General features: G+C 40.3%; 56 protein-coding genes and 1 riboswitch (2 of these 57 running past the window's edge). Of the genes, 37 read left to right on the top strand and 19 right to left on the bottom strand.

The features are described 5' to 3' along the window. A protein-coding gene (gene thiM / locus NSQ44_RS17655; RefSeq protein WP_340857862.1) for a hydroxyethylthiazole kinase crosses the window boundary here: on the top strand, positions 1-503 show its 3' portion. Its footprint begins 304 nt before the window's first position; only the last 503 of its 807 coding nucleotides appear in the window; its start codon lies off the left edge, out of view; it ends in the stop codon at positions 501-503. 16 nt (positions 504-519) lie between these two features. Continuing rightward, positions 520-1,170 carry a thiamine phosphate synthase gene (gene thiE / locus NSQ44_RS17650; protein WP_340857859.1) on the top strand — a complete coding sequence of 217 codons (651 nt, stop codon included), beginning with the start codon at positions 520-522 and terminating at the stop codon, positions 1,168-1,170. A 198-nt stretch (positions 1,171-1,368) separates the two neighbouring features. Here the strand turns inward: thiE and metE are convergent, their stop codons facing one another. Then, positions 1,369-3,666 carry a 5-methyltetrahydropteroyltriglutamate--homocysteine S-methyltransferase gene (gene metE, locus NSQ44_RS17645; RefSeq protein ID WP_340857856.1) on the bottom strand — a complete coding sequence of 766 codons (2,298 nt, stop codon included), beginning with the start codon at positions 3,664-3,666 and terminating at the stop codon, positions 1,369-1,371. A gap of 140 nt (positions 3,667-3,806) precedes the next feature. Next, positions 3,807-4,006, bottom strand: a riboswitch (cobalamin riboswitch). Between the two features lie 379 nt (positions 4,007-4,385). On the opposite strand from metE, the gene nfsA reads away from it, so the two are divergent. Next, on the top strand, positions 4,386-5,135 hold the full coding sequence (nfsA, locus tag NSQ44_RS17640) for an oxygen-insensitive NADPH nitroreductase (RefSeq protein ID WP_340857851.1): 750 nt from the start codon (positions 4,386-4,388) through the stop codon (positions 5,133-5,135). A gap of 967 nt (positions 5,136-6,102) precedes the next feature. Next, entirely contained in the window at positions 6,103-6,804 is a 702-nt protein-coding gene (locus NSQ44_RS17635) for a TrmH family RNA methyltransferase (protein WP_063389076.1), read from the top strand. A gap of 41 nt (positions 6,805-6,845) precedes the next feature. Here the strand turns inward: NSQ44_RS17635 and NSQ44_RS17630 are convergent, their stop codons facing one another. Beyond that, a complete protein-coding gene (locus NSQ44_RS17630) occupies positions 6,846-7,127 on the bottom strand; it encodes a biotin/lipoyl-binding protein (RefSeq protein ID WP_235600486.1) in 282 nt (93 codons plus the stop codon). 292 nt (positions 7,128-7,419) lie between these two features. Between NSQ44_RS17630 and NSQ44_RS17625 the strand changes: the two genes are divergently transcribed. Together NSQ44_RS17625 and NSQ44_RS17620 are read left to right on the top strand one after the other, a co-directional pair. Next, positions 7,420-8,250, top strand: a complete 831-nt coding sequence (locus tag NSQ44_RS17625; RefSeq protein ID WP_340857845.1) for a glycerophosphodiester phosphodiesterase — start codon at positions 7,420-7,422, stop codon at positions 8,248-8,250. Between the two features lie 310 nt (positions 8,251-8,560). After that, positions 8,561-10,027 (top strand): nicotinate phosphoribosyltransferase, encoded by a 1,467-nt coding sequence (locus tag NSQ44_RS17620; RefSeq protein ID WP_066251373.1) that lies wholly within the window; start codon positions 8,561-8,563, stop codon positions 10,025-10,027. 61 nt (positions 10,028-10,088) lie between these two features. Here NSQ44_RS17620 and NSQ44_RS17615 read toward each other — a convergent pair whose 3' ends face one another. Continuing rightward, entirely contained in the window at positions 10,089-10,898 is an 810-nt protein-coding gene (locus NSQ44_RS17615) for a bifunctional hydroxymethylpyrimidine kinase/phosphomethylpyrimidine kinase (protein WP_066251370.1), read from the bottom strand. Positions 10,899-11,098: 200 nt separating this feature from the next. On the opposite strand from NSQ44_RS17615, the gene NSQ44_RS17610 reads away from it, so the two are divergent. Next, the gene (locus NSQ44_RS17610) at positions 11,099-11,671 is read left to right on the top strand and encodes a TetR/AcrR family transcriptional regulator (protein WP_340857843.1); all 573 of its coding nucleotides are present in this window, start codon (positions 11,099-11,101) and stop codon (positions 11,669-11,671) included. A gap of 82 nt (positions 11,672-11,753) precedes the next feature. Further along, positions 11,754-12,701, top strand: coding sequence for an SDR family NAD(P)-dependent oxidoreductase (locus NSQ44_RS17605; RefSeq protein ID WP_340857842.1), 948 nt, complete (start codon positions 11,754-11,756; stop codon positions 12,699-12,701). A 138-nt stretch (positions 12,702-12,839) separates the two neighbouring features. Here the strand turns inward: NSQ44_RS17605 and NSQ44_RS17600 are convergent, their stop codons facing one another. After that, positions 12,840-13,475, bottom strand: coding sequence for a L,D-transpeptidase (locus NSQ44_RS17600; RefSeq protein ID WP_339198048.1), 636 nt, complete (start codon positions 13,473-13,475; stop codon positions 12,840-12,842). Positions 13,476-14,222: 747 nt separating this feature from the next. Here NSQ44_RS17600 and NSQ44_RS17595 point away from each other — a divergent pair. Beyond that, positions 14,223-14,906 (top strand): uracil-DNA glycosylase, encoded by a 684-nt coding sequence (locus NSQ44_RS17595; protein ID WP_063389069.1) that lies wholly within the window; start codon positions 14,223-14,225, stop codon positions 14,904-14,906. A 1,051-nt stretch (positions 14,907-15,957) separates the two neighbouring features. Here NSQ44_RS17595 and speE (NSQ44_RS17590) read toward each other — a convergent pair. Next, on the bottom strand, positions 15,958-16,806 hold the full coding sequence (gene speE, locus NSQ44_RS17590) for a polyamine aminopropyltransferase (protein ID WP_063389065.1): 849 nt from the start codon (positions 16,804-16,806) through the stop codon (positions 15,958-15,960). 151 nt (positions 16,807-16,957) lie between these two features. On the opposite strand from speE (NSQ44_RS17590), the gene NSQ44_RS17585 reads away from it, so the two are divergent. From NSQ44_RS17585 to NSQ44_RS17565, 5 genes are all read left to right on the top strand, one after another. Continuing rightward, a complete protein-coding gene (locus tag NSQ44_RS17585; RefSeq protein ID WP_063389064.1) occupies positions 16,958-17,263 on the top strand; it encodes a YwdI family protein in 306 nt (101 codons plus the stop codon). Between the two features lie 80 nt (positions 17,264-17,343). Beyond that, positions 17,344-17,715: a DUF423 domain-containing protein gene (locus NSQ44_RS17580; protein WP_063389063.1), complete on the top strand. Its 372-nt coding sequence runs from the start codon at positions 17,344-17,346 to the stop codon at positions 17,713-17,715. A 288-nt stretch (positions 17,716-18,003) separates the two neighbouring features. Then, positions 18,004-18,159 (top strand): cytochrome c oxidase subunit 2A, encoded by a 156-nt coding sequence (locus NSQ44_RS17575; RefSeq protein WP_117016867.1) that lies wholly within the window; start codon positions 18,004-18,006, stop codon positions 18,157-18,159. Positions 18,160-18,174: 15 nt separating this feature from the next. Beyond that, complete coding sequence (locus NSQ44_RS17570; protein WP_063389062.1) at positions 18,175-18,648, top strand: cytochrome c oxidase subunit II; 474 nt, start codon at positions 18,175-18,177, stop codon at positions 18,646-18,648. After that, positions 18,645-20,285, top strand: a complete 1,641-nt coding sequence (locus NSQ44_RS17565; RefSeq protein ID WP_094244736.1) for a b(o/a)3-type cytochrome-c oxidase subunit 1 — start codon at positions 18,645-18,647, stop codon at positions 20,283-20,285. Before NSQ44_RS17570 ends, NSQ44_RS17565 begins: the two co-directional genes overlap by 4 nt. 1,011 nt (positions 20,286-21,296) lie before the next feature. Here NSQ44_RS17565 and gerQ read toward each other — a convergent pair. The 3 genes from gerQ to hemQ all read right to left on the bottom strand — a co-directional run bounded on the left by gerQ (position 21,297) and on the right by hemQ (position 23,497). Beyond that, the gene (gene gerQ / locus NSQ44_RS17560; protein WP_340857841.1) at positions 21,297-21,740 is read right to left on the bottom strand and encodes a spore coat protein GerQ; all 444 of its coding nucleotides are present in this window, start codon (positions 21,738-21,740) and stop codon (positions 21,297-21,299) included. Positions 21,741-21,750: 10 nt separating this feature from the next. Then, a complete protein-coding gene (locus NSQ44_RS17555) occupies positions 21,751-22,128 on the bottom strand; it encodes a cell wall hydrolase (protein ID WP_094246392.1) in 378 nt (125 codons plus the stop codon). 601 nt (positions 22,129-22,729) lie between these two features. Continuing rightward, the gene (gene hemQ / locus NSQ44_RS17550; RefSeq protein ID WP_063389059.1) at positions 22,730-23,497 is read right to left on the bottom strand and encodes a hydrogen peroxide-dependent heme synthase; all 768 of its coding nucleotides are present in this window, start codon (positions 23,495-23,497) and stop codon (positions 22,730-22,732) included. Positions 23,498-23,727: 230 nt separating this feature from the next. On the opposite strand from hemQ, the gene pta reads away from it, so the two are divergent. Next, positions 23,728-24,702, top strand: coding sequence for a phosphate acetyltransferase (gene pta, locus NSQ44_RS17545; protein WP_340857839.1), 975 nt, complete (start codon positions 23,728-23,730; stop codon positions 24,700-24,702). A 76-nt stretch (positions 24,703-24,778) separates the two neighbouring features. Here pta and NSQ44_RS17540 read toward each other — a convergent pair whose 3' ends face one another. The 5 genes from NSQ44_RS17540 to NSQ44_RS17520 all read right to left on the bottom strand — a co-directional run bounded on the left by NSQ44_RS17540 (position 24,779) and on the right by NSQ44_RS17520 (position 28,329). Continuing rightward, positions 24,779-25,285, bottom strand: coding sequence for a YwhD family protein (locus NSQ44_RS17540; RefSeq protein ID WP_340857838.1), 507 nt, complete (start codon positions 25,283-25,285; stop codon positions 24,779-24,781). A gap of 15 nt (positions 25,286-25,300) precedes the next feature. After that, a complete protein-coding gene (locus NSQ44_RS17535) occupies positions 25,301-25,963 on the bottom strand; it encodes a site-2 protease family protein (RefSeq protein ID WP_144597598.1) in 663 nt (220 codons plus the stop codon). Between the two features lie 102 nt (positions 25,964-26,065). Beyond that, positions 26,066-26,584, bottom strand: coding sequence for a YwgA family protein (locus tag NSQ44_RS17530; protein WP_063389056.1), 519 nt, complete (start codon positions 26,582-26,584; stop codon positions 26,066-26,068). A 17-nt stretch (positions 26,585-26,601) separates the two neighbouring features. After that, positions 26,602-27,927: an HD domain-containing protein gene (locus NSQ44_RS17525; RefSeq protein ID WP_094244733.1), complete on the bottom strand. Its 1,326-nt coding sequence runs from the start codon at positions 27,925-27,927 to the stop codon at positions 26,602-26,604. A gap of 177 nt (positions 27,928-28,104) precedes the next feature. Continuing rightward, on the bottom strand, positions 28,105-28,329 hold the full coding sequence (locus tag NSQ44_RS17520; protein WP_094244732.1) for a DUF1450 domain-containing protein: 225 nt from the start codon (positions 28,327-28,329) through the stop codon (positions 28,105-28,107). A 182-nt stretch (positions 28,330-28,511) separates the two neighbouring features. Here NSQ44_RS17520 and NSQ44_RS17515 point away from each other — a divergent pair, with 182 nt between their 5' ends. Continuing rightward, the gene (locus tag NSQ44_RS17515) at positions 28,512-29,189 is read left to right on the top strand and encodes an RsfA family transcriptional regulator (RefSeq protein ID WP_066251351.1); all 678 of its coding nucleotides are present in this window, start codon (positions 28,512-28,514) and stop codon (positions 29,187-29,189) included. A gap of 230 nt (positions 29,190-29,419) precedes the next feature. Here the strand turns inward: NSQ44_RS17515 and NSQ44_RS17510 are convergent, their stop codons facing one another. From NSQ44_RS17510 to NSQ44_RS17500, 3 genes are all read right to left on the bottom strand, one after another. Then, a complete protein-coding gene (locus NSQ44_RS17510; RefSeq protein ID WP_063389052.1) occupies positions 29,420-30,034 on the bottom strand; it encodes a PH domain-containing protein in 615 nt (204 codons plus the stop codon). Between the two features lie 19 nt (positions 30,035-30,053). After that, positions 30,054-30,887 (bottom strand): lipoate--protein ligase family protein, encoded by an 834-nt coding sequence (locus NSQ44_RS17505; RefSeq protein WP_094244729.1) that lies wholly within the window; start codon positions 30,885-30,887, stop codon positions 30,054-30,056. A gap of 284 nt (positions 30,888-31,171) precedes the next feature. Then, positions 31,172-33,232: a transglycosylase domain-containing protein gene (locus NSQ44_RS17500; protein WP_063389050.1), complete on the bottom strand. Its 2,061-nt coding sequence runs from the start codon at positions 33,230-33,232 to the stop codon at positions 31,172-31,174. Positions 33,233-33,429: 197 nt separating this feature from the next. Between NSQ44_RS17500 and speE (NSQ44_RS17495) the strand changes: the two genes are divergently transcribed. From speE (NSQ44_RS17495) to argS, 4 genes are all read left to right on the top strand, one after another. Continuing rightward, positions 33,430-34,260 carry a polyamine aminopropyltransferase gene (gene speE, locus NSQ44_RS17495; RefSeq protein ID WP_082829608.1) on the top strand — a complete coding sequence of 277 codons (831 nt, stop codon included), beginning with the start codon at positions 33,430-33,432 and terminating at the stop codon, positions 34,258-34,260. 192 nt (positions 34,261-34,452) lie between these two features. Further along, positions 34,453-35,334, top strand: coding sequence for an agmatinase (speB, locus tag NSQ44_RS17490; protein WP_063389049.1), 882 nt, complete (start codon positions 34,453-34,455; stop codon positions 35,332-35,334). A 164-nt stretch (positions 35,335-35,498) separates the two neighbouring features. Continuing rightward, positions 35,499-35,924, top strand: a complete 426-nt coding sequence (locus tag NSQ44_RS17485; RefSeq protein WP_340857837.1) for a DUF1934 domain-containing protein — start codon at positions 35,499-35,501, stop codon at positions 35,922-35,924. Then, the gene (gene argS / locus NSQ44_RS17480; RefSeq protein ID WP_340857836.1) at positions 35,925-37,601 is read left to right on the top strand and encodes an arginine--tRNA ligase; all 1,677 of its coding nucleotides are present in this window, start codon (positions 35,925-35,927) and stop codon (positions 37,599-37,601) included. A gap of 518 nt (positions 37,602-38,119) precedes the next feature. Here the strand turns inward: argS and NSQ44_RS17475 are convergent. Continuing rightward, the gene (locus NSQ44_RS17475; protein WP_340857833.1) at positions 38,120-38,644 is read right to left on the bottom strand and encodes an RNA polymerase sigma factor; all 525 of its coding nucleotides are present in this window, start codon (positions 38,642-38,644) and stop codon (positions 38,120-38,122) included. 222 nt (positions 38,645-38,866) lie between these two features. On the opposite strand from NSQ44_RS17475, the gene NSQ44_RS17470 reads away from it, so the two are divergent. The 3 genes from NSQ44_RS17470 to NSQ44_RS17460 all read left to right on the top strand — a co-directional run bounded on the left by NSQ44_RS17470 (position 38,867) and on the right by NSQ44_RS17460 (position 43,640). Next, entirely contained in the window at positions 38,867-40,984 is a 2,118-nt protein-coding gene (locus tag NSQ44_RS17470; RefSeq protein WP_340857831.1) for a (Fe-S)-binding protein, read from the top strand. Between the two features lie 293 nt (positions 40,985-41,277). Further along, positions 41,278-41,832, top strand: a complete 555-nt coding sequence (gene rpoE / locus NSQ44_RS17465) for a DNA-directed RNA polymerase subunit delta (protein WP_340857830.1) — start codon at positions 41,278-41,280, stop codon at positions 41,830-41,832. Positions 41,833-42,035: 203 nt separating this feature from the next. Next, positions 42,036-43,640: a CTP synthase gene (locus NSQ44_RS17460; RefSeq protein ID WP_340857829.1), complete on the top strand. Its 1,605-nt coding sequence runs from the start codon at positions 42,036-42,038 to the stop codon at positions 43,638-43,640. Positions 43,641-44,070: 430 nt separating this feature from the next. On the opposite strand, the gene NSQ44_RS17455 is transcribed toward NSQ44_RS17460, so the two are convergent. Beyond that, complete coding sequence (locus tag NSQ44_RS17455) at positions 44,071-44,589, bottom strand: DUF2529 domain-containing protein (protein WP_340857828.1); 519 nt, start codon at positions 44,587-44,589, stop codon at positions 44,071-44,073. A 178-nt stretch (positions 44,590-44,767) separates the two neighbouring features. Between NSQ44_RS17455 and NSQ44_RS17450 the strand changes: the two genes are divergently transcribed. The 9 genes from NSQ44_RS17450 to NSQ44_RS17410 all read left to right on the top strand — a co-directional run bounded on the left by NSQ44_RS17450 (position 44,768) and on the right by NSQ44_RS17410 (position 52,633). Continuing rightward, complete coding sequence (locus tag NSQ44_RS17450; RefSeq protein ID WP_094244722.1) at positions 44,768-45,139, top strand: response regulator; 372 nt, start codon at positions 44,768-44,770, stop codon at positions 45,137-45,139. A 177-nt stretch (positions 45,140-45,316) separates the two neighbouring features. After that, on the top strand, positions 45,317-46,177 hold the full coding sequence (locus NSQ44_RS17445) for a class II fructose-bisphosphate aldolase (RefSeq protein WP_063389040.1): 861 nt from the start codon (positions 45,317-45,319) through the stop codon (positions 46,175-46,177). Between the two features lie 114 nt (positions 46,178-46,291). Next, on the top strand, positions 46,292-46,933 hold the full coding sequence (gene fsa / locus NSQ44_RS17440) for a fructose-6-phosphate aldolase (protein ID WP_066251329.1): 642 nt from the start codon (positions 46,292-46,294) through the stop codon (positions 46,931-46,933). Between the two features lie 285 nt (positions 46,934-47,218). Then, complete coding sequence (locus NSQ44_RS17435; protein ID WP_340857824.1) at positions 47,219-48,508, top strand: UDP-N-acetylglucosamine 1-carboxyvinyltransferase; 1,290 nt, start codon at positions 47,219-47,221, stop codon at positions 48,506-48,508. A gap of 48 nt (positions 48,509-48,556) precedes the next feature. Beyond that, positions 48,557-49,522, top strand: coding sequence for a class II fructose-bisphosphatase (glpX, locus tag NSQ44_RS17430; protein WP_063389037.1), 966 nt, complete (start codon positions 48,557-48,559; stop codon positions 49,520-49,522). A gap of 271 nt (positions 49,523-49,793) precedes the next feature. Then, a complete protein-coding gene (gene rho / locus NSQ44_RS17425; RefSeq protein WP_063389036.1) occupies positions 49,794-51,071 on the top strand; it encodes a transcription termination factor Rho in 1,278 nt (425 codons plus the stop codon). A 137-nt stretch (positions 51,072-51,208) separates the two neighbouring features. Then, entirely contained in the window at positions 51,209-51,409 is a 201-nt protein-coding gene (gene rpmE / locus NSQ44_RS17420; protein ID WP_063389035.1) for a 50S ribosomal protein L31, read from the top strand. A gap of 85 nt (positions 51,410-51,494) precedes the next feature. After that, positions 51,495-52,067: a thymidine kinase gene (locus NSQ44_RS17415; protein WP_063389034.1), complete on the top strand. Its 573-nt coding sequence runs from the start codon at positions 51,495-51,497 to the stop codon at positions 52,065-52,067. Positions 52,068-52,201: 134 nt separating this feature from the next. After that, on the top strand, positions 52,202-52,633 hold the full coding sequence (locus tag NSQ44_RS17410) for a hypothetical protein (protein ID WP_066251326.1): 432 nt from the start codon (positions 52,202-52,204) through the stop codon (positions 52,631-52,633). 88 nt (positions 52,634-52,721) lie between these two features. On the opposite strand, the gene NSQ44_RS17405 is transcribed toward NSQ44_RS17410, so the two are convergent. Next, a complete protein-coding gene (locus NSQ44_RS17405) occupies positions 52,722-53,231 on the bottom strand; it encodes a MerR family transcriptional regulator (RefSeq protein WP_340857823.1) in 510 nt (169 codons plus the stop codon). 562 nt (positions 53,232-53,793) lie between these two features. On the opposite strand from NSQ44_RS17405, the gene prfA reads away from it, so the two are divergent. The 5 genes from prfA to NSQ44_RS17380 form a co-directional block, all read left to right on the top strand. Further along, positions 53,794-54,864 (top strand): peptide chain release factor 1, encoded by a 1,071-nt coding sequence (gene prfA / locus NSQ44_RS17400; RefSeq protein WP_063389031.1) that lies wholly within the window; start codon positions 53,794-53,796, stop codon positions 54,862-54,864. Positions 54,865-54,867: 3 nt separating this feature from the next. Beyond that, positions 54,868-55,728 carry a peptide chain release factor N(5)-glutamine methyltransferase gene (gene prmC, locus NSQ44_RS17395; protein WP_340857822.1) on the top strand — a complete coding sequence of 287 codons (861 nt, stop codon included), beginning with the start codon at positions 54,868-54,870 and terminating at the stop codon, positions 55,726-55,728. A 114-nt stretch (positions 55,729-55,842) separates the two neighbouring features. After that, the gene (spoIIR, locus tag NSQ44_RS17390) at positions 55,843-56,487 is read left to right on the top strand and encodes a stage II sporulation protein R (RefSeq protein WP_063389029.1); all 645 of its coding nucleotides are present in this window, start codon (positions 55,843-55,845) and stop codon (positions 56,485-56,487) included. Between the two features lie 64 nt (positions 56,488-56,551). Beyond that, the gene (locus tag NSQ44_RS17385; RefSeq protein WP_063389028.1) at positions 56,552-56,983 is read left to right on the top strand and encodes a GNAT family N-acetyltransferase; all 432 of its coding nucleotides are present in this window, start codon (positions 56,552-56,554) and stop codon (positions 56,981-56,983) included. A gap of 174 nt (positions 56,984-57,157) precedes the next feature. Beyond that, positions 57,158-57,671 carry the start of an L-threonylcarbamoyladenylate synthase gene (locus NSQ44_RS17380; protein ID WP_340857820.1) on the top strand. The gene runs 530 nt beyond the window's last position, so 514 of the gene's 1,044 nt are visible here — the first part of the coding sequence; the start codon lies at positions 57,158-57,160; its stop codon lies off the right edge, out of view.

Here is a 57,671-nt window from a genome sequence, read left to right as displayed (position 1 = left end):
CTTACCGGACGGAAGCTGTTCGGGAAATATTAAAGGAGGTTCGCATCTCAGTTATTCGCGGGAATGCACCTGAGATTGCCAATGTGATAGGTGAAAAGCTTGCAATGAAAGGGGTGGATGCGGTGGATTCAGCTGCTGATCCTGTTTCGCTGGCCAAAAAAGCGGCCGAAGAGCTGAATACAGTTGCAGTCATTACCGGAAAAGAAGACGTGGCAACGGATGGGAAGACAACGTATTTGATTCAAAACGGCCATCCAATTTTAACAAAAGTTACCGGAACAGGCTGTTTATTGACCTCCATTATCGGTGCTTTTTCAGCCGTTGAAAAGGACTTTCTTGCTGCTTCAGTAGCCAGCCTCGTCACTTATGGGGTCGCTGCAGAAATCGCATTTGATTTAACGGAAGAAAAAGGTCCTGGAAGCTTTCAAATCGAATTATTGAACCAGCTGGCAAAGGTGACGGGAGACGAGTTGCTGAAAAAAGGGTCTTTTATAAAAAAATAAAGCAAAGGTGATAAACATGGCGCGAGTGTCGGCAAATAAAATGCGGGAGCTGCTAAAGGTGTATTTTATTATGGGCAGTGTAAACTGCAAAAGGAAGCCTGCTGATGTGCTTGAAGAGGCGATTGCGGGCGGAATTACGCTTTTTCAATACCGTGAAAAAGGTGCGAGGGCTTTAACAGGCGAAGAAAAATGGCGGCTTGGAAAAGAGCTGAAGGCTATTTGCCAAAAACATCACATTCCGTTTATTGTCAACGATGACGTTGATCTGGCTATTGAACTAGATGCAGACGGCGTTCATATCGGGCAAGAGGATGAACCGGCTGATCTTGTCCGGAAAAAAATCGGTGACAAAATTTTAGGCGTTTCTGCACATACAATTGAAGAGGCGCAAAAGGCGGTTGTCCAAGGCGCTGATTATATCGGTGTGGGGCCAATCTTTTCTACAAACACGAAAGAGGATGCAAAAAAGCCACAAGGCCCAAAATTGATTGAAAGCATGCGCAAACAAGGGATCGACATCCCTATTGTCGGAATTGGCGGGATCAACATCGCCAACGCCGGTCAGGTGATCGCTAGCGGAGCAGACGGCATCTCCGTCATTTCTGCCATTTGTCTAGCGGATGATGTTAAGGAAAGTGCAGCTCAACTGAAGAAAGCAACGATGTGAAACATTTTTTTCAATAAGATTTTGTGGATATAAAATATTTACATATAGGTTCGGCTTTTGAAAGTCGGCGAAAGGGGATTTCTTTTATAAACGTAAAAAGGAGCGGCAAGGCTCCTTTTTTAAATGAAAGTATAGAAACTGACATTTCTGCCGGTTTCATCGGGATTTGACTGCTGAGAGAATCGGGCCATACTTTTCTTAAATTTGTGCAGCAGTTATTTTTTCTCGATAGGTTTTCGCAGCTTCGACCATGACTTTTAAAGCACTAATCGTTTCATCCACTGATCTTGTTTTTAGGCCGCAGTCAGGGTTAACCCAAAACTGGCGCACGTCAAGCACTGCTAAGGCGCGGTCGATATTTTTTGCCATTTCTTCAACGGATGGAATTCGCGGGCTGTGAATGTCATATACGCCTAAGCCAATCTCTCTTTTATATTGATACGTTTCAAAAGCATGAACAAGCTCTCCATGGCTTCGGGAAGATTCAATTGAAATGACATCCGCATCAAGGTCATCAATTGCCTCCATGATATCTTCAAATTGCGAATAGCACATATGAGTATGGATTTGTGTTTCCGGGCGAACAGAGCTGGTGGCGAGCTTGAAGGCTTCAGCAGCTCCTTCGATATATTCTTTTTGTTTTGATTGTTTCAGAGGCAATCCTTCACGTAATGCAGGCTCATCAACTTGAATCATGCCTATTCCATTTTTCTCTAAAGCTAGCACTTCTTCGCGAATGGCAAGGGCGAGCTGGCGAAGAACGCTTATACGGTCGATGTCATTGCGCACAAATGACCAGTTTAGGATCGTGACAGGTCCTGTCAGCATCCCTTTAACAGGCTTGCTTGTCAGTGATTGTGCATATACGCTTTCTTTTACGGTCATCGGCTGATCAAATGCTACATCTCCGTAAATAATCGGCGGTCTCACGCATCGTGACCCGTATGATTGCACCCAGCCGTTATTCGTAACAGCAATTCCATTTAATTTTTCCCCGAAAAATTCGACCATATCGGTCCGTTCAAATTCCCCATGGACGAATACGTCTAAACCGAGCTGCTCTTGAATGTCAATCCATTTTTTTATTTCATTATTGATGACCGATTCATACTGCTTGTTTGTATATTCGCCTTTCCGCCATTTTAAGCGGATTTGCCGGATTTCTTTCGTCTGCGGAAAGCTTCCGATCGTAGTAGTTGGTAAAATCGGCAGATTCCATCTTTTTTTATGCAGTTTTTGCCGTTCGGTATAATCCAAGCGTTTCGTTGGATATGCTCCGATATTTTTGGCGGCCTCTTGAACCTTCTCATTTGTCCGAAAGGAAGAATGGATAAAATCCGTATAAGAGCGGTCATATTGTTTTAAATCATCGATCGTTCTTTTCCCTTTTGCATATTGAGCGAGTTCATTTACTTCATCCAATTTTTCATCAGCAAAGGAAAGAGCATTTTTCAATATGGACGGCAAGCTCTGTTCGTTTTGAACTGTGACAGGTACATGAAGCAAGCTGCAAGAAGGCTGAATGATCAATCTGTCAATATCTACATATTGCGCAAGATCATCGATTTCCTTAGCTTTCGATACTAAGGATGCTTTCCAAATGTTGCGGCCGTCGATCAAACCAGCTGCGAGAATTTTGTCTTTCGGAAAGCCGAGCGTTTTGATGTTCGACAGATTGACGCCATGATCATGTACAAAGTCCAGGCCAATTGCAGCGACAGGAAGAGACACAATTTCTTGATAATGGGTTATACTTTCAAAGTATGTTTGCAAAATGATATTTAACGAAGGAAGCGCTTTGTGGAAAGCATCGTATACCTCTTTAAACAAAGGAATCGATGAATCATCTAGCTCCTGTACAAGAATCGGCTCATCAATTTGCACCCATTTCGCACCGGCCTGAGCAAGTTCCGTCAACAATTGGACGTAAACAGGAATTAAAGCAGACAAATGTTTATGGAAATCGTGTTGATCGTATTGTTTTGCCAGCTTTAAAAAAGTAATTGGACCTAGCAAAACCGGTTTTGCTTCAATATTCAGCTCGTTTTTCGCTTCCTGAAAAAGTTCAAGCAGACGGTTCTTAACTAACACCGGCGTTTTATTTTCAAGCTCCGGAACAATATAATGGTAGTTTGTGTTGAACCATTTGGTCATTTCCATTGCTTCTGCTTCATCAGAGCCTCTAGCCATTGCAAAATATGTTTTTAATGAAGTCGGCTCCATATGCTGGAATCTAGAAGGAATATACCCAAACATAAAAGCAGTATCGAGGACATGGTCATATAATGAAAAATCTCCGACAGGAATCAGGTCTATTCCTTTTTCCTTCTGTTTTTTCAGATTGAGAAGACGTATATCTTTTAATGTTTCCTCCAAGCTGCTTTCTGAAATGTTTCCGTTCCAAAATGATTCCAGCGCTCTTTTCCATTCTCTTCTTTCACCAATTCTTGGATAGCCAAGATTTGAACTAATTAATGTCAATATTGACACCCCCATTTGATTTGTATCTCAACACATAAATAAAAAAACCTCTTTTTACGCGTAAAAGAGGGAATTGTGGACTCTAACTCGTGTTGAGATACATGAAGGGCTTAAATCTCAACATGGCTTCATCACTCCTCCCTATGACGCGTAGGTGGCAGTGCATACAACAGGCAGGTCTCCTGACTTAGGATCATCGCTTTCGATCCTCCTTCCCATTTCAAAATTGAAACAGTGGATGTTGGCCGAAAGCTCCCCATCACAGTGGCGCGACCGTGTTGGAATTTCACCAATCTTCCCTTTTAAGCGCATATTGCCGGATGCAATATGACGCACCTGCTGCTTGGAACACTATATGAAACTATAATTATCAGAATAGATGATTTTTTTTGTTTTTTCAATCCCTATTTTTTAAGTTCAGAAAAGTGCTGCCCTATTTTGGGAAATCAATGGACAGAAGTAGGAATTCACATACAAATTGTGAAATGTTTATAGGGTCGTTTTTAAAATTTAATTTTTCTAATAACGTAAATTCGAAAAATTTTGTTGTTTACAATACAGGAGCGTTGCGATGGTAAAATTAGGTGCTTGGAGCTTTCACTGAAAAAGGAGCTATAAAAAACGTATTTTTCAATACGAATCATTTGAAAGAGCAGCATTTTCATGTTAATACTTGGATTGGAAGAAGTGTGATTTTTCAAAAAATAAGTGGGATCATAGAAAGGATGATTATGTTGAACGACATTATCAAAACCATTTTAAATCACCGTTCCGTTCGTCATTTTGAGGATCGGCCTTTGACAGATGAGCAAATCCGATTAATTGTCGAATGCGCCCAAGCCGCTTCAACTTCAAGTTACATGCAAGCCTATTCCATTATCGGGGTGAAAAATATACAAACGAAAAAAAAGCTCGCTGAACTGGCAGGAAACCAAGCTTACGTAGAGAAGAGCGGACATTTATTTATTTTTTGCGCTGATTTGCACCGTCATGAAGTCATTGGTGAAATGGAAGGCAAAAATGTAGAAGATTCATTGAGGAGCACTGAAAAATTTATGGTAGCTCTCATTGATGCTGCACTGGCCGCTCAAAATGCTGCGTTAGCGGCTGAGTCAATGGGACTCGGCATTTGCTACATCGGAGGCATCCGCAATAATTTAGAAGAAGTATCGAAGCTGTTGAAAATTCCAAACAAGGTCATCCCTCTTTTTGCATTAACTGTCGGCTACCCTGCAAAAGAAACGGCGAAAAAACCAAGAATACCTTTTGAGCATATTTATCATGAGGAAGAATATAAGCAAGATCAAGAAGCATATGTGCGCGAGCTTGAACAATATAATGAAATAGTATCCAATTATTATGATCAGCGAACAAACGGGATTCGCAAAGATACTTGGACTGGTCAAATGGCTCGCATGCTTTCGAATCCGACAAGAATGTACATGAAGCAATTTGTTGAGCAAAAAGGATTGAATTTAAACTGAAGCTTCAGCTCCTATCTCGATTTTATGAAGATAGGAGCTTTATTTTTGAACAGAAAATCGTATTTTTGTCATTGATCCCGATTCTTCTTTTCAGCATGAATTTGTTTATTTTTCCCCTTTCCAGGCAAGGTTCTGGCATTCGCTTCTAAGATTTGAGACCGGCTGCTTACCCATTTCTTCTTTTCTTACTTAAGCACATCTAGAATGATAAATCGGTTATAAGCTTTTGAAATAATGAATGGAAACCGTCATTTTTCGGCTTATCCAGTTTTGCTCCTTGAAAACACTCTCCCATTATCTTTTATTTGGGGAATATAGGAAAAATACCCTGAAAAAACAATTGATCGGCGGTCCACCTGAGGGAAAGCGGTTCTTGGCAGGCAACAATGATTTATTACGGGATCTATATCGCCATTGTCATTGTTGCAGGGTCTATATGGGTTATGTCCTTTGGCCATCAACATCACTATTAACATAAGCGCGTCCGGAAAAAAGGTTACGAAACCTCTTTTCGGGATTTTTTTGTTCAAAACAAGCAATTGAGTGTTTTCTGTTTGTAAACTGTGCATAAGTGGATAAGTTTATCAACAAATGTGAATTATTTAATCATATATGTAGTAGGGAACAAATGTGCCAATACGAAATGTGGATAGCTAATGTGGATATGTGGATAAAATATGTGTAAAAGCTGTTTATAGTAGGGGGATTTCCTGTGAATATACGTTGATATATACAAAGAAGCTTTGCGGAAATTCTCTTCTTTTAAAAAACAAATGTTTATACTTTGGGTTTTTGCCTAATGAGTACGAACGAAACAGTACAAAGATAATGTGGATAAACTGTTTATATTTAACCTGATCTATAACGTGTCCAGCTATAGGAGGTAGATTTTTTTTGGAGAAGACGTATAATAAATGAGAACGTTCGATCTTCTTGCCCGCACGTGCTTTCAAGGAGGTAAAGGGATGTGAATGTTAATAAAGAAAATAATATTGTGGAATTATTGCTGAAAGAGAAGATTGTAAATGATGAGGATCGCCAAATTCTTGATATGATTGTGCCGGAAAGGCTGAATCGTTTATATGAGGTATTGAAGGAACGGACTCGTTACGTTTCCATATTGTTGGAAGCGGTGGATGACGGCCATAATCAAGCGGCTGTTCTTCGTTCTGCCGAAGCTTTTGGCGTGCAGAATGTAACGGTTGTAACCGGAAGAGCGCCTTTTGCCCCTAATGAATTGGTGACGAAAAGTGCAGACAAATGGTTGACAATTGATTATCAATCAGATATTTGTGCAGCCATCAGTCAATTAAAAAAGAAAGGATATCAAATATATGTTAGCCATTTGAGTGAACAGGCTGTTCCTCTTGAAAAGCTTGATGTAAGCAGACCGACTGTCCTTGTTTTTGGAAATGAACATAGCGGTGTTTCAAAAGAGGCGGTTGACATGGCTGACAGAACGTTTGTAATTCCTATGAAAGGATTTGTGCAAAGCTTAAACATTTCCGTTGCTGCTGCCTTGTCAATTAAACATATAACGGATCTTGCAAAGGGGAGAGCTGGCGCCGAGTATTATTTAACATTGGAAGAAAAACAGGAGATCTTTCGGGATTGGATGCTTAAATCGTTAAATAACCGGTTGAGAAAAATTGTTGCTCAATACAAGTAGCTATTACTGGACCCCTTTTTTCTTCTTAGGGGTCCTAATTCTTAATCGCTGCCAGTGACTATTAAATCTTCATCAATATATGCTAAGACTGCTCCAGGAATAACCCGATCTCCCTCTTTGACGAACAGCTTGTCAATGATTCCTCCAATACCGACGCTGATTTGGACAAGAGTACCCTCATCCGTTTGAATGGTAAACAACGGTTCCCATTCATAAATCCGGTTTTTTGCTTCGGTCATAATTTTTTTTATGACACCATAAAACGGACTTGTCACAATTTCTTTATTTCCCCATGTTTTTGTCATCACGTCTTTTCTAATCATCCCATCACTCTCCTTGAACTTAAGATTTTTTGCATAGGGCATAATCCGGGACAAAAGCGAAATGGGTGTTATGAAGAGGAGATTTGGCCAAAACTTCTCATCATGAGGTGCAGGCTGGAAACAATGGTGTGTTGTAAGATGCGTTAATTAAAAATTTTTTATATTCTAAATACTATTCTATTCCAAAACGAAATATCCTGCAAAAGAAAAATAAAATTGTAAAAAAAATGTTATAAATTAATGTAAGTGATTGTTATTTAGTATAAATCTAAAAAAACGGGGATGGTTATGCATGCTTGATTATGTTCGTTATTATGTTCACCGCTTTTTTTATAAAATATTTCATTTTCAAAAAGAGCCTAACAAAACAATTACCGTCGCACATCGGGGAGCATCTGGATATGCTCCGGAAAACACATTTGCAGCTTTTGATCTCGCTATTGACATGAAGGCGGATTATTTAGAATTGGATGTACGGATGACGAAAGACGGGTTGCTCGCTGTTATTCATGATGAAACGATTGATCGTACAACAAACGGGTCAGGTTTAGTTAAAAATTTCACATATGAAGAACTAAAACAATTTGATGCTGGAGCCTGGTTTCATCGAAAATTTTCCGGAGAAAAAATACCGCTTTTATGCGATGTCCTTAAGAAATACAGGGGGAAGATCAATTTTTTAATAGAAGTTAAAGAACCGAAAAAGCAGTTCGGCATTGTAGAGAGGTTGGCAAAAGAACTGATCGAAAAAGGGGATCAGCAACTGAATGTGGTCGTTCAATCCTTTGATACCGCTTTTTTACAGGAATTCCACAGTGTCTTGCCGTCGATTTCTCTTGGAGTGCTCATCGGATATAGACATGGCGCTATTACGGAGGAGCATTTACAACAATATGCAGCATTTGCGACATATATCAATCCGAATAAAGCGCTTGTAACCCCTAAATTAGTTTATATGATTCATCAGAGCGGCATGAAAATTATGCCTTATACAGCTAGAGATATACACGATATTCAACATTTGATGGCCATGAATGTCGATGGAATTATTACGGATTATCCCGATTATTTGAAAAATTTGCCAAAATCACCCTCTCATAGTAAAAGAAGCAGGATTAGGTAATTTCGGCTTTTAAAATGGACACTAATTTTGGCAAATATTGAATGACGGTATAGAAAGGAGTACAATACGGTTAGTGCTTTCATAATATAATGGAGATTCGTCCTTGAGATTTGTTTCAACGATTAAGCCCGTTAGAAAGATCTGATAGATTGCAAGGAAGCTTGAAGGGGATGCCCGCTCTGAAAGGTTTCAAATTTTTGCTGAACAGGCTTCATCCATCTGTCATCGCCGCTAGACACAAATGGGCCTCTTGGACATTTCAACATTCCGTATGGAACAGACAGCGATTAAATATTATGGGGGTTTCATGATGATGAAAATGTATAATGATGATAGTTTGATGCTCCATACCGATTTATACCAAATCAACATGGTCGAATCGTATTGGAGGGATGACATCCACCAAAAAAAGGCAGTTTTTGAGTTGTTTTTTAGAAGACTTCCTTTTGGGAGCGGTTACGCTGTTTTTGCCGGCCTGGAACGAATTATTGATTATATACAAAATTTCCGCTTCACAGAAGAGGACCTTGCTTATTTAAGGGAAGAGCTGAATTACAAAGAAGATTTTATCCGTTACTTGGAGAACCTTCGTTTTACCGGCACGATTCGGTCCATGAAAGAAGGAGAGCTTGTATTTGGAAATGAACCGATTTTGCGTGTGGAAGCCCCTCTAGGGGAAGCGCAGCTTATTGAAACAGCTCTTTTAAATATTGTGAACTATCAAACGCTTATCGCAACAAAGGCTTCAAGAATTAAACAAATTATTGGAAATGAATCAGCGCTTGAATTTGGAACAAGAAGAGCCCATGAGATGGATGCAGCTATTTGGGGAACCCGTGCAGCTTATATTGCCGGCTTCGATGGGACAAGCAATGTCCGAGCAGGGAAGATTTTCGGAATTCCTGTTTCCGGAACCCACGCACATGCATTTGTTCAAACGTATCGTGATGAATATGTTGCATTTTGTAAATATGCAAGTACTCATAAAGACTGCGTTTTTTTGGTGGATACATATGATACGCTTCGCTCCGGTGTTCCGAATGCCATTCGGGTCGCAAAAGAATTTGGCGATAAAATTAATTTTATCGGTATTCGCCTTGACAGCGGGGATTTGGCATATCTGTCCAAAAAAGCGAGAAAAATGCTTGATGATGCTGGTTTCCATAACGCAAAAATTATAGCTTCGAGCGATCTTGATGAACATACGATTGTCAATTTAAAAGCTGAAGGAGCGAAAATCGATGTGTGGGGGATTGGAACGAAGCTAATTACCGCCTACGACCAGCCTGCATTGGGAGCTGTGTACAAATTGGTTGCCATTGAAGGGGACGACGGCAAATTAGTCGATACAATAAAAATTTCATCAAATCCGGAAAAAGTGACAACACCAGGCTTGAAAAATGTATATCGAATTATCAACAACAAGGATAAGAGGGCTGAAGGAGATTATATTACATTACATTTTGAACAGCCGCAAAAAGAAAAGCGGCTGAAAATGTTCCATCCTGTCCATACATTTATCAAAAAATATGTAACCGATTTTACGGCAAAGGATTTGCATCACGATATTTTTGTTGATGGCGAGCTTACGTATGAATGTCCTTCATTGGAAGAAATCCGGTCATATGTAAAAGAAAATTTGGAGCTGTTATGGGATGAATATAAACGCATTTTAAATCCTGCCGAATACCCTGTTGATCTGAGCGAATTGTGCTGGGAAAATAAAATGAGAAATATTGAGGAAGTAAAGCAAAAAGTTAAAAATATGGATTATTAACATGAAAAGAGCCGAACGAACAGCCACAATGGTCGTGAGCTAATCGATTCGGCTCTATTATTTATTCGTATAATCTTAATGCGGCATGACAAGTTGGGCCGACATATTGATTTAAAGGAAAGGAATGGCGGATGGCTGCTGTAATAAACTTTTTGGCGGAATAAACGGCTTCTTTAACCGTTTTGCCATTTGCTAGTTCAGCTGTAATCGCGCTTGAATATGTGCACCCAGCACCATGTGTATAGGTTGTGTCGATTCGTTCGCCTTCTAGGATTTCAAAATCCTTTCCGTCATATAAAACATCAACAGCATATTTATGTTCAAGCTTTCCGCCGCCTTTCACCAAAACATATTTTGCACCAAGATCATGAATAATGGCAGCTGCTTCTTTCATTTGATCGACCGTTTGAATAGTACCTAACCCGCTCAATTGCCCTGCTTCAAAGAGATTTGGAGTAATAACCGTCGCGACTTTTGTCAGAGAATTGCGAATCGCTTCCGCATGATCGGGATAAAGCACTTCATCTGCCCCTTTGCATACCATGACAGGGTCGATGACCGTGTTTTTTAAATTATATTTTTTAATTGTATCTGCTGCCAGCTCGACAATTTCTGCTGTCGGGAGCATTCCGGTTTTCATGGCATCTACACCGACTCCCTCTATAATCGTTGCGAGCTGGGCCTTTATGGTATCGATTTCAATAGGGAATACTTGATGCTGCCATCCGTTATGAGGATCCATTGCTACAATTGTAGTGACCGCAGTCATTCCATAAACTCCGTATTCTTGGAACGTTTTTAAGTCCGCTTGTAAACCTGCTCCACCGCTGGAATCGGAACCTGCGATCGTCAAGGCTTTTTTCATTGTCATTTTGTTACCTCCATCCAGCTGTAAAGATTTTATAACAACATTATAGCAGTTTGTATCATAAGAAGAGAAAAACATTTGCTTAAAAACGAAAAAAGGATTAAAATATAATTAACCATCGGTTAATAAATAAGAATGCAGCTAAATGCCAACACGCCAAAATCAGAGGCACGCTTGTTGTTGTTAAGAAAGGAATGGAACAATTGGCTCCTAGAAAAAAAGACACTGAATTAACGAAAGAGGCAATTATGAATGCTGCTAGAGAGCTTTTTGTCATAAAAGGATATGAACATGTTTCCATGCGAGAAATCGCCAAAGAATTGCACTGCACACATGGAGCGCTTTATTATCATTTTCAAAATAAAGCAGAGCTTTTTTATAAAATTGTGCAGACGGATTTTCAATTTTTAGACGGGCTGTTAGAAAAAGTGCTGCAAGCCTCGTATGCTTCTAAAGAAGAAGCTGTAAAAACGATCTTGTTAAAGTTTATTGAATTCGGGCTGACATATAAAAGTCATTATAAGCTGATGTTTTTAACAAAAAATCTCGAGCTTGATATGCTGATGGAGCAAGAGCCGAATAAGTCATATGAACGTTTTGCGCAGGCTATTTTTCAGTTTGCTCCAGATAAAGCAAATCCAACAGTCATTTGGTGTTTGTTTCTTGCAGTAAGCGGTTTTGTAACGAAATATGTACAGACCGATGCTGAGTATAAAGATATGGAAGGACTTGCTGAACAATATGTTGCTTTTTTAATCAAAGGATTTTTAAGTTGAAAAAAGTAATAAGCACTTAAGCTTATTTACTTTTTTGCATATTATTGACCAATGGTTAATTTTAAGATCGGAGGTAAAAAGGATGAAAAAAGCGGTTATTTTAGGTGCATCAGGCGGAATGGGCTACAATTTAGTTCATGAATTGCTGAATAGAGAGAATATTGAGGTTGTCGGCGTAGCCCGCAATACAGAAAAAATGAAAAAAATGCTTCACCGTTTGAACGATCGCGTCAGCATTGTCGCTGGAGATGCCCTCCATCGATCCAGCATCTTGCAAGCATGCGAAGGTGCGGAATGGATTTTCCATGCCATTAACATACCGTATCCGCAGTGGGAGAGAGATCTACTGATCATCATGGAAAATGTGCTGGCGGCAGCAAAAAAAGAAAAAGCTAAGCTTGTTGTCGTTGATAATATTTATGCATATGGACGGTCAAATGGAAAAACAATGTCCGAGACTGATCCGAAAAATCCTCATACTAAAAAAGGAAAAATACGATTGCGGCTTGCTGAAATGGTGGAAAAGAGCGGAGTAGACTACTTAATCGCTCACTTCCCCGATTTTTACGGTCCATGTGGGGAAAAAACATTGTTGCATCATACGTTAAAAAAAGTTGTCCAAAATAAACGATCTCAATTTATCGGGGATTTAAATATACCGAGGGAATATATTTTTTTGCCGGACGGTGCCAAAGCTTTAGTTGAGCTTGCATTAAGGGACGATACCTATCATGAGCACTGGAATATACCGGGGGCGGGAGTTATTTCCGGGCGGGAAATTATTCAAATCTTGAGGGAAAAGCTTCAATATGAAAAGAAAGTAAGTGTTGTCACGAAATCGATGATTTATTTTTTAGGGTTATTCAGCCCGATGATGAAGGAAATGGTTGAAATGATGTACTTAGTCGAAGAGCCTGTCGTATTATCGGGTGAAAAATTTGAAAAAAGAATCGGGCCGCTGCCAAAAACTCCTTACGAACAAGGCATCATCGCAACTGTTGATTTTATGAAACATCAAGAAGAAGCGTGATCACTCCCGATGTTGCAACTGGCTTCGCATGGAACGGAGAGACTAAATGCTCAATACTTTCCCGATTTCGTCTAATTCAGCAAACCTTTTGAGTGGAACGGAGTAATTCAGCTGCCTGCTCCGTCTCCGCCCCATGGTTTATTGTTTAGCAAAAGCTCCCTGCGGTGAATACATATTTTCGGGTGATTTCGTTAACTGTTCCCTTGCAAACAGCACTCTTCCATTCCGAATAGTGACAGGAACCCCTTGTTCAGTATAATATCCGTGCTCTTTTGCAATAACGTCAAAGCTTTTATTGGATTTGAGAATAATGACTGGCGTATGCAGCTCAACTTTTTCAAAGAGCCAGCGAATTTCGGCGTTATGCATGCGGACACATCCGCTGCTTGCATACGTTCCAATCGATCTTGGATTATTATTGCCGTGAATGGCAAAATTATTTCCATAATATCCTAAAGCATCAAGACCAAGCCAGCGATCACCCAATGGATTTCTCGGGTCTCCTCCTGGAATCTTTTCTTTAAAATAAGGGCGGTTTTTAATTTTTGTGACAATGGGGAAAATGCCTTCTGGAGTTAGCTGAGCATATTTTCCTGTTGCAACATGAAATACTCTTTGAAGAATTCCGTCTTCAAAAAATGCCAGTTTATTTACGCTCTTGTTTATTATGATCAGCTGACCATCAATCTTTTGTTCAGCTGCAACTGGTGATGAAAGAATAAAAAAGAAACAAGAAATAAATGCGATACCTATATAGATTTTCTTTATGCTCATATGTTTTTAAACCTGTCCTTTCTGTCCATTCTCTTTATAAAATTATGTGCTTATGCAAAGAACTATTCAAAAAAAGCTGCAATTACGAAAAAATTTGTAATCAAAAAGAAACATAAATAATTTTTTTGTGAACTTAATAAAGGAGTAAGCAAAAAAATTATTTCCGTCTTGTGTATCGACATCAAGCTCGAAACCTCTTCTAGCAAATGATTGGGATGAGGTGTGCCTCAGGATCATGACCCTCGCCTAAAATGCCTTCCTTATGGGCGTCTGCCACATTAAAGCATCGAGGGGGGCAGCACCTTTGATGTCGTAGGCCTTGTCCGTCTGTTTCAGCATTTTTTCAATGACGAGCTTTGTCTCATTTGGCTATTCGGTAATTGTTAAAAATGAATGGATATTCCGTTTACCTGCGAGTTTCTAACAGACGAAAATCAATAGAATCGTCAGAACATTTGCGTTATCTTGGAGCATTCCGGCTTGTTTAAACGTGATAAAAATGCATCAAATGTTTTTCGTACATTTAGGGCACCAAGCTTCTCACTTTATAATGGGAACGGCAAAAAAGTTGATATTTCAGTCTTTACTGCGATTTTTGCCCTCTTGCTTCTGTCGAAAGCCTTAATGTTTCATGTGGAACATTTTGCAAAATATTAGCGACAGCTGTCACCCTTTGACAAAAAAAGCCGAATCATCATAACATTAAAAATAGTGATAGATCAGTAGAAGCTAAGAGGGTGGCAAACGTTGAAGCAGATTTTAAAAAATGATTGGTGGGGACTGTTGAAAGAAGAGTTTGAAAAGCCATACTACAAAGAGCTGCGGGAATTTTTGAAGCAGGAATATGCCCATCATACGATTTATCCGGATATGTACGACATTTTTAATGCTTTGCATTACACGCCTTATGAAGAAGTAAAGGTTGTCATTTTAGGCCAAGATCCGTATCATGGACCAAATCAAGCACATGGATTAAGCTTTTCCGTAAAGCCGGGGATCGCTCAGCCGCCGTCTCTGAAAAATATTTTCATCGAGCTTGAGAACGATCTCGGCTGCAAGCCTCCAAACCACGGTCATCTTGTCAAATGGGCGAAGCAAGGTGTTCTATTATTGAACACTGTGCTGACGGTAAGGCAGGGACTAGCCAATTCTCATAAAGGAAAAGGATGGGAACAATTTACCGATCGAGTGATTAGCTGTTTAAACGAGCGAGAGCGTCCAGTCGTCTTTATTTTATGGGGAAGGCATGCACAGGCGAAAAAAGAAATGATTAACATGAATAAGCATTTTGTCATTGAGTCGCCGCATCCATCGCCATTTTCGGCAAACAGAGGCTTTTTTGGCAGCAGGCCTTTTTCTAAAGCAAATCAATTTTTAAAGTCCATCGGATCAGAAGAAATTGACTGGTGCATCAGCGATAATGACATTTAATTGCTGCCTGCCGTTTGCGTGATAAGTGGAAACATGAAAAAGGGACTATCCAAAAATAAAACGGATGAAGAAACATCATAAAGTTTTTCTTCATCCGTCTTTTTATTTTTTTGGAGATTCTGTTGAAAGTGAATGATTTTCCGGACGCTTTCAATAGATTGTGTTCCATGGCCACAATTCCAACTCCGTTTGGACTTTCGAAAGCCCTCGAAAAGAAAATCTGCGGAACGACCGATTGCCTTTAATATGACGGGGCGCACTTTCTGCCTCGGTTTTTCTTCAAGAATAGATTTGTGCACCCTCGTCGGACAAAAGGCTCTTTTTTCGGATACGATGCTATGAAGAAGCCGCTTGGAGCCACAGCTATAAGAATTGGAGCTAAAGCCATTGTAGAAGTGATTCTGATCTTTCGTCCAGTTGAAAGAAAAGAACAGGAGGAGATCGAGTATGGATGATAGAAATAGCTCGGAATGATTGAAATTTTTTAGAATCAGGTAGAAAGGTTAGATAAAGAAATTTATAACTTAAATTATTAGGTAGAGCTTTTAAAAATCTATTAATAAAGATTATTGGTAATCAAAAGATATCTCCTGGCTTATTATTAATATTGATTACGTTGCTCTGAAAAAAGATTTAAATGGTGAGGAGCGGGCAGAGATCGCATTTTTCCTTCTCAAAATTCAAAAAGAGTATATGCAAGAAGGTAAAGTGCCTAGCCTAGAAGAATTTCATTCCAGATTGATTGAGGTATTAGGCGTTACCCAAACTCAAAACAACTGCTTCAAAAATATGAGCAAATAGGCGAATTCCCAGTTGCAAAAGAGATTTTATCTAAGTGAGAGGTGCTTTACCATCGCCTCTCACTTTTTGCGTTTCTTTAAGCAAATTCTCGTCTTTGTCTGATTGCAATATTATGTACTTTATTTTGCAGCACACAGTTCTTTCTTAATTGTTCGTTTGACGCTTGCATTTTTACTAGAAAGTGTGTTTTTTTGTCAAAACAAATAGAGGCCCAAAAAGCAAACTTTCAATGACTTTTGGGCCAGCTCCATTATTTCAATGCTTGCTGCAAAAACTCAGGAAGCTTAAAGCACCCTTCGAGAATAGCTTGATTTACATATTTTGTATCTTTCGAAAAATTGTCCGACTTTACATCTTCATATTTTTTCGATCCGATTGTAAAGCTCCATAGTCCTCCCGGATATGTAGGAACAACAGCTGTATATAGTTTTGTAATCGGGAATAAAGATTGAATATGGCTATAAGACCGTTTTAAAACATCCAAGTGGAAAACAGGCGATTGACTTTGGCATACCATGAGGCCATCGTCTTTTAACGCTTTATATAGGTTGGTATAAAAATCTTTTGAAAACAGCTGTTCTGCCGGTCCAATCGGGTCAGAAGAATCAACAATGATCACATCGTATTCATTTTGTTTGTTTTCTACATATTTCACGCCGTCAATAAATAAGAAATTTACGCGCGGGTCGCTTAAGTTTCCTGACACTTCAGGCAGATGCTCCTTGCATGCGGAAACGACAAGCTCGTCAATTTCCACCATATCGATTTCCTTCACTGAATCATATTTGCATACTTCTCTGGCAACACCGCAGTCTCCGCCGCCGATGATCAGCACTTTTTCCGGATTTGGGTGGAGATTGAGCGGGATATGGGAAATCATTTCATTATATATATGCCCATCAATAGAAGTGGTTTGCACAACTCCATCTAGCACTAGCATGCGGCCAAAATCATATGAATCCAATACCATAACATGTTGAAAAGGGGATTGCTTTGAAAAAAGCACTTCTTTGATTCTATAGCTGATTTTTAAATTTTCTCTTTCATCTTCTGTTAACCATAAATCGCCGTTTATTGTTTGCAAATATTGATTGTCCATCTGCAGGCCCTCCTTGTGCTCAAAAATTCCTTACTTATTGTAACAAGTTTGTTATGAAAAGTGAATGAAGCAGACAAGTTTGTCAATAAGGAAAAAATCAAATATGATAAAAAAAGCAAGATCATTATCTTTCAATAAGGAGCGATAGGAGTTGAATATACCGGTCTCAAGCATAATAGGAAAAATGGAGGAGGAACTGAAAAAGGCAAAGGCAGCAGGAACACCTCATGATCTAAAAGCCCGGCTTCTTGTCATCCGTTCTTTATGTGATGTTATTTTGGATCAACAAGAGGAAAATTATGATTTTTCAGCTATTCAAGAGCCAAAAAGCGAAAGTGAAATAACTCCATTAGAGCTGGAAAAAATGATCGGAAATGCAAACAGCAAAACGCTGACAATGAAAGAACGTTTGTTGGTCGAAGACGATGCAAATGGAGAATCTATTTTTGATTTCTAACAAAATCTTGTCATCTGTAAAATCTTCATTTAAAAAAAACGGACGATAAGGTAAGATGAAGGGAAAAAGGGGTGAAGATGATGAAAATATTTTTCATTCTTGGAGCCGTCGGTGCTTTTTTGTCTGTAGCTTTAGGAGCATTCGGCGCCCATGGTTTGGAAGGGAAAATTCCGCAAAAATATTTGGAGACATGGCAAACAGGTGTACAATATCAAATGTTCCATTCGATAGGCCTTTTTGTCACGGCTCTGTTTTTGCAGCAGCATCCGCAGGCAGGCTATGCAAATTGGGCCGGGTGGCTGATGCTCATCGGTATTCTCCTGTTTTCCGGAAGCCTGTATATATTAAGTGTGACGCAGATCAAAGTGTTAGGTGCAATTACGCCGCTTGGAGGCATTTCATTTTTAATTGCATGGGTTCTTCTTGCTGTTGCTGCAGTTAAATATATGTAAATATAAACGTCTGTCTACTATATCGGGACAGGCGTTTTTTTTTTGTGCAAAGAAATGAAAGGGCGACCTTCTTAACCGATTCAAAGGTCATAGCCAGAGCTTCATCCAAAAATGTGTCCCGTTCATTTTGGCTCCTAGCTTCCTAATGATAGAAGATTCAGTGTGAATGCAATGTTTTTTGTTCAACATACTGTCAAAAAGTACTATGGAAAATGTGATTTTTTTCACAGATTGACTAACGTAAGCTAAACTACAATTTTTTTAAAAGAAGAAAAGGTGGTGTTATGGGTGGCAAAAGAATTCATCTCCGATAAAAAAGAGCAGGAAATTGCTCAAAAGAAAGAATATTCGTTATTTGGCACTTTTTTATCTGTTCTTATGCTGGCTCTTTTTTTAATACTTTCTTGGTTTGGAGTTTACTACTTATTTATTCAACGATTATAAAGGAGGGGGATCATCTTGCATTTGCACAGACTTGAAAAGGTTTGGCTATTAATAGGTATAGGTACGCTTGTGATGTTTTTAACAATCGTGGGCATCAGTGCATTTGCACAAGGTCATCATCCGCCGAGTGATCTGACCACATTGGATCCGCAAAAAGTAGACACGACAGAGCCGTTTAATCAACCAGGCTTAAAGAAAATTGGAGACAACGAATACGAACTTGTTATAGTTTCTCAAGCTTTTGCCTTTATGCCGAATGACATAAAAATACCGGAGGGAGCAAAAGTTCATATTATCGTGACAAGCAAAGATGTTGTTCATGGCCTTGAAATCGTTGGCACAAATGTCAACATGATGGTGACCCCGGGACATGTGAATTCGCTTACACATACATTCCATAAACCCGGCAGCTATTTAATAATTTGCAACGAATATTGCGGTACTGGGCACCAAATGATGAGCACGAAAATTGAGGTGACAAAAGCATGAAAAATACAGCGCTTCACCCAAACGATGGAAAGCTGGCGCTCGCCCATATTGCAGTTGGTTATATTGCATTGTTTTTAGGAGCGATTGCCGGGTTATTGCAGGCTTTTGTTAGAAGCGGAACGCTTGAGCTTCCGGCAGGGATCGGGTATTATCAGCTTTTGACTGCTCATGGCGTTTTGTTGGCACTTGTTTTTACAACATTTTTTATCATTGGTTTTTTATATGCTTCCATGAGTCGGACGACAGGTGATTTAACTCCGTTTGCCAAAAAGGCGGGTTGGATCGGCTTTTGGCTTATGACGATTGGAACAGCGATTACAACGGTTATGATCTTATTAAATAAAGCGACCGTTCTATACACTTTTTATGCACCACTTAAAGCATCGCCATGGTTTTATATCGGTCTGACGCTTGTTGTAGTCGGCAGCTGGGTAAGCGGAGCTGGCATGTTTAGCCAATACGCTGTCTGGAAAAAGAAAAATGAAGGAAAGCCGTCTCCTCTATTAAGCTTTATGGCAGTTGCCACAATGATTTTATGGATCATAGCAACATTGGGCGTAGCAGTAACGGTATTATTCCAGTTTATTCCTTGGTCCTTCGGGTTAGTCGATAAAATCAATGTGCTGTTAAGCAGAACACTTTTTTGGTATTTCGGCCATCCATTAGTGTATTTCTGGTTATTGCCTGCCTATATGTGCTGGTACGTCATCATTCCAAAAATAATAGGCGGGAAAATTTTCAGCGATTCGCTTGCAAGACTGGCGTTTGTACTGTTTGTTCTTTTTTCCATCCCAGTCGGCTTCCATCATCAAATACTAGAGTCTGGGATCACTCCGTTTTGGAAGTTTTTGCAAATTGTGTTGACGTTTATGGTCATTGTTCCATCTTTAATGACAGCTTTCGCTTTGTTTGCAACATTTGAAATAAGCGGAAGAGAAAAAGGGGCCAGCGGACTGTTTGGCTGGGTGAAAAAGCTTCCGTGGACAGATGTTCGCTTTTTTGCACCGTTTATGGGAATGCTCGTTTTTATTCCTGGCGGAGCAGGCGGAATCATTAATGCAAGTAACCAAATGAACCAAGTCGTTCATAACACTTTATGGGTAACAGGACATTTCCATTTAACAGTGGCCACCACTGTAGCGTTGACGTTTTTTGGTATTTCCTATTGGTTGGTTCCTCATTTAACAGGCAGAACGTTAACACCGCGATTAAATAAATTAGGGATCATTCAAACCGTTTTCTGGTGCATCGGTATGTTCCTAATGTCAGGAGCCATGCATACAGTTGGTCTGTTTGGAGCTCCTCGGCGGACCGCTTATACAACATATGGAGACCATCCGCAGGCGTTGGAATGGATGTCTTATCAAACTATCATGGCGGTTGGCGGAGCCATCTTATTCGTTGCCATTTTGATGATTCTTTATATTGTTATAAATTTGGCAGTGGCTGCTCCAAAAGGAACGGAAGAATTTCCAGTTGGTGAAGTTCATGAAGATGCGGAAAAAACGCCATTGCTTCTAGAAAATTGGAAAATTTGGATCGGTCTGTCTGTTGTGCTAATTGTAATCGCTTATACAGTACCGGTCATCGATATCATTGAAAATGCACCAAGTTCACCGGGATTTAAATTCTGGTAGAAGAAACTGGGCGTGGAATTTTCACGCCCGGTTTTTTTATTGGTGCGCCCGGCATGGGTGTAATCTATAGGGTGAAAGTCCCGAGCTGCGAAGGCAGAAGTAGCAGTTAGCTTAACGCAAGGGTGTCCGTGGTGACGCGGAATCTGAAGGAAGCGAGCGGCAAACTTCCGGTCTGAGGAACATGAACCTCATATAAGGCTAGGTATGATTGAGTGAGTTTGCCAAACAAAACAAAGCTCTTTCTGTCGAAGGTCATATCGAGTAAATGAGGCGGATAGATGGTGTGAAAGTGCATGTACTTACCCGGGGAGGTCTGGCGGATATGTGAAGTACGCTTCATAACCTACTTAGTGATAAGTAGCTGAACCGTCAGAAGTCAGCAGAGGTCATAGTATTAGTTGGTTTAGAACTACTAAGAAGGACCGAACAATTAAGAGAGAATAGCCCTTGGCATTCAGTGAGTCATGATGAACACAGAAAACGTAGTACCTCACTTGAGGAAGGAAGCGGTGAATCCCGTGGGAGACCTCTTGGAGGGTGGAGTGACCACTGGCATAAAGAGAACAGCTATTCACGGAAGTTATAAAGACTTGCGTCAATGATCTTAATTGAACCGCCGTATACGGAACCGTACGTACGGTGGTGTGAGAGGACGGGAGTTAATCGCTCCCTCCTACTCGATTGTCATTGATGCGGAAAACGCCTATGGATGAAATGGGGGAGGTAATCGGAAATTTTTTCTGAATCTCGATTATGCGTTTTAAGTCGAAGGGAAAATAAAAAAGCTTTATTGGCCGTTTTTGAAATTTAAGTGCTTTTATTTATATAAGTAAGATCGAAATGAAAATAAAAGCTCATAGAAAAGCTGAACAACCTTGCTTCATTAGAGAAGCAAGGATGCTTAGACTTTTGTCTATTTGACAAGAACTAGACAAGAGGGCAGGGTATTGATCAAGAAATTGTAAGCGTCTTGCAGCATTCCTACCGGCCTCTCTCTGTCTAGCGTTTTTCTTATCTTGGTGGATAAGAAGCGAGACTTTGAGGGGATGTATATACGATTTCCTCATCGAAAGTGACGTAATTCAAAAAAACCATCAGCAATAAATATCGCCTTCCTGTTTGCGGGTCGCTTAAAATGAGATGATCTCTTCCGGCAGCTTCAATGACGCCGCGAAATACTTTCGCCGGCCATTCAGGATTGTTTTCAAAGGTCATGTATACGGTGGCCAATTTCCCTTTATTTAAGCGCAAAATGTTTTCGACATAGGATTCTTCAAGCGGAAGTATTCCGGGTACAGCTTGACCGCTGGTGCCGCTTGGTTGAGCTGAGGGAGGGGCGCCGATAACAGACCCGCTGGGCGCGTAAAATCCGTACGGATAGGTTGGCTGTACAGGAGTAACTGCAGGAACTGGATACCCCTGCTGCTGCCGTTGGTTCTGTTTTTTGTTGCTCATGTTCAACCTCCTAAAATCTATATACGCTTGGGCAAACAGATTGTGCAGGACTATAAAAACAATGGGATTTATATCGTCCTGAGTTATATTGGTTATACCATGTAGCAGGGCAATCGCCATATGGCTTAAAAAACCACAAAGCAGTTTCTGCAGGACTGTAGCGGTTTCCTTTCAAAACTTTTCTTGCTAAGTCTATTTCATTTTGCCTTGCAGCCTGATAAAAATATCCTTTCTGTGTGGCTTCGAAGCCTCCGGGGCTTTGAAACACCATACTGCGAACGGTGCGTATATCCTTAAAGTCTAAACAATCTGCAAGGACACGGTTGACACCGACATTGCCTACAAGAAGCATGCCTAAATCTCCGTCTCCTTCTGCTTCAGCTCTCATCAATCTGGCCAATAGCTTTACATCTTCTTCAGTATGTGGGAATTACAGCCATTTTTTCACCTGCCTTTTTTTAAAAGACATTGCCTAAATAGTAATCTTTCATTCCAATGTATGACGACGAAGTCTTTTTTATGACATTCGGAAAAAAATCTCATTCCGACATCTTTGTTCTGTATAAAAGAAAAAAAGAAGCTTATAAAGTATGAGGGGCTGTCTAATAAGTCGATTTTCCGGCTTATAGACGCCCCTTTAATGTTTTAGAAACACTGATATATCAATGCTTATGATGTTTTATTTTCAGTGGATTTTGACTGGACATCCCCATATTTTGAGAAGTGGCATATATGTATTCATCCATGGCGCTTGGCATGGTGCATGGTGTTGGGAAAAGTCACCCTCTCGCCCATTCCTTCCATTGAAATTTTTCTTCAAATCTCCAGTACTTTTATTTTTTGCATGTGAAGAAAGAGATAAATCGTGATTTATTACACTTCCTGTATAGCATGACATTTTTTCTTGCACATTAAGCATGCAGCTAGATTGCTTGCTTACTATTGGTAGGTCTTCAGCAGAAAAAACCAGTACTGAAAGCAGTACTGGTTTATACATGTAAAAATGCTGCAATTTTTTCAGGATGTAAAATGTTTCCGACAAAGAAGGAGCCAAATTCGCCGTATCTGGCGCTTACTTCATCAAAACGCATTTCATATACGAGCTTTTTAAACTGCAAAACATCATCAGAGAAGAGCGTGACGCCCCATTCCCAGTCATCAAATCCGACAGAACCGGTAATAATTTGTTTTACTTTATCTCCGTACTTGCGGCCGATAAGTCCGTGGCTTCTCATGAGGCTCCGGCGCTCTTCCATCGGCAGCATATACCAATTGTCATTGCCTTGACGGCGTTTATCCATCGGATAGAAGCAAACATATTTTGATTTCGGCAAAATAGGATATAGTCTAGATCGGATATATGGATTTTGATACGGATCTTCATCATTTCCGCCGCCTACGTAGCTGCTCAATTCCACAACGGAAACATATGAATAGGCAGGGCTTGTATATTCAGCCAGTTTTGTTTTATTAAATTCCGTTTCAATTTCATTCAATTCTTCCATCGTTGGCCGGAGAATCATGATCATCAAATCTGCTTTTTGTCCAACGATCGTATATAAAGCGTGGCTGCCTTGTTGGTCTTTTTCCACTGCACTCCATTTTTCTAACAAATTCAGAAATTCATGAATAGCTTCCTGGCGTTCATCGCTAGATAAAGTTTTCCAAGCGCTCCAATCGATCGAGCGGAAATCGTGCAAACAATACCAACCATCGAGCGTTTCAACGGCTTCATTTGAACGAACTTCTTCACTCATTTTCGTCACCTCTCATATTGGCTATGTACAAGTTTACTATACCACAGTTTAGGGGAGAATATCCGGGTAAAACAGTATGACAATTATGTGACAGAATAAAAAAAGTGCCGTTGAAAGCGCTATGACGAAATATTTCAATTTTAAATTTAAGAGCAGGTGGGGTATGCTAAAAGTGAATGGAACAATTCGTGTTAAAAGAATGTTTTAAGATTAAGGAGGCTGACTTTGTTTTGGCAGACATTTTTGCAGCATTGAAAAATAAAATATCGGGAAAAAATATTAAAATTGTTTTTCCTGAAGGATTGGATGAGCGAATTTTAACAGCAATTTCCCGATTAACAGAGGAAAATTTGTTACAGCCCATTTTAATTGGGGATGAAACAGAAATTGAAGAAAAAGCAAAGAGTTTAAATATTTCTGTTGCAGGTGCAAAAATATATAATCCTGCCAATTACAGTGGAATAGAAGAGCTTGTTCAAAGCTTTGTTGAACGCCGCAATGGAAAGGTGACAGAAGAAGAAGCACGGAAGCTTCTTTTGGATGAAAATTATTTTGGCACGATGCTTGTTTATAAAGGGGAAGCGGACGGGCTTGTGAGCGGTGCTGCACATTCAACCGCAGATACAGTGCGGCCGGCTCTTCAAATCATTAAAACGAAACAAAACGTGAAAAAAACATCAGGCGTATTCGTCATGGTTCGTGGTGAGGAAAAATATATATTTGCTGATTGCGCGATCAACATCGCTCCAACCAGTCAGGAGTTAGCAGAGATCGCTATTGAAAGCGCGAAAACGGCCAAAATGTTTGATATCGACCCTCGCGTTGCTATGCTCAGCTTCTCGACAAAAGGTTCAGCAACATCCCCGGAAACAGAAAAAGTGGCAAAAGCAGTTGAATTGGCAAAAGAAATGGCTCCGGACTTAATATTGGACGGAGAGTTTCAATTTGATGCAGCTTTCGTGCCGTCTGTTGCGGAAAAGAAAGCGCCGGGATCTGTAATTAAAGGTGATGCCAATGTATTTATATTCCCGAGCCTTGAAGCTGGAAACATCGGCTATAAAATTGCACAGAGACTTGGAAACTTTGAAGCGATCGGACCGATTCTCCAAGGATTGAATGCTCCAGTGAACGATCTTTCTCGCGGCTGCAACGCTGAAGATGTATATAAATTAGCGATAATCACAGCCCTTCAGGCGCTTGCATAAACAAAAAGCAGGGAATTTTCCATCAAAAATTCCCTGCTTTTCACATTTTTTGCTGAATCAACAGCACCTTCTGCTTCTAAACAGAAAGGCTTTGCTTTAATTCATCGCTTGAGCGCTCCCACATGCCTTCATCATGGTTTCGAAGAAAATCGGAAAGAACTTTTTTCGAGCTTTCATCCATGTGGTCGACAATGATGTTCCGTTTTAGCGATTTATCCATGCGGTTTACGTGTTCAGGCAATGATTTATAACCTCGTCTTGCCTCGCGATCAACAGTCATATAACAGGCAGTAACCCCGGCATAATATGGCCCATCTTCTTTTCTGTCAATTGTTACCCATACAAGCCAATACGGTTTTCCGTTCGGAACGTCTTCTTTCACATGAGTAAATTTAATGCCGCGTTCTACCTGGCTTCTTGCATGCATTGCGCCAATATCTACAAATGCCGTTTTTTCCTCGATGTCAATGAAGACAGGGGAAACATTTTCCAGGCTAAGGGTGCCTGCTCCAAAGCCGCGATGGCCGTCAGTTGGATCGTTTTTAATAATTTGGAACTCGACCTTTTTCTTTTTTTCTGTCATGTAAACATCCCTCCTTTAAAAGAACGGTTGTAAAACGAAATGAAAAAGAGTGATAACGGCTCGGCTTCCCCAATTAAATATCGGATGAATAATATATTGATCCAAAGGGGTGATAACAATAATTAAAAAAATAAGCACTCCGTAATTTTCATATTGAGTAAGCTTGGCGCGGATGTCCGGCGGGGCTAAATCTTCAATGATGCGATAACCGTCAAGCGGCGGAAACGGCAATAAATTAAAGATAAACAACATAATATTTAATGATATAAGAATATTAAAAAATTGTTCAACCATTCTGGCTCCATCATAAGATAAGCCAGCAAATAATCCAAACGAAAAGAAAAAGTTCAGCAGCAAAAAAGCGAGAAAGGCAATGAATAAATTGCTCAATGGACCAGCAACAGATACTAATACCCCGGATAAGCGGGGATTTTTAAAATAGAAACGATTCACCGGAACGGGTTTTGCCCAACCAAACCCTGCCAAAAATATTAAAAGAGTACCGATCGGATCTAAATGGGAGATCGGATTAAGGGTCAGCCTCCCTTGATTTTTCGCTGTCGGATCTCCGAACTTATAGGCAACAAATGCATGTGAAAATTCATGGATAGTGAAGCCGACGATCAAAGCAATAATGACAAACGGTATAACTTCTAAATCGTAATATAAAAACGGCAAAAATGCGCCCTCCTATTCTAACAATTTCCTTTGCTTACAGTATACTATAAAAAGGTTGAAATACATAAAAAGGATTTTCTTCATATTTTTTTAGGGGGAAATTCAGCTGATTTTTGCACTGAATTTGTGATCTTGCAATCGTTGAATAAATTGATAAGCTTCCTCCACTTCCTCATCCGTATAACGCTGCTTTTTTTTGAGCGTGAATACTTTTTCCTTCACTTCTTCCTTGTCCAAATGATCAAAATATAAAATGGTTGATACAAGTTCTAAAAAACGTGCTGATTGGGCGTTTAATTCATTTATGCAATTCTGCAATTCGGGCATGTCCAAATCGTAATGGCTTAAAAATTCCTGCCCCGACTTTGTAAGGGAATATTTGTATTGATAATAGCCGCCTTTTTTTTCTTTTACTTCATTGATAAAGCCCATGTTGCAAAGCTCTTCAATGCGAAGCGTCAGCTCTTCTGAATACGGCCCGTAAAAATGGAATTCGTATTTTTCATAAAAGGGATAATTAAGTTTTTTTGCTATAAATATAATTTTTTGCAGTTTTTTTCGTCCGATGATCTCTTTCGAAGCGGACAGCACTTTCATTAATTTTGCGTGTTCGGTTAACACACCCTTCATCTCCTCACCTACAGAATAAATCCATCTTTGTCAGTTAGCTGCAAAATTTCTAAAATTTGTTTTTTCAAGTTTCGTTTCTCCGAGAAATCTTTTAAAAAATCAAGAGGAAAATATAATTTATGATCCGTTCTCCGCTTTCCGGTAATGGCGTCCACAATTTCCGACTCTCTTGAAAGCTCCCGTATTTCCCCGTTTGGCATGAGCAAATGGATCGGCAGCCGTTCTTCTTCCTCGCCCGGTCGGTAAAAATCGTACGGAAGATCTGAAGACGAGTCGACAACAAGATAATATTCCGGATCAATGCCTGCTTTTTTGAACAAATTCGTTAGTTCAATCAGCTTCATCAATTGTTCATTGGACGGTTGAAACTCCACATATTTAAACAGGCGCCTGTTTATAAATCTGTTGCACAGATCGCTTAAAATCGGATCCTTTTCCTTTTGCCATTCTTGGAAATAATAAAGGATGATGGATTCGTCTAATTTTAAATAATCTTCGACTGTAACATCTCCTTTGAAAATCGAATAAAAATGGACTGGATCTGCTTGGAATGAATAATTATTTTCATACAGAGCTTTTGCTCGATGGAGAATTTTGGACAAAATGACTTCAGCGCTTCTCGTTACGGGATGAAAATATACTTGCCAGTACATTTGATATCGGCTCATAATATAATCTTCGACAGCATGCATGCCGCTGTATTTAATGACGACTTGATCCTCTCTCGGCCTCATCACGCGCAAAATGCGTTCCATGTCAAAATGGCCGTACTGAACGCCTGTGTAAAAAGCATCTCGTTGCAAATAATCCATTCGGTCGGCGTCAATTTGGCTGGAAATTAAGCTGATAACCTGCTTATTTTTGTATGTTTTCGCAATGACCTCTGCCACTTTTTTCGGGAATTCCGCCCCTGCCTTTGAGAGAACACGGTTTATTTCTGTATTTCCTAAAATAATGGCTTGGGTAAAATCTTCGTGATCCAGATGGAAGACCTTTTCAAACGAATGAGAAAAGGGACCGTGTCCGACATCGTGCAAAAGGGCAGCGCATAAACTTAGCAGCCTCTCATCTTCGTTCCATTCCGGTCTCCCGCGAAATACGTCATCAACAATTCGGCGGACGATCTCATAAACGCCTAATGAGTGGTTGAATCGGCTATGCTCCGCACCGTGAAAAGTTAAAAAAGTTGTCCCGAGCTGGCGGATGCGGCGCAGCCGTTGAAATTCTTTTGTCCCGATCAAATCCCAAATGATTTTATCGCGAACGTGGATGTAACGGTGAACCGGGTCTTTAAAAACTTTTTCTTCTGGCAGCTTTTCACTTGCATAGGTCATTTTCTTCCCTCTTCCGTTTTGACATGATTATATTATAACTTGTTTAAATTCAGGTGAACACCTCGTTTTTTAAAGTGCGATTCTAAACAGACACAAAGGAAAATCGGGTCCATGTCGTTCAACAACCTTAAATAAAAAACCGCCTCAGGAAGCATTCATTCCTTAAAAGGCGGTTTCTTATTTTTTAAGCTTTGCTTTCACTTTTTCTATTAACTCTTCTTCCGTTAACGCAGCGACCGGACGGTTGTTCACAAATACAAACGTTTTCTTTCTTCCGGGCCCGCAGTACGATTGGCAGCCGATTTCAATTTTGCAATCGGGATCCAAATTCTTTAATTTCGGAATAAGCGATTTTAAATTTGGCGCTTTACAATCGTCGCATACACGGAACTCATTTGCCATCCTTTTGAACAATCCTTTCTTCATGAATAAGCACTATCGGGTAGTATACCTTGTCTTTTTTTTGAAATCAAGTACAGCGCTTTTCTGTAAAAATCTACTATCCTTGTATATATTTTTAATCTTTTGGGAAAAATGATGCTAGAACAAATAGTATTATTCAAGAATAAGGGAGTTGAGAGTGAATGAAAACAAGACAGGATGCTTGGACAGAAGAAAACGATCTGCTATTAGCAGAAACCGTTTTGCGGCATGTCCGTGAAGGAAGCACGCAATTAAACGCTTTTGAAGAAGTTGGTGATAAGCTGAACCGCACGTCGGCCGCCTGTGGCTTCCGCTGGAACGCCGTTGTGCGCCATAAGTATGAAAAAGCTTTGCAGCTTGCAAAAAAACAGAGAAAGCAGAAAATGAGAGCGCTTGGGAAAGGCCAGACTGCAAAGAAGCGATTGCTTTATACGCCGCCTGAAGCGTCGCCTGGTGATTTTACTGAAGTAAATGCGGTGCAAAATTCAAAGAATTATAATCATCCAGAGCTTGCAGCCAATTCAAAAGTAGAGCTGACAATGGATAGCGTAATTGAATTTTTAAGAACTTACCAAGGGAACAGCGAACATATCGAGGCTTTGCAGCAAGAAAACGAGCGTTTGAAAAAAGAAAATGAAGAACTGATTAAGAAAAACGAAGAGTTGGAGAAGAAGGTTGCCAAGCTTGAGGAAGAATCGAAAACAGTTCAAGAAGACTATGAAACACTTATGAAGATTATGAACCGCGCTCGAAAGCTAGTTCTCTTTGAGGAAGAAGAACGTCCGACAACAACGTTTAAAATGGATCGAAACGGCAATCTGGAAAAAATGGCGGAATAGCGGAAGACGCTCCGCCTGCGTCTTTTAAAGGACAAAGAGCGGCAGCCTGATCTTATTCAATATTATTTTGAATAATAGCCATACAAAAAATAAAAAGGGATTGCGGCATTAGCCGCAACGTCCGAAAGTAGCAGGCATTCGCCGGCTACTTTCAAACAAACATACGAAATCAAGTAGAGAAACGGTTTGTTTTTCTCTGCTTGATTTATTTTTTAGCACTTATTTAGTGTTTATTGCTGGATAAAAAGGTCAAACACAAACCCGTAATCTTTTAAATTGTATTGCTTTTTCGCATTCATCAGCCAATTGAACGCAATATCGTTAATTTCTTTAAATTGCTCGGAAATATTGCTTTCATTAATGCGGTTGTTGGTGAATACAGAGGCGGCCATTTGCAGACTTTGTTTTGCATACTCCATATAATTGTCATGATCGTTTGAAATTTCTTCTATTTTAATCAACGCTTTATACAAATCTTTTAGCTCTTCTAAATGTTTTTTATGAACATCAATGGAAAAAGGCGTGTTTCCAATTTGGAATTTGATTTCTACATCTAAATCAATAGTCCCTGCCGTTTCAAGCACAACGTTTGAAACGCGGTGGGCATAGTAGTCATACCGCTTTAAAGTTCGTTTTTTGCTGACAGCGCTTGTGCCGTCAACGTGGATTAACGCTTTGTTTGTGAAACAATACTCGTCGGTTTTCGACTTAATGAGGAAGTAGATTTTTTCCCCATCCTCATGCATGACATAATCATCCGCGTCCACTTTATCATAATCCTCCGGCTTGATCACCGTGCCGATATCACTTAATCCTAAAACATCAGAAGCTACTTTTTTAAACATAACTTTCTCCCTTCCCGATTTACATATTAGGCAAAAATTTTTCATTCCGCTCTATCATTCTTATGAAATTTGCTTCATACAATTCCAGTTCAAAGTCGGTTAAATTGGAGGAATAAATGCGGCCGCTTAAATGTTGTAGGGCTGCAAAAAGGTCGTGCACCACATCCTGGACGGTTAACTTCACCTTTAATAATTCATGTAAAGACGCCATCGTGCTCGGATTTACGTTTGGGTACTTGAAATGTTCGGCTTCTCCTTTTGCCGCCTTGTCATAAAACTGTTTAATCACGTTTGCGCGCGCTGCTCCGCTTCCTGTGATGCATAAATAAATTTGAACCGCTACGCCTCTCTTAAGACGGCGCTGAGAAATGCCGGCAAATTTTTTGCCGTGAATGCTGAGGTCGTAGCTCCCGGGACAATATGAACCGACAATTTCTCCTGCTTCGACTTCTGCACCATACGGTTTCAAGATGAAACAGATTAAATCCTTCATTGCATCATAACCACGGTTAATGTCAATTCCTTTTTCCTTTTCCGGTAAAATGATCGATACGTTTAAAATCCCTTCATCCAAAACAACAGCCAACCCGCCGGAATTTCGAACGATGACTTTATATCCTTGTTTTTTTAAAAAATCTACTCCATCTTTTAAAAACGGGGCTCTTGTATCTTGAATGCCGAGAACAATCGTATCATGATGCACCCAAGTGCGGACTGTCGCAGGGGACATACCGCTCCCGACTGTCGTGCACAACGTATCATCGTAAGCGAATGATTGCTTGGCATCAAAAAAGAGTCCTAAGCTTGAATGATCGATGATTCTCCATTCCGGCTGTTTTAATAATTCGTTCATTGCTGTGATAATCCTTTCAGTCGTGTGTTTTTAAGCATGAAAAGGATAGTAGAAATCGGCTATTTCGTTTATGTTTCCTCAGATTTTTCGCTGAAGCTTTCGAAAAATATAAGAGCTGTAGCATACATGTAATCGGTCGATTTCTACAAGGACTGGCCTCTTGTTATGACATCTGAATATATATCGTCCTTTTTTATAGTATATCATAGGAGCTGCATCTTCTTTGAAAAATAAATAAGGGCTTGCGTCAAGACTATGCGCAAACCCTTATTTTGCCTATATGTCTAAAACCACGGCATAAGCCTTCTCCATAATGGTTCATCCTTTTTTTTCCGCCCGCTGTTTTTCGGCTCTTCCATATTGTCGAGGTGCTCCATGCAATATTTTGTTGGTTCCGTGCCTTTCACATAATACGCAAGGCGGGAGACGGGACATTCTTTCGTCGCTAAAAGCCCGTTTTCCGGATTGACATAAACGCCGACAACTCCTTCAGGCGGCTTAAATTGTTTTACAGGTTCATGTTTCAACGCTTCTTCCATAAAGCCGGCCCAAATTTTTTTCGAATAGGCTCGTTCCTCGACCATGTCAATCGTCTTTCCTTTGTCATAACCTGTCCATACACCTGCTACGAGCTGCGGGGCAAATCCGATCATCCAGCTGTCAGTCTTTGTCGTCCCGGATTTCCCAGCAAAAGGCCTTGATAGTTGATCGATAATGTTTTCCCCTGTAACAGTTGTATAACTGTTTAGCTTTCGATCAAACATGCCGGTCATTAAATGTGCGGTGATAAAGGCTGTTTGTTCATTTAGAATTTGTTCCTTTTCAACATTTGCCTCATATAAGACTTTTCCATTTTTATCAATGATTTTACGGACAAATATCGGTTTTATTTTTTGACCGCCGTTCGCTAAAATGCCGTAAGCGTTCATGAGATCGAGCGGCCTTACGGGAGAAGTTCCTAAAGCTAGCGACGGAACCATTTTAAAATTTTCTCCGATTCCAAAAAGCTTTCCCATTTTTATTAATTGATCCATACCGATAAACATATGGGTTTTAACAGCATAAATATTGTCGGACAAAGCAAGGGCTTCTATTAATGTAATTTCATCATTTGCGTAGTAGCCATTGTAGTTGCCCGGGGAATATGTGTTTGTTCCATTTTGAAAATGGAACGTTGTCGGCTCGCTTTTCAGCATTGTGGACGGCGTAAATCCATTTTCCAAGGCTGCATAATATAGAAACGGCTTAATCGTTGAACCAGGCTGACGTTTTGCCTGAGTCATGCGGTTAAAAGGGCTCTCTTTATAATTCCGTCCGCCGATTAGAGCTTTTACCTCGCCTGTTTTCGGATCGATTGCCGAGAAGGCAACTTGGATATCCGAGTCTTTCCTCATGACTTTTTCTACGGTCGATTCAGCAATTTTTTGCAGATTTGGATCAAGAGTAGTAAAAATTTTCAGACCGGCTGTTTCAATTAATTGGTGGTCCTGCAATATTTCTTTTACTTCTTTCATAACCTCATCTTGAAAATAGGGGGCAAACTTTTCTGTTTTGGTGTTTTCGTTCGTTTTGAACGTTAATTTTTCCTTTGCAGCCAGTTCACTTTCTTTTTTTGTAATTAACCCTTGTTTGACCATTGTCTGCAAAATCATCTCTTGTCTTTTTTTTGATAAATCATAGTTCACCATCGGTGAATAGGAGTACGGTCCTTTCGGAATGCCGGCAAGTAGAGCGGCTTCGGCGAGCGTCAAGTCCTTTGCCTTTTTGCCGAAGTAATAACGGGAGGCCGCCTCGACCCCGTAGGCTCCGTGTCCATAATATATTGTATTTAAATAGCCTTCTAAAATTTTTTCTTTCGAGTAGTTCATCTCGAGCCGAATGGTATAAAAAGCTTCTGTCATTTTCCGAGCCCACGTTTTTTCAAATCCAAGATATAAATTTCTTGCGTATTGCTGGGTGATTGTGCTGGCTCCCTGCACCTTTGCCATCGCTTTGAGATCGGCAACGGCAGCACCTGCTATTCGTTTAAAATCAAAACCGTGATGATCATAAAAATTTTTGTCCTCAATAGCGATTGTCGCATTGATTAAATAGGGTGAAATTTCATCAAGTTCCACCCAAAAACGGCGGCCGCCGTGATGCTCCTCACCGATTTTCGTTCCGTTGCTTGCGTACAATACAGTTGATTGCGGCACAACAATGGAAGGAGCGCCTTGTACTTTAGCCGCAATCAAAACAACCGCAATACAAATAGCTGCCGCAGCAAAAACAAAAAAATGAATAAAAAATAATGCCCGGATTGTTTTGATGGTAAGACGAATGCCTTTTGGCGTCATCGCTTCCATTTCCATCACCTCTTAAGCCCGTTCGTTTTGTTATTCAGTATGAGGTGATTCGCAAGTTTTTAAACTTCCACCTATGAAAAATGAAATTTATTCTTTGCAATTTTGATAGATTCCACTATACTTTTTTTGAGGTTTACGTGTTGTCTGTTCAAATTAGGGAAAGATATTGGAAAAACATATGAAAGGAAGATTAAATCTTGGGAGGACTTTGGTATACAGAAAAACAGACAGAACATTTCGGGATTACAATGAAAATTAAACGCACTTTACATACAGAACAGACCGAATTCCAAAAATTGGAGGTAGTGGAGACAGAAGAATTCGGCAACATGCTTTTCTTGGATGGAATGGTAATGACTTCGCAAAAAGACGAATTTGTCTATCATGAAATGATGGCCCATGTACCGTTGTTTACTCATCCGAAGCCAGAATATGTGCTAGTTGTCGGAGGAGGAGACGGAGGCGTTATCCGTGAAGTGCTGAAGCATCCAAGTGTAAAAAAAGTAACACTTGCAGAAATTGACGGCAAAGTGATCGAGTATTCAAAAAAATACTTGCCGGAAATTGCTGGAAAACTAGATGATCCACGCGTTGAAGTGAAAGTTGGCGACGGCTTTATGCACATTGCACAAAGCGAAAATCAATATGACTGCATTATGGTTGATTCAACCGAGCCTGTCGGTCCTGCGGTCAACCTCTTTACAAAAGGGTTTTATGCAGGAATATCCAAAGCTTTGAAGGAGGACGGCGTTTTTGTCGCGCAAACGGATAATCCTTGGTTTAAGGCAGATTTGATAAAAAATGTCTATCATGATGTGAAAGAGATTTTCCCGATTACAAGGCTATATACTGCAAACATCCCGACATATCCTAGCGGGCTGTGGACGTTCACGATCGGATCGAAGAAATATGATCCAATTGAGGTAAGTGACGATCGTTTCTTTGACTTGGATTCTAAATATTACACGAAAGAAATTCATAAAGCTGCATTCGCTTTACCGAAGTTTGTTTCCGAAATAATTAAATAGCCTTTAGGAAAACTGAACAAAAAGCGAATAGCATAATACAGTTTAGGGGCTGTCCAGAAAGGCAAATCCCCATTGAAAACAAAAAATCATAAACACCGATATATCAACGTTTCTAAAACATTCATGGGGGCGTCAATAAGCCGTAAAAATCACTTATTAGACACTCCCTTTTCAGACAGGAGGGTGATGTCCATGCGATTTGATGAAGCTTATTCAGGAAATGTTTTTATTAGAAGCCATCCAAGCTTTGAGGAAAGTGAAGCAGTCATTTATGGAATGCCGATGGATTGGACAGTCAGCTACCGGCCAGGCTCCCGTTTCGGTCCGGCCCGCATTCGGGAGGTTTCCATCGGGTTGGAAGAATACAGTCCTTATTTAGATCGTGAGCTTGGGGACGTAAAATATTTTGATGCAGGCGATATTCCTCTTCCGTTTGGAAATGCAAAGCGGAGCATTGAGTTGATTGAAGAGTTTGTGGACAAAATTTTAAAAGCGGATAAATTTCCTCTCGGAATTGGAGGAGAGCACCTTGTAACATGGCCTGTCATTAAAGCGATGCATAAAAAATATCCAAATTTAGCGGTCATTCATATCGATGCGCATACAGATTTGCGCGAGCATTATGAAGGCGAGCCTCTGTCTCATGCCACTCCGATCCGGAAAGCAAGCGATTTGATTGGCCCGGAAAATATTTTTTCATTCGGCATCCGATCTGGGATGAAGGAGGAGTTTGAATGGGCGAAAGAGGCTGGACTTTACATTGCCAAATTTGAAGTGCTCGAGCCGCTCAAAAAGATTCTTCCGAAACTTTCACAAAGACCTGTATATGTTACGATTGACATCGATGTGCTGGATCCTGCTCACGCGCCGGGAACCGGAACAGTCGATGCTGGCGGCATTACATCAAAAGAGCTGCTTGCTTCTATACATGAAATTGCCCGTTCTGATGTGAAAGTTGTCGGCGCTGATTTAGTTGAAGTCGCACCTGTATATGACCATTCAGAACAAACAGCGAATACAGCGAGCAAATTGATTCGCGAAATGTTATTAGGCTGGGTGGCAAAAAGAAAGTAAAGTCATTTTTCTGCCATAGTGCTTCTGCTATGGCTTTTTATTATTCAAAAGCTGAACAGCTTGGATCGAGCGTCAAGCGGCAGGCAGGCCAATATAAAGCTTTTAACAGCAAATGATTTCCACTAAAATATAGAATAAATCCCTAAAAAGGATGATATAAAGACATGCGCGTACCTGTTCAAATTTATGTTCAAAACAAGATTTTTCAAAATCAAACAGAAGAAGAACGGATTGAATTTTATACAACCGGGGAATTTTTCAAAAAGCAGCACACTTTTTATTTGGTTTATGATGAGATTCAAGATGATGAAACCGTTAAGACGTTAATCAAAATCAGCGAAAAGGAAACGACTCTCATACGTTCCGGAGGCATTCGCTTAAGACAGTGCTTCAAGCAGGGACAAAAAACGTATGCCAATTATGAAACACCGTACGGGACGCTGAAGCTCGCAGCAGAGACAAAATCGCTTATCTGGCATACAGATGAAGAAAAACATGGTACACTTAGCATAGAATATTTGCTCGAAATAAATGGAGATACCCCTCGTTTACACAGCTTAAGCATTCAATTTAAGAAGGAGGAGCATTGAATGAACATTGTAGATGAAGTAAAGAAGCAGCTGAAACAAGAAATAAAAAATGCGGTATTGAAAGCAAACATCGCAGAAGAGGAGCAAATTCCGGAAGTTATTTTAGAGGTGCCGAAAGAAAAAGCACACGGCGATTACTCAACAAACATGGCCATGCAGCTTGCTCGCATAGCTAAAAAAGCGCCTCGGGCGATTGCAGAGGAAATTGTTCAACATTTTGATCGAGCGAAAGCATCCATTGAAAAAATTGATATTGCTGGTCCGGGCTTTATTAATTTTTTCATGAATAATGAATATTTAACTAAGTTGATTCCAGCCATTATTCAAGCGGGTGACAAATACGGCGAATCAAATGTTGGGGAAGGTAAAAAAATCCAAGTGGAGTTCGTTTCTGCAAACCCGACGGGAGATCTTCACTTAGGGCATGCGCGCGGAGCAGCATTCGGCGACTCTCTTTGCAACATTTTAGAAAAAGCGGGGTATGATGTAACCCGGGAATATTATATTAATGACGCTGGAAATCAGATTCACAATTTAGCTCTGTCCGTAGAGGCAAGATATTTAGAAGCGCTTGGAAAAGAAGCGGAAATGCCTGAAGACGGGTACTATGGACAAGATATTATGGAAATCGGAAAAAAAATTGCTGATGAATATGGCGACAGTCTGCTTGAAAAAAGCGAAGAAGAACGGCTGCAATTTTTCCGTGACCTCGGTCTGAAATATGAGCTTGAGAAAATTAGAAAAGACCTCGAAGAATTTCGCGTTTCCTTCGATGTTTGGTATTCTGAGACATCCCTATACAAAAGTGGCAAAATTGATGAGGCGCTCGACATGCTTCGGAAAAACGGGCACATTTATGAACAAGACGGGGCAACATGGTTCCGCTCTACTGCATTTGGCGATGATAAAGATAGAGTGTTGATTAAGAAGGATGGGTCTTATACGTATTTAACACCAGATATTGCTTATCATAAAGATAAATTGGATCGCGGCTTTGATAAGCTGATAAACATTTGGGGCGCGGATCATCATGGCTATATACCGAGAATGAAAGCAGCCATTCAGGCGCTGGGGTATGATCAAAATATTCTTGAAGTGGAAATTATGCAAATGGTCAGCCTCTTTAAAAACGGCGAAAAAGTGAAAATGTCAAAACGTACTGGCAAGGCTGTCACGATGAGAGAATTGATCGAAGAAGTCGGCTTGGATGCCGTTCGTTACTTTTTTGCTATGAGAAGCGGCGACTCGCATATGGATTTTGACTTGGATTTGGCTGTATCGGAATCAAATGAAAATCCTGTCTATTACGCACAATACGCTCATGCGCGTGTATGCAGCATTCTCCGCCAAGGAAACGAGCAAGGCCTGTCTTACAACGCAAACGAAAGCGATCTTTTGAATGAAATTCAATCTGAGAAAGAAATAGAGCTGTTAAAAAAGCTTGGTGAATTCCCTGGCGTTGTCGCTGAAGCCGCAGAGAAAAGAATTCCGCATCGGATTACGAATTACATTTTTGAGCTGGCATCTGTGCTACACAGCTTCTACAATGCAGAAAAAGTGCTTGATGCAAGCAATGAAATGAAATCTAAGGCGCGGCTTGCTCTTATGAAAGCAACGCAAATCACGCTGAAAAATGCCCTTACCTTAATTGGCGTTTCCGCTCCTGAAAAAATGTAACGAATTTAGATGTGGGAAATGATTCGAGTAAAAGGGAAATAGGAACGCTTTCCGATTTTAACCTAATCGCATCTCTTTTTCTAGGATGTTAAAACGAAGAGAGCAGAAAAAGCCTTTTTTCAACAAGTTATTGTGTGAAAAAGGGCTTTTTGCTTTTTTGTTTGCATATATTTGAAGGAGACATGCTATTTATTTTCCGACAGCTGTGCTGTTTGTTGAGTTATAACCCCTTTTGTATTTTGTTTATGATAGGGAAGAGCTTATTCATTTTTTGCTGTATTAAACAGGATCCATCATACTGCTTTTTGAAATGAGGCTGAATCAGCTGAGACTATGGAAAAGCAGACAATGAAAAAAGCGAAAAACAAAAAACGCGATCCAAAAGTAAATTGCAGGCTCTATTGCTAGGTCAAGAGAGTTTTCCACAGCGATGTGAACGCTGTTTGAGTTGTTCAGCAAACGCCCGGCAGTCGTTGCAGAGATTATTGGTCGCTTAGTTATATTGAAAACTAACATCCTCATAAATCATTTTGAAAAACCCCGTTCTTTTGCAGAAATGTCATTAACTGTTTTCGGCCGCGGAAAATTTTTGTTTTCACCGTATTTTTAGGCAAATTCATCTGCTGGGCAATTTCTGTATAGGATAATCCCTGCTGCCGCAATAGAATAATCTTTTTTGTATTAGGATCCATTTCGTTTAATGCATTTTGCACATATTCAATCATTTGTTTGAATAAGGCCTCGGATTCGGGATTCCATTCTGAGCAGTTGTGAAAAATTGCTTCTTGCTGCAGATGGTTTAGCAAATGATTGTTTCGTTGAATTTTTCGAAGATGGTCGGTGGCTGTATTTTTTGAGACAGTCGTAATCCAAGCGCTGATATTGGTAGGCATATCATTCGTTTGAAAATATATATATATTTTAATACAAACTTCTTGGACGATATCATCAACAAGAGATTCGTTTTTCACAGTCCTTTTGACAGTTTTTTTTATTTGATGATGGTGTTGTTTAATGAGCCCGACAATGTCAGTCGTATCCATTTTTCCGGCACTCCTCTAGCAAAATGAACAAATAAATTTTGGAATTTGTTCAATATTTTAGAAATAAATAACTGTCATTATATACGAAACAAAGGAAAAATGGTTCCGATTTTCAACGATTTGGGGAATTGACTGAACGTTCATTCATTATATAATATAATTAAGAAGCGTCCGAAATTTCAGTCAAATACAACAGAGGGATTTTATGAATGGGGGAGAATAATGAATACACTATTATGGATTAATTTTTTTGCGTTTTTGCTTGTAACCGTTTACGCGGTGTATTTGTTTATTTATTTAATTCAAACTAGAATTGCTTATATCAAACTTGGAAAAAAAGAAGAATTTGACGGGAAGGTAAAAGAACGTTTCGAACGGATTTGGGTCAATGTGTTCGGACAGAAAAAACTATTAAAAGACAAGAAAATGGGCTGGGTTCATGTTATTTTTTTCTACGGCTTTATTCTTGTCCAATTCGGTGCGATTGATTTCATTTTAAAAGGTCTGATTCCGGGGAGCCATTTGCCTTTCGGACCGTTGTACCCGATTTTCACCTTTTTCCAAGAAATTGTTACCCTCCTTATTTTAGTAGCGGTAGTTGCTGCTTTTTACCGGCGATACATTGAAAAGCTTGTCCGTTTAAAACGAGGGTTTAAATCCGGACTTGTCCTTATTTTTATCAGCGGATTAATGCTGTCTGTACTGCTTGGAAACGGTATGTACATGATTTGGAGAGGATATGAACGAAGCTTTAGTGAACCTGTTGCCTCATCGGCTGCTTTCCTGCTGGGCTTTGTCGGTGAAACAGGCGCCGCTGTTATTTTTTACGTTTTTTGGTGGGTGCACCTGCTCATTTTGCTCACATTTTTAGTGTATGTCCCTCAGTCTAAACATGCCCATTTAATTGCAGGACCTGCCAATGTTTTTTTAAGTCGTTTGTCAAATCCAGGGAAGTTGGAGAAAATTGATTTTGAAGACGAAACTCAAACATCATATGGAGTCGGAAAAATTGAAGATTTCCGGCAAACGCAGCTTCTCGATTTGTACGCCTGTGTTGAATGCGGACGGTGTACAAATATGTGTCCGGCGACTGGTACTGGAAAAATGCTTTCGCCGATGGATTTAATCATAAAGCTTCGGGATCATTTAACAAATAAAGGGGCTGCCATCACTTCCAAGTCCCCTTGGGTGCCTGCCTTTGCATTTCAAAATACGATGGGAAATCAGCTAGCTCTTCAGTCGATGCAAAAGGGAACAGGTGAAGCGGCGGCGGCTCTTGACTACAATCCAAGCCTCATCGGGGAGGTCATTTCAGAGGAAGAAATATGGGCATGTACGACGTGCCGGAATTGTGAAGACCAATGTCCAGTAATGAACGAACATGTCGATAAAATCATTGACCTGCGCCGCTACCTTGTATTAACAGAAGGAAAAATGAATCCGGATGCGCAGCGGGCGATGCAAAACATTGAGCGGCAAGGAAATCCGTGGGGCCTAAACCGCAAAGATAAGGAAAATTGGCGCAAATCACAAGAAGATGTCTATGTGCCAACGGTGAAGGAATTGAAAAAGCAAGGCGAGGAGTTTGAATATTTATTCTGGGTCGGTTCCATGGGATCATTTGATAACCGCAGCCAAAAAATCGCTTTATCGTTTGCTAAACTTTTGAACGAAGCAGGTGTGAAATTTGCTATATTAGGAAATAAAGAGAAAAATTCAGGTGACACACCGAGGCGACTCGGCAATGAGTTTTTATTTCAAGAGCTTGCTGCAAGCAACATAGCCGAATTTGAAAAATATAATGTGAAGAAAATTGTTACAATCGACCCGCATGCTTACAACATATTTAAAAATGAATATCCGGATTTCGGTTTTGAAGCCGAAGTGTACCATCATACAGAACTTTTAGCAAAACTGTTGAAAGAAAAGAAGCTCGTTCCGAAATATGAAGTGAATGAAACGATTACTTTCCACGATTCTTGTTACCTTGGAAGATACAACGAAATTTATGATCCGCCCCGTGAAATTTTGGCATCCATTCCAGGTGTAAAAGTTGTTGAAATGGAACGGAATCGGGAAACGGGCATGTGCTGTGGAGCCGGCGGCGGTCTTATGTGGATGGAGGAAGACACGGGAGTGCGCATCAATGTTGCGCGCACCGAACAAGCATTAGCTGTCAATCCAAGCGTGATCAGCTCCGGATGTCCATATTGTCTAACAATGCTGACAGATGGAACGAAAGCAAAAGAGGTTGGAAATAAAGTGAAAACGTACGATGTAGCGGAGCTGCTGGGAAAAGCTGTTTTTGGCGAATCGAAGGAGCAAGAGCTCATTTCATAAAGATATGATTAGATAGAAAGCAATTTTAAAAGGCGCCTTTAAGGGCGCCTTAAGATTTTAAAAAACAGAAAGATAGACAATGGAATTTGACGAAAAAATTTAAAATCAAGACACAATACGGTAGCATAAAGTTGTAAAATTTGTTTATAATGAATGGTATGCAAACGTATCATATGGTACATCACTGAAAGGGCGGCATTTCATCATTCGGAATTATATCATGCTTTATTCTATTTTCGTTGCCCTTTCATTTCATAAAGATAGATGAAAGACGAGAAAGGGAGTGCCTGACCTTGAGCTTAACGCAATACTCGCAGGAGCAGCTGAAAGAAATGTCGATGGTGGATATCGCTTACCTTATTCTTTCCGAAAAAAGGCAAGCTATACCGTTTGAAGAATTAATGAAAGAAGTTAGCAGTTTATTAGGGCTTTCGGAGGAAGAAGCGACCGAACGCATTGCACAGTTTTATACGGATTTAAATATAGATGGAAAATTTATTTGTATTGGGGAAAATAGCTGGGGCATTAAGAGCTGGTATCCGCTCGATCAAATTGAAGAAGAAACCCAGCCGACGGTTAAAACGAAGAAGAAAAAAGCGAAGATTGCATACGATGAAGAAGATCTTGACGATTATGAAGACTTGGTTGAAGACGATCTTGACTATGACGATCTTGACGATTATGTGGATGAAGAAGAGCTTGATCTTGACGAAGAAGACGATGATTTTGAGGACGAAGAAGATGATGAAAGCTTTGATGATGAACTAATTGACGATGATTACGATGTAGAAGATGACGAGTTGGATGCTGATCTCGATCTCGATGAGGAAGAATTGGACGAACAATAATGTCCTAAATTTAAGGGTTGACTTTCATAGTTTTCCTCGCTAATATTTTAATTGGGCTTTAAAAGTACGGAAAACAAATTACAATATGAAAGCTCCCTTTCCGAAAAGGAAGGGAGCTTTCATATTTTTTTGTTGATGCCTTCTGACGATTTATTTTGTGCAAATTAACAAAAGGATAGATTGCAACTGGAGGGAATTTTTGCATGACCAAGTATATTTTTGTAACCGGTGGCGTTGTTTCATCTTTAGGGAAAGGAATTACTGCCGCATCTCTTGGCAGACTTCTAAAAAACCGCGGGTTGAATGTGACGATTCAAAAATTCGATCCATATATCAATGTTGATCCGGGAACAATGAGTCCGTATCAGCACGGCGAAGTGTTCGTGACGGATGACGGCGCTGAAACTGACCTCGATTTAGGCCATTACGAGCGCTTTATTGATATTAATTTAAATAAGTACAGCAATGTCACAACAGGAAAAATTTATTCGGCCGTCATTAAAAAAGAACGGAGAGGCGATTATTTAGGCGGAACCGTTCAAGTCATCCCCCATATTACGAATGAAATTAAAGACCGCGTTTTTCGCGCTGGCAGAGAAACAAATGCTGATGTCGTTATTACCGAAATCGGAGGTACCGTCGGAGATATTGAATCATTGCCGTTTTTGGAAGCCATCCGCCAAATGAAAAATGAAGCAGGCCGCAAAAACGTCATGTACATTCATTGTACTCTTGTGCCATATATTAAAGCAGCAGGAGAAATGAAAACAAAGCCGACACAGCATAGTGTGAAAGAATTGCGCTCATTGGGAATACAGCCAAATGTGATTGTAGTGCGCACAGAAATGCCGATTTCCCAAGAGATGAAAGATAAAATTGCTTTGTTCTGCGACATTGAACCGAAAGCTGTCATTGAATGCCGTGATGCCGATATTCTTTACAGCGTCCCTTTAGCATTGCAAGAACAAAACCTTGATCAAATTGTTTGCGATTATTTGGATCTTCAATGCGGACAAGCTGATATGACGGAATGGATCGAGCTTGTCAATAAAGTCCGCAATTTATCAAAAACAGTCAAAATCGCCTTAGTCGGCAAATATGTCGAGCTTCAGGACGCCTATATTTCCGTTGTGGAAGCTTTGAAGCATGCCGGATATTATTATGATGCCGATGTGGAAATTGATTGGATCAATGCGGAGCATGTTACGAAAGAGAATGTAGCAGACTTGCTTCAGGGAGCTGAAGGTATATTAGTTCCTGGCGGATTTGGAGACAGGGGAGTGGAAGGGAAAATAATCGCGACTCAATACGCCCGCGAACAAAAAATTCCTTTCCTTGGCATCTGTCTTGGCATGCAGGTAGCTTCGATCGAGTTTGCCCGCAACGTTCTAGGATTAAAAGGTGCGAATTCATCTGAAATTGATCCAAACACTCCATATCCGATTATTGACTTGCTTCCGGAGCAAAAAGAAGTAGAGGATTTAGGAGGAACGCTCCGTCTTGGTTTATATCCTTGCAAATTGAAAGAAGGAACAAAGGCTTATGAAGCCTACGACGATGAAGTAATTTATGAACGTCATCGCCATCGGTACGAATTTAACAATGAGTTCCGTCAGCAAATGGAAGAGGCCGGATTTGTATTCTCCGGAACAAGTCCAGATGGACGGTTAGTAGAAATCATTGAGTTACAAGACCACCCTTGGTTTGTTGCGTCCCAATTCCATCCGGAGTTTACATCACGGCCAACTAGACCGCAGCCCCTTTTCCGGGAGTTCATTCACGCTTCTCTAAACAAGAAAAATCAATAAGAAATGAAAGAAAAGGTTGTCTGAACGATTGGTTAGACAGCCTTTTTTTGCTCGTAATACAAATTTTTTTATTACGACAAATCTTTCACTGATTTCCGAAAGCAGCGGCTTTGTTTTTCATTTTGAAGAAAGAATCGGCCGGGAAATCGACACTGTTCTAAATTTAAAAACCATCCCTATAAACGGCGTCGCTTTTTTTCATAAAATTTTATTAGAGTATCGCAAAAATGACTAATACGCGATTTTTCATAAAAACGCATTGTAAATCATGAAACAGGTCATCAGCTTCTCTGCTCTACAAAGTGTATTGATAAAGGTCTAAAGTCTGTATAAGAGAGGACTAAATTTGAAATCAATGGGTTTCTATGCTGATTCATATAAAAAGAAATTGGCGATTTGCCAATTTCTTCGCATTTCTTGTATGTAAAATTTATTCTTCATGTTCCTCCAATATTTCTTTCACAGTCAAAAATAAGCAGTAGTAAACATATAATGAAGTCATGAGCACAGGGAAGCCGATTCGTTCATTATGTTCAGTGGGAATAATGGGTTTTGTTAATTTGGAATCTACATGTATATCGACAAATTGCTGTAAGCTTTTTTCGCCGTTAACAGCTGCGGAAACCCCAACGGTTGGAATCCCTTTTTCGGCCAATTGCTGCGCAGTATCAATCGCATCAAGATCAGTCGAAAACGGGGTGAAAAGGAGAACGCGGTCTGCTGCGGTTACGTTATCCACATCAGGCAAAGGCTTGCATGCCGGAAAGGATTCTCCTTTTTCAACTTGGGCATAAATTCCTTCAAGAGTTCCCCATCCTTTTACATAAATGGCGCCTTCTCCGATTGCAGCTTGAGCCAGTAGACGTGCGGCATCTTCTATTTGGCTGTTTTCTTTCTCTTGAATTCTTTGGAAAAACCCTGTTAATTGTGTCGTAAAAATTTTTAACATTTAATCATCAGCCACCTTTATACAAAGTTCTCTGCTTATATAATAAGAAAAAGCGGCGAAGAATCAAAATATGAATAATTTGTGAACCTGTTGGCAGGAAATTGTAATTTAATCGAGAATACATAACTAAATAAAATTTTAAAAAGTATTGCATTTGTTTAAGTTAAGAGGTGTAAAAATGGATGGAAAAATTTTAATTGTCGACGATCAATACGGAATTCGGATTTTGCTGAATGAAGTGTTCAATAAAGAGGGTTATCAAACTTTTCAAGCTGCTAACGGTTTTCAGGCATTAGAAATAGCCGAAAACCATTCCCCTGATCTCGTTTTATTAGACATGAAAATTCCTGGGATGGACGGGATTGAAATTTTAAAAACGCTAAAAAAGGTTAACCCTGATATACGAGTCATTATCATGACCGCGTATGGAGAATTGGATATGATTCAGGAAGCGAAAGATTTAGGGGCATTAACACACTTCGCCAAGCCGTTTGACATTGACGAGCTGCGGGATACAGTGAGAAAATATTTGCCTTCCCGAGCGAAATAAAGTGTATAATCCATGAATTTATCGGAATAAAGTTGCCGAAATCCTCATAAGTTGGTATTCTATTTAGTAAGAAAAGATGATTGGCATCATACATACATTTTTCTTGCTCAGGTCATGCTAGGTTTGAGCTTTTCGCTAATCGCAACATAGGCTACTTAATTTAAGGAGGATTTTTCGATGCCCTTAGTTTCAATGACTGAAATGTTAAATCGTGCAAAAGAAAACGGCTATGCTGTAGGACAGTTTAATTTAAACAATCTCGAGTTCACACAAGCGATTCTGCAAGCAGCAGAAGAAGAAAAATCACCGGTTATTTTAGGCGTTTCAGAAGGCGCTGGTCGCTATATGGGCGGTTTTAAAACGGTTGTGAACATGGTAAAAGGTTTGATGGAAGATTATAAAATTACCGTTCCAGTTGCCATCCATTTAGATCACGGCTCAAGCTTTGAATCATGTGCAAAAGCTATTCATGCCGGCTTTACTTCTGTTATGATCGATGCCTCTCATCATCCTTTTGAAGAGAATGTCGCTTTAACTTCCAAAGTAGTGGAGCTTGCTCATCTACATGGTGTTTCTGTTGAAGCGGAATTAGGTGTTGTCGGCGGACAGGAAGATGACGTAGTAGGAGAAGGAATTATTTACGCTGATCCAAATGAATGTGAAGAGCTTGTAAAACGGACAGGTATTGATTGCCTAGCTCCTGCATTGGGATCTGTTCACGGTCCGTATAAAGGAGAGCCGAACCTAGGCTTTAAAGAAATGGAGGAAATCAGCAACCGGACTGGCGTTCCATTAGTACTGCACGGGGGAACAGGAATTCCGACAAAGGATATTCAAAGAGCAATTTCTTTAGGAACTGCGAAAATTAACGTTAATACAGAAAACCAAATAGCATCTGCTAAACGCGTACGCGAAGTTTTGGCAGAAAATCCGGATATGTATGATCCGCGCAAATATTTAGGTCCTGCCCGGGAAGCCATTAAAGAAACAGTTAAAGGCAAAATGCGCGAATTCGGTTCATCCGGAAAAGCAGAATAAATAGATAAGGTTTCATATTTCTTTATGCAATTAACGGCCGCCTTTCTTTTATGAAGTATGGCGGTTTCGTTTCTTGTTTTTAAAGAAAGCGATCACATAAGGGAGGTACCAGGCATGTTATTTTTTATTGATACAGCAAATATCGAAGAAATTAAGGAAGCTCAATCACTAGGCGTTTTGTCAGGAGTAACAACTAACCCTAGCTTGGTTGCAAAAGAAAAAGGCGTAACGTTTGAAGAAAGATTGAAAGAAATTACATCCATTGTTTCCGGATCTGTCAGCGCGGAAGTCATCTCAACTAAAGCGGAAGAAATGATTAAGGAAGGTCAAGAATTAGCTAAAATTGCACCAAATATTACGATAAAAGTTCCTATGACCCCTGATGGTCTAAAAGCGGTCAAAAAATTCTCGGAATTAGGAATTCATACAAACGTGACGCTTATTTTTAACGCCAATCAAGCGCTACTAGCTGCAAGAGCAGGTGCTACATATGTTTCTCCTTTTTTAGGTCGGTTAGATGACATCGGTCATAATGGATTGAATCTCATTTCAGAAATCTCCCAAATATTTGATATTCATGGCATTGATACGAAAATTATTGCTGCTTCCATCCGTCATCCGCAGCATGTAACTGAGGCAGCATTGCGCGGAGCTCATATTGCCACGATTCCTTATAAAGTGTTGATGCAGCTGTTCAAACATCCGCTGACTGATCAAGGTATTGAGAAATTTTTAGCAGACTGGAACAATCGATAAATGATAAAACGGGGGATTTCCCCCGTTTGAAAAATCTTTTGCCGCAGAATCCGGTCTTTTGACTTGCTGTAACGCCTGAAGGAGTAGAATCTGCTCGTTTTTCTGGTGAACGTTTTGTCATGCCCTATCTATTTGTGTACAATAAAATTGCCCCCTTTTCGTATGTATTTTTCAACAAATGGTAATCAATGTGTAAAGAGGGCTTTTCATCATGACAGTTTGTTAAAGAAAATCTGGATCCCGTTTTCTTTAGCAAACTGTTAGGTCACAAGAAGGGAGACTGCTATGGAAAAGTTAAAAGTTGCAGGCGGGCAGAAGTTGAAAGGTACGGTGAAGGTAAGCGGTGCCAAAAATAGCGCAGTAGCATTGATTCCAGCAACAATTTTAGCAAGCTCATCCGTTACGATTGAAGGGCTTCCAGATATATCTGATGTACATATTTTGGGCGATTTATTGGAGGAAATAGGGGGCAAAGTTTCGTTTCATCAAAACGATATTACAGTCGATCCGACAAGCATGCTTTCAATGCCGCTTCCAAACGGAAAAGTGAAAAAGCTGAGAGCCTCTTATTATTTAATGGGAGCGATGCTTGGCCGGTTTAAAAAAGCGGTGATCGGGCTTCCCGGCGGCTGTCATTTAGGTCCGAGACCAATCGACCAGCACATAAAAGGGTTTGAAGCTTTAGGTGCTTCTGTAACAAATGAGCATGGTGCCATTTATTTGCGTGCGGATGAGCTTAGAGGAGCTCGGATTTTTCTTGATGTTGTAAGCGTGGGTGCCACCATAAACATCATGCTTGCAGCGGTCTTGGCAAAAGGGCGGACAATTATTGAAAATGCTGCAAAAGAACCCGAAATTATTGATGTTGCAACTTTATTATCCAGCATGGGGGCAAAAATAAAAGGGGCCGGAACGGACGTCATCCGGATCGATGGGGTTGAAAAGCTGCATGGCTGCCGCCATTCGATTATTCCGGATCGAATTGAAGCAGGAACGTATATGATTATCGGTGCCGGCATTGCAGAAGAGCTCATCGTTGACAATGTCATACCTCTTCATCTCGAATCCCTTATTGCGAAGCTTCGGGAAATGGGGGTCCATGTAGAAACGAGCGATGATCAAGTTTATATCGCCCGTCGAAATAAAGAATTAAAGCCTGTCGATATAAAAACTCTCGTGTACCCGGGATTTCCAACCGATTTGCAGCAGCCTATGACAACGCTTTTGACACAGGCGAACGGAACAAGCATGGTGACAGATACCATTTACTCTTCAAGATTCAAGCATATTGATGAATTAAGAAGGATGGGTGCTCAAATCAAAGTGGAGGGTCGGTCTGCGATCATAACAGGTCCGTCAACTCTTCAAGGTGCAAAAGTAAAAGCGAGCGATCTTCGGGCAGGGGCATCGCTTGTAGCAGCGGGTTTAATGGCCGATGGAATAACAGAGGTAACCGGCATCGACCATATTCATCGCGGATACAGCCATTTAGAAGAAAAACTTGCCGGGATTGGCGCCAAAATATGGAGGGAGAAATTAACTGACCAAGAAATTCAGCAATTGCAAAATTCATAAAAATCACCAATTTTGCATGAAATGACATCAAAGGGGGAGGAACACAAAATGGAAAGAAGTTTATCAATGGAACTTGTACGTGTGACAGAAGCAGCTGCCCTTGCGTCTGCACGTTGGATGGGCCGCGGCAAAAAAGATGAGGCGGATGATGCCGCGACCTCAGCAATGCGAACCGTTCTAGATACGATCCCGATGAAAGGAACAGTCGTGATTGGAGAAGGAGAAATGGACGAGGCTCCGATGCTGTATATTGGGGAGAAGCTTGGCAACGGCTACGGCCCGCGTGTCGATGTCGCCGTAGATCCATTGGAAGGAACCAATATTGTGGCGTCAGGCGGCTGGAATGCACTTGCAGTTATAGCGGTAGCCGACCATGGGAACATGCTCCATGCGCCAGATATGTATATGGACAAAATTGCAGTAGGGCCTGAAGCTGTCGGGTGCATAGATATTGATGCTCCGATTATCGACAATTTAAAAGCTGTTGCAAAGGCGAAAAATAAAGATATCGAAGATGTTGTAGCAACTGTTTTAAATCGAAAAAGACATGAGCATATTATTCAAACCCTTCGAGAAGCGGGTGTTCGCATTAAACTGATCAATGACGGCGATGTCGCTGCGGCAATTAATACCGCCTTTGACCATACGGGCGTTGATATTTTGTTCGGATCTGGAGGGGCTCCTGAAGGAGTGTTGGCAGCAGTTGCTTTAAAATGTTTAGGAGGAGAAATACAAGGAAAGCTGCTGCCGCAAAATGACCAGGAGCTGGAACGATGTAAAAAAATGGGGATTGATGTCAACAAAACTCTTCGAATGGAAGACTTAGTAAAAGGCGATGATGCGATTTTTGCTGCAACAGGTGTAACGGATGGCGAGCTGTTAAAAGGTGTGCAATTCAAAAGCTCTATTGCAACGACTCATTCTGTTGTGATGCGTGCGAAATCCGGAACAGTTCGCTTTATCGATGGCCGCCATTCTTTGAATAAAAAACCGAATTTAGTTATTCGATCTTAGTGAGAGGAGACGAATAGATCTCCTCTGCTTTTTAAAAATATACCCTTCAAAATACTTTCCGCTGTTTTTTAGCTTGAAATGTATTGCGAAAAGTAAAAAAATAAGGTAAAAATAAAGAGGTTGTTATAAAAAGATTTCTGCTTTTAAGCTTCCTACCTTCCTGCCTCCTTCTCAATCCATTTGCCCTTACGTTTTCAAACAACAAATTTTAATGGATGGAAGAACGAAACGTGAAACATTTTGAATATGGTAAGAAAAGCGTGGTGTAAGTATGAGCGAGATTTCCATTTCAACTCTTGAAAATATGAAATTAAAAGAGTTGTATGAACTAGCACGGCAATTTAAAATTTCATATTACAGCAAATTAACAAAAAAGGAATTAATTTTTGCAATATTAAAAGCAAATGCGGAGAAAGAAGATTTGCTATTTATGGAAGGCGTCTTAGAAATCATTCCTTCTGAAGGATTTGGTTTTCTGCGTCCAATTAACTATTCTCCCAGCGCAGAGGATATTTATATTTCAGCCTCGCAAATCCGCCGTTTTGATTTAAGAAACGGCGATAAAGTATCTGGAAAAGTCCGCCCGCCAAAAGAAAATGAACGATATTACGGATTGCTGCACGTTGAAGCGGTAAATGGCGACGACCCCGAATCTGCGAAAGAACGCGTCCATTTCCCGGGCCTTACTCCTCTTTATCCAAATAGACAAATGAAATTGGAAACCGAACCTAAAAATTTATCAACAAGAATTATGGATTTAATTACACCAGTCGGCTTTGGACAGCGCGGTTTAATTGTGGCACCCCCTAAGGCAGGAAAAACAATGCTTTTAAAAGAAATTGCCAATGCCATTACGACGAACCATCCTGAGGCTGAACTGATTGTGTTGCTTATTGATGAACGTCCTGAAGAGGTAACCGATATTGAACGTTCTGTAAAAGGGGATGTCGTAAGCTCAACTTTCGATGAGGTGCCGGAGAATCATATTAAAGTCGCTGAACTCGTTCTTGAACGAGCGATGCGTCTTGTGGAGCATAAACGGGATGTCATTATTTTAATGGACAGCATAACCCGGCTGGCCCGCGCGTATAACTTAGTAATTCCGCCGAGCGGCCGGACGCTGTCAGGAGGGATTGACCCTGCCGCATTTCATCGTCCGAAGCGGTTTTTTGGGGCGGCGCGGAACATTGAGGAAGGCGGCAGCTTGACGATATTGGCAACTGCGCTTGTAGATACGGGATCGCGAATGGATGATGTCATTTACGAAGAATTTAAAGGAACGGGAAATATGGAGCTTCATCTTGATCGTTCATTAGCGGAAAGGAGAATATTCCCTGCCATCGATATTCGCCGTTCCGGTACACGAAAAGAAGAATTGTTAATTCCAAAAGAGCATTTAGAAATGTTATGGGCGATTCGAAAATCTATGTCGGATCAGATGGATTTTGCTGAACGCTTCTTAAAGAAAATGCGCCAAACGAAATCAAATGAGGAATTTTTTGAAATGCTAAAAGAAGAATGGAAAACAACTGGCATAAAAAGTTTCTAACTATGTTGCATTTCTTGTAAACCCTTGTTATAATTTTTTCATGTGTGTTTAAGAATGTTGAAACGTGAAATAATTGCACGTTTCCGAATAGATAAACTCTGTTTCGAATGATTCAGGGCGTAAAGGAGTTGAAAACTATGAAACCGGGAATTCATCCAAATTATAAAAGAGTACTCGTAAAATGTGCTTGCGGAAACGAATTTGAAAGCGGTTCTGTTAAAGACGAGGTGCGCGTTGAAATTTGTTCTGAATGCCATCCGTTCTATACAGGCCGTCAAAAATTTGCAACTGCAGCCGGACGTGTAGACAAATTTAACAAAAAATACGGTCTTAAATAATTTTGCAAAACAGGCAGTCTTTTCATTCTGCCTGTTTTTTTCACTTATTTTGCATGTTTTATAAAACAGGGAGAGATTTTTAAATATGGCGCAATTGTTTTTTAAATATGGGGCAATGAACAGCGGCAAATCCATCGAAATTTTAAAGGTTGCTCATAACTATGAAGAACAAAACAAATCGGTGCTGATTTTCACATCTGCTATTGATACTCGTGATGAAGTTGGATATGTATCAAGCAGAATTGGCTTCAGACGAAAAGCGATACCGATCTACGATGATACGAATATTTTTCAAATTGTGAAGGAGTATCAGCCTAAGCCGTACTGTGTGCTAGTGGATGAGGCGCAATTTTTAAAGAAAAAGCATGTACTTGAACTTGCAGACATTGTTGATAAATTGAATATTCCCGCAATGGCGTTTGGATTGAAAAACGATTTTCAAAACGAACTTTTCGAAGGAAGCAAATATTTGTTGCTTTTTGCGGATAAAATTGAAGAAATGAAAACGATTTGCTGGTTCTGCGAAAGGAAAGCAACAATGAATTTACGGATTGACGACAACGGCAAACCAGTATATTCGGGTGAGCAAATCCAAATCGGAGGAAATGACAAGTACTATCCTGTCTGCCGAAAGTGCCACGCGAATCCGCCGTTATGAATCATTGCTTATTTGCATTAGATGGGAAGAAACGTTGTCGGCAAGGTGTGATGAAGAGAATCTTACGATAAGGAAATATTTTCATTTAAAAGAGCTGATCCTTTTGGGCACCTTAAGAACAGGAGGTGCTTTTTATGCGAATATTGATACCATTCATTTTGGCGGCAATATATTTACTGTCAGGGTGTGGAACGGCGGATAAAATATCAGATAATCGCTCATTAAATCTCGATCATAATGGATCCAACCTGATGACGAGGGACGTTAAGCCTGAAAATACAGGAGATGTGGTCGACCAGCAAACACAAAATCCAAACATAAATATTGCGAACAGCCCCTTGACGATCAGGGAGGCAAAAGAACAAATCGTCCGTACACTGGAAACTGAAAAAGGTTTAGAGCTCGATTCTTTTTGGACAAATGGGGACGATGCTTGGGCGGTTATTTATACATCACAAAAATTGACGGAACAACAACGCGAAAACCGGCAAAAGGAGCTGTATGACAAGTTGCAGCGCGCACTGCCCCGATACAACTTGCATGTTCAGTTAATCAATAAAAAATAAAACTCGTTCACCGATTGAGCGAGTTTTATAAAGAACTTATAAATCGAAAATTGATTTCGTGTATCGAGTGTGTGTCATGAAGACGGGCTTATAAACCGAAAATGGAGCTAAGCAGCGTTTTATATACTGCCTTCTTTTTTCGGGGTTTATCAATCGAAGACGTTTGAAGTGAAGACATTTGAAGTTCAGGCATATTTTTTTTGCTTTCAAGCTCTTTTATTTTTCTTTCGAGCGTCTCGATCCTTCCTGTCAGCTCTTCAATTTCCTTTCTTTGCACTAAAAGCTGATATGACACGACATCGTCAGCTTTTGAATAGATCATTTGCTCCAGATCCGCTATTTTTTTCAACAATTCGTTCGAAACCGTTCCACCAGCATTTTTAGCCGATTCTTTTCTTTTCGCTTTTACTATTACTTGTTGCATTGGAACTCCTTGTTTTATTTGATTGTGAACTTCTTTGAGCAAGGCGATATCCTCGTCAGAAAACATATAATGTCCAAGTTCGTTCCGTTCCATTGGAAGATTAAGCTGTTTGATCCAGCGCTGAACTGTTTTCGGAGAAACACCGATTTTTTTGGCAGCATCAGCTGTATTCATCGAACCTCCCCTTTCAAACGATCATAATATACATATTCAGCTTTTTATAGGAGAACCCTTCCTGTTTGACAAAACAAGCGGTCATCCGGCAAAAGTTCTAGAATATCGACAGAGGAGCCGGCAATTATCCGAACGTTTGAAACTGCGAGAGCTTCAAAAAATATATTCTGTTCCATTCGGCCGCTGATTCTATTTCATGGCAGAATCATTCGTCCGCATACATCTGGTTTTGTCTGTCAGCCGACTTGATTTTGTCTTGCACTCTAGATCAAAAACGAAAATTTTTAAAAGGTTGCTAGTTTGGTACAAATGATGGCAGCATATTGGCTTGATTCATCGCTTTTTAACAAAACCTTGATGTGATTATAAAAGCCGTCCGAACCTGTAAAATCGACTTTGCAGCATCGCATATCGAAAAAAGCTTTTTTGCTTCCCAATTGTTAAAAACGGTTGTTTTTGACTGGTACAGTTTCCTATACTATAATTTAGAAAGTTACAAACGGTGCACCACATAGGAGTTTCCCTATGAGTGGGCTATGATTAAAAATAGAGGTGAAATTCCGTGTTAGAACGTTTGCAAGCGGTTGAAGACCGATATGAAAAATTGAATGAGCTTTTAATGGATCCGGAGGTTGTCAACGATCCGAAAAAGCTGCGCGAATATTCGAAAGAACAATCTGATCTTCAAGAAACGGTTGAAGTTTACCGTGAATATAAAAAGGTAAGAGAGCAGCTAGAAGATGCAAAAAGCATGCTTGAAGAAAAGCTTGATCCAGAAATGCGGGCAATGGTAAAAGAGGAACTGGCAGAGCTTGAAGCGCGGGAAAGCGAGCTGATTGAGCAATTAAAAATTTTATTGCTTCCAAAAGATCCAAACGATGAAAAGAACGTTATCATGGAGATCCGCGGTGCAGCAGGCGGAGAGGAAGCAGCGCTTTTTGCTGCAGACCTTTATCGCATGTATACTAGGTATGCGGAAGATAAAGGCTGGAAAATAGAAGTGATGGAAGCAAACACGACCGGGACTGGCGGCTATAAAGAGATCATTTTTATGATTACAGGAAAAGGAGCCTATTCCAAATTAAAATTTGAAAACGGTGCCCATCGCGTGCAACGGGTACCGGAGACGGAATCTGGAGGCAGAATTCATACGTCAACTGCAACAGTCGCCTGTTTGCCGGAAGCGGAAGAGGTAGAAGTAGAAATTAACGAGAAAGATATCCGTGTTGATACATTCGCATCAAGCGGTCCTGGAGGACAAAGCGTTAACACTACGATGTCAGCTGTACGTTTAACACACATTCCAACCGGAATTGTCGTATCCTGCCAGGATGAAAAATCGCAAATAAAAAATAAAGAGAAAGCCATGAAGGTTTTGCGTGCCCGCATTTTAGATAAATACCGCCAAGAAGCGCAAGCGGAATACGATCAAAACCGAAAGCTTGCTGTTGGAACCGGTGATCGATCGGAACGCATTCGTACGTACAACTTCCCGCAAAACAGAGTTACAGACCATCGCATCGGTCTCACATTACAAAAGCTTGATCTCATCCTAGAAGGAAAATTGGATGAAATTATCGATGCCCTCATTTTAGAAGATCAAGCGAAAAAACTGCAATCCCAAGGGGAGTAAACCATGCCGAAAGTTTTCGAAGCCCTCAAATGGGCTTCTTCTTTTTTAAAACAAGCGGGAAGAGATGAGAATGCGGGAGAATTGCTGCTTTTGCATCATATGAAGAAAAGTCGGGCGAGCTTGCTTGCCGATTTAAGAATGGATATTGACAAACAAGTATGGGAAATCTTTCAGCAGGACGTGCAAAAACATGCTCAAGGGATGCCTGTGCAATATATGATCGGCTGCGAACAATTTTACGGCCGCCCTTTTAAGGTGAACGAGCATGTATTGATTCCGAGACCGGAAACGGAAGAGCTAGTTCAAGGCGTGCTGCTCCGCTCTGAACGTTTATTTTCTGAAAGGGAGCAAATCGATGTTGTAGATATTGGCACGGGGAGCGGTGCTATTGCCGTCACATTGGCTCTTGAAAATAAAAAAATGCGCGTGTCTGCCACCGATATTTCCGAAAAAGCGCTTGCAGTGGCAAAAGAAAATAACGAAAAGCTTTGTGCTAATGTGCATTTTTATCAAGGCGATTTGCTGAACCCTATTATAAATGCAAAGCAAAAAGCGGATGTTGTTGTGTCCAATCCGCCGTATATTCCGGATGAAGAAATCATGGAGCTGTCAACGGTTGTAAAGGACTGGGAGCCGACATTAGCGCTTTCAGGAGGAGCGGACGGCCTTTTGTATTATCGAAAAATTGTGGAGCAGCTTCCAGATGTGATCCGCTACCCTGGATTAATCGCATTTGAAATCGGGCACGGGCAAGGAAAAGATGTGAAAAGCATGCTAGAGAATAGGTTTCCAAAAGCAGAGGTACAAATTGAATACGATATGAATGGAAAAGAACGGAAAGTATTTGCTGTCCTTTCGTTATAATAAGCTTTTCGAGCCATTCCCTCCTTTTCTAGCAAACTTCAAATCTGAACCAATTTTATGTTTAAGATCTCTCTCTTCTGTCGATAATGACGTACTGAAGGGAGAGGAAAAACGATGAAAAAGAAATTATCTGTTATATATATTTTTTTAATGCTGTTTGGCAGCCTATTAACAGCTTATGAAATGCCGACAGACGCAAAACAAAATGAGACGGTGATCATTCCTGACGAAGCCATTCGTCTGCGAATTTTAGCAAATAGCGATTCTCCGGAAGATCAAGCTTTAAAACGGAATGTTCGGAATGCGGTCAATGAAGCAATTAATCAATGGGTTCAGGATCTAACTTCGATTGAAGAGGCGCGTAAAATCATTCGAGCAAAAATACCAGAAATTAAGGATATCGTCCAAAGCGTTTTAAAACAGGAAAACAGCAGCCAATCCTTTACAGTGGAGTTTAAAAAAATTCAATTTCCGACAAAGCTTTATGGAAATTTCCTTTATCCGGCTGGAAACTATGAAGCCATATTGATCACTCTTGGAGAAGGAAAAGGAGCCAACTGGTGGTGCGTGTTGTTTCCGCCGCTTTGCTTTGTCGACTTTTCAAGCGGTGAAGCTATTCAACAGGATGAAGAAAAGGATAAAGTAAAAGAAGAAAAGAAATTAGAGAAAACAAAAAACTTATTCGCTCCTGAAGAACATGACGAAGAAGTAGAAGTGAAATTTTTCTTAGTAGAATGGTTTACAAATCTGTTTTCATAGGTCTAATTCAGCTTTTGCCTCATACATTGATTACTAGATTTGTCCGAATAAAAGGGGTGAAAGCGTGTATTATTCATTGCGGTTTGCGGAAAGGGAAGACTTAAAAACCATTCAACAATTTGCAGATCAAGCGGGCGTTTCCACGGAAGGCTTCGACAACAGCCATTTTATTATTATGGAGACTGATCATGGTGAAATAGCAGGATGCCTCGGAATGGAAGTCATCAATCAAGATGGCCTCCTCCGCTCTTGCGTTGTGTCCAGCAATTTGAATCAAGGACATATCATCTCCCTATTAAAATCGGCAGACTTATTAATGGAACAGTTTCGTTTGAAAAATATTTATTTTGCAGTCAACAAAAATTCTGTAGCAGAGTTATTAGAAATATTGGGATTCAAGAGGATTCAAGCGGATGAATTGCCTTCCCACATGCTTGCGTCAAATCTGATGAATCAGTTGGTATCCGTTCCAAATGTAGAGTTTATGGTAAAATAACGCTAAGGATACGTATAAATTATACACAATATCCACAATATTTATCCACTGCAATCAACAGCTTTATCCACAATTTGTGGATAAAGCTTGTTCTTGAAAAATAATGGAACAGTTTCACTATTGCTTAGAAAGATTCATAACACTCGTTCATGTATTAGCAAAGGAGTAAATGAAATGAAAACGAAGCATTGGATTGTGGATAATTTAGAGCATGTTACAAAAAATTCTCCACAAATTGTTCAGGCAGCCGAACTATTGAAAAAAAATGAATTGGTTGCCTTTCCAACAGAAACAGTCTATGGACTAGGAGCAAACGCGAAAAGCGATGAAGCAGTAGCAAAAATTTATAGCGCGAAAGGAAGACCGAGCGATAATCCGTTAATTATCCACATTGCTAAAAAAGAACAGTTAACAGAGATTGTGGATAGCTATCCCGATTGGATTGATCCATTAATTGACCGTTTTTGGCCAGGCCCGCTTACCCTTGTTTTGCCAAAAAAAGAAGGTCTGTCGAATCTTGCCACAGCAGGATTATCAACAGTAGCAGTGCGCATGCCGGATCACCCTGCAGCATTAGCATTAATCGAAGCAGCAAATCTGCCGATTGCAGCTCCGAGCGCCAATCTTTCCGGAAAGCCAAGTCCAACTTCTGCTAAACATGTCATGGATGATCTCGAAGGGCGAATCC

Source organism: Aeribacillus sp. FSL M8-0254, assembly GCF_038008845.1.
GTDB lineage: Bacteria > Bacillota > Bacilli > Bacillales > Aeribacillaceae > Aeribacillus > Aeribacillus composti.
The sequence above is the reverse complement of the archived record's forward strand: the minus strand, read 5'-3'. Positions and strand labels throughout refer to the sequence as shown.

What these genes read in the sequence shown, in the direction of transcription:
- thiE (WP_340857859.1), top strand. Translation starts at nt 520, where the DNA reads ATGGCGCGAGTGTCGGCAAATAAAATGCGGGAGCTGCTAAAGGTGTAT.
- metE (WP_340857856.1), bottom strand. Translation starts at nt 3,666, where the DNA reads ATGGGGGTGTCAATATTGACATTAATTAGTTCAAATCTTGGCTATCCA.
- NSQ44_RS17630 (WP_235600486.1), bottom strand. Translation starts at nt 7,127, where the DNA reads ATGATTAGAAAAGACGTGATGACAAAAACATGGGGAAATAAAGAAATT.
- NSQ44_RS17625 (WP_340857845.1), top strand. Translation starts at nt 7,420, where the DNA reads ATGCTTGATTATGTTCGTTATTATGTTCACCGCTTTTTTTATAAAATA.
- NSQ44_RS17620 (WP_066251373.1), top strand. Translation starts at nt 8,561, where the DNA reads ATGATGAAAATGTATAATGATGATAGTTTGATGCTCCATACCGATTTA.
- NSQ44_RS17615 (WP_066251370.1), bottom strand. Translation starts at nt 10,898, where the DNA reads ATGACAATGAAAAAAGCCTTGACGATCGCAGGTTCCGATTCCAGCGGT.
- NSQ44_RS17605 (WP_340857842.1), top strand. Translation starts at nt 11,754, where the DNA reads ATGAAAAAAGCGGTTATTTTAGGTGCATCAGGCGGAATGGGCTACAAT.
- NSQ44_RS17600 (WP_339198048.1), bottom strand. Translation starts at nt 13,475, where the DNA reads ATGAGCATAAAGAAAATCTATATAGGTATCGCATTTATTTCTTGTTTC.
- speE (WP_063389065.1), bottom strand. Translation starts at nt 16,806, where the DNA reads ATGGACAATCAATATTTGCAAACAATAAACGGCGATTTATGGTTAACA.
- NSQ44_RS17580 (WP_063389063.1), top strand. Translation starts at nt 17,344, where the DNA reads ATGAAAATATTTTTCATTCTTGGAGCCGTCGGTGCTTTTTTGTCTGTA.
- NSQ44_RS17565 (WP_094244736.1), top strand. Translation starts at nt 18,645, where the DNA reads ATGAAAAATACAGCGCTTCACCCAAACGATGGAAAGCTGGCGCTCGCC.
- gerQ (WP_340857841.1), bottom strand. Translation starts at nt 21,740, where the DNA reads ATGAGCAACAAAAAACAGAACCAACGGCAGCAGCAGGGGTATCCAGTT.
- NSQ44_RS17555 (WP_094246392.1), bottom strand. Translation starts at nt 22,128, where the DNA reads ATGAGAGCTGAAGCAGAAGGAGACGGAGATTTAGGCATGCTTCTTGTA.
- hemQ (WP_063389059.1), bottom strand. Translation starts at nt 23,497, where the DNA reads ATGAGTGAAGAAGTTCGTTCAAATGAAGCCGTTGAAACGCTCGATGGT.
- NSQ44_RS17540 (WP_340857838.1), bottom strand. Translation starts at nt 25,285, where the DNA reads ATGACAGAAAAAAAGAAAAAGGTCGAGTTCCAAATTATTAAAAACGAT.
- NSQ44_RS17525 (WP_094244733.1), bottom strand. Translation starts at nt 27,927, where the DNA reads ATGACCTATGCAAGTGAAAAGCTGCCAGAAGAAAAAGTTTTTAAAGAC.
- NSQ44_RS17520 (WP_094244732.1), bottom strand. Translation starts at nt 28,329, where the DNA reads ATGGCAAATGAGTTCCGTGTATGCGACGATTGTAAAGCGCCAAATTTA.
- NSQ44_RS17515 (WP_066251351.1), top strand. Translation starts at nt 28,512, where the DNA reads ATGAAAACAAGACAGGATGCTTGGACAGAAGAAAACGATCTGCTATTA.
- NSQ44_RS17510 (WP_063389052.1), bottom strand. Translation starts at nt 30,034, where the DNA reads ATGTTTAAAAAAGTAGCTTCTGATGTTTTAGGATTAAGTGATATCGGC.
- NSQ44_RS17505 (WP_094244729.1), bottom strand. Translation starts at nt 30,887, where the DNA reads ATGAACGAATTATTAAAACAGCCGGAATGGAGAATCATCGATCATTCA.
- NSQ44_RS17500 (WP_063389050.1), bottom strand. Translation starts at nt 33,232, where the DNA reads ATGGAAGCGATGACGCCAAAAGGCATTCGTCTTACCATCAAAACAATC.
- speB (WP_063389049.1), top strand. Translation starts at nt 34,453, where the DNA reads ATGCGATTTGATGAAGCTTATTCAGGAAATGTTTTTATTAGAAGCCAT.
- NSQ44_RS17485 (WP_340857837.1), top strand. Translation starts at nt 35,499, where the DNA reads ATGCGCGTACCTGTTCAAATTTATGTTCAAAACAAGATTTTTCAAAAT.
- argS (WP_340857836.1), top strand. Translation starts at nt 35,925, where the DNA reads ATGAACATTGTAGATGAAGTAAAGAAGCAGCTGAAACAAGAAATAAAA.
- NSQ44_RS17475 (WP_340857833.1), bottom strand. Translation starts at nt 38,644, where the DNA reads ATGGATACGACTGACATTGTCGGGCTCATTAAACAACACCATCATCAA.
- NSQ44_RS17470 (WP_340857831.1), top strand. Translation starts at nt 38,867, where the DNA reads ATGAATACACTATTATGGATTAATTTTTTTGCGTTTTTGCTTGTAACC.
- NSQ44_RS17460 (WP_340857829.1), top strand. Translation starts at nt 42,036, where the DNA reads ATGACCAAGTATATTTTTGTAACCGGTGGCGTTGTTTCATCTTTAGGG.
- NSQ44_RS17455 (WP_340857828.1), bottom strand. Translation starts at nt 44,589, where the DNA reads ATGTTAAAAATTTTTACGACACAATTAACAGGGTTTTTCCAAAGAATT.
- NSQ44_RS17450 (WP_094244722.1), top strand. Translation starts at nt 44,768, where the DNA reads ATGGATGGAAAAATTTTAATTGTCGACGATCAATACGGAATTCGGATT.
- NSQ44_RS17445 (WP_063389040.1), top strand. Translation starts at nt 45,317, where the DNA reads ATGCCCTTAGTTTCAATGACTGAAATGTTAAATCGTGCAAAAGAAAAC.
- fsa (WP_066251329.1), top strand. Translation starts at nt 46,292, where the DNA reads ATGTTATTTTTTATTGATACAGCAAATATCGAAGAAATTAAGGAAGCT.
- NSQ44_RS17435 (WP_340857824.1), top strand. Translation starts at nt 47,219, where the DNA reads ATGGAAAAGTTAAAAGTTGCAGGCGGGCAGAAGTTGAAAGGTACGGTG.
- glpX (WP_063389037.1), top strand. Translation starts at nt 48,557, where the DNA reads ATGGAAAGAAGTTTATCAATGGAACTTGTACGTGTGACAGAAGCAGCT.
- rho (WP_063389036.1), top strand. Translation starts at nt 49,794, where the DNA reads ATGAGCGAGATTTCCATTTCAACTCTTGAAAATATGAAATTAAAAGAG.
- rpmE (WP_063389035.1), top strand. Translation starts at nt 51,209, where the DNA reads ATGAAACCGGGAATTCATCCAAATTATAAAAGAGTACTCGTAAAATGT.
- NSQ44_RS17415 (WP_063389034.1), top strand. Translation starts at nt 51,495, where the DNA reads ATGGCGCAATTGTTTTTTAAATATGGGGCAATGAACAGCGGCAAATCC.
- NSQ44_RS17410 (WP_066251326.1), top strand. Translation starts at nt 52,202, where the DNA reads ATGCGAATATTGATACCATTCATTTTGGCGGCAATATATTTACTGTCA.
- NSQ44_RS17405 (WP_340857823.1), bottom strand. Translation starts at nt 53,231, where the DNA reads ATGAATACAGCTGATGCTGCCAAAAAAATCGGTGTTTCTCCGAAAACA.
- prmC (WP_340857822.1), top strand. Translation starts at nt 54,868, where the DNA reads ATGCCGAAAGTTTTCGAAGCCCTCAAATGGGCTTCTTCTTTTTTAAAA.
- spoIIR (WP_063389029.1), top strand. Translation starts at nt 55,843, where the DNA reads ATGAAAAAGAAATTATCTGTTATATATATTTTTTTAATGCTGTTTGGC.